General features: G+C 72.6%; 50 protein-coding genes (2 of these 50 cut by a window edge). 30 read left to right on the top strand and 20 right to left on the bottom strand.

All coding sequences use genetic code 11. The features are described 5' to 3' along the window. Positions 1-34, top strand: the final stretch of a protein-coding gene (msrB, locus tag ADK65_RS01005; RefSeq protein WP_053667826.1) for a peptide-methionine (R)-S-oxide reductase MsrB. Its footprint begins 374 nt before the window's first position; only the last 34 of its 408 coding nucleotides appear in the window; the start codon falls outside the window, past its left edge; its stop codon occupies positions 32-34. Between the two features lie 8 nt (positions 35-42). Here the strand turns inward: msrB and ADK65_RS01000 are convergent, their stop codons facing one another. Continuing rightward, positions 43-2952, bottom strand: coding sequence for an ABC transporter substrate-binding protein (locus ADK65_RS01000; protein WP_078955745.1), 2910 nt, complete (start codon positions 2950-2952; stop codon positions 43-45). A gap of 443 nt (positions 2953-3395) precedes the next feature. Between ADK65_RS01000 and ADK65_RS00995 the strand changes: the two genes are divergently transcribed. Then, the gene (locus ADK65_RS00995) at positions 3396-4334 is read left to right on the top strand and encodes a Dyp-type peroxidase (RefSeq protein WP_053667824.1); all 939 of its coding nucleotides are present in this window, start codon (positions 3396-3398) and stop codon (positions 4332-4334) included. On the opposite strand, the gene ADK65_RS00990 is transcribed toward ADK65_RS00995, so the two are convergent. Genes ADK65_RS00990 through ADK65_RS00980 form a run of 3 tightly spaced genes read right to left on the bottom strand, consistent with a single transcriptional unit; the run spans position 4259 to position 6792 of the window. After that, on the bottom strand, positions 4259-5065 hold the full coding sequence (locus ADK65_RS00990) for an FAD:protein FMN transferase (RefSeq protein WP_234352772.1): 807 nt from the start codon (positions 5063-5065) through the stop codon (positions 4259-4261). The genes ADK65_RS00995 and ADK65_RS00990 overlap by 76 nt on opposite strands. A 13-nt stretch (positions 5066-5078) precedes the next feature. Then, positions 5079-5492 carry an FMN-binding protein gene (locus tag ADK65_RS00985; protein ID WP_053667823.1) on the bottom strand — a complete coding sequence of 138 codons (414 nt, stop codon included), beginning with the start codon at positions 5490-5492 and terminating at the stop codon, positions 5079-5081. A gap of 13 nt (positions 5493-5505) precedes the next feature. Then, positions 5506-6792, bottom strand: coding sequence for a ferric reductase-like transmembrane domain-containing protein (locus ADK65_RS00980; RefSeq protein WP_053668003.1), 1287 nt, complete (start codon positions 6790-6792; stop codon positions 5506-5508). A gap of 206 nt (positions 6793-6998) precedes the next feature. On the opposite strand from ADK65_RS00980, the gene ADK65_RS00975 reads away from it, so the two are divergent. The 6 genes from ADK65_RS00975 to ADK65_RS00950 all read left to right on the top strand — a co-directional run bounded on the left by ADK65_RS00975 (position 6999) and on the right by ADK65_RS00950 (position 12765). Beyond that, the gene (locus ADK65_RS00975) at positions 6999-7715 is read left to right on the top strand and encodes a response regulator transcription factor (protein WP_053667822.1); all 717 of its coding nucleotides are present in this window, start codon (positions 6999-7001) and stop codon (positions 7713-7715) included. Next, positions 7712-9169, top strand: a complete 1458-nt coding sequence (locus ADK65_RS00970; RefSeq protein ID WP_053667821.1) for a sensor histidine kinase — start codon at positions 7712-7714, stop codon at positions 9167-9169. Before ADK65_RS00975 ends, ADK65_RS00970 begins: the two co-directional genes overlap by 4 nt. A gap of 79 nt (positions 9170-9248) precedes the next feature. After that, a complete protein-coding gene (locus tag ADK65_RS00965) occupies positions 9249-10373 on the top strand; it encodes an ABC transporter ATP-binding protein (RefSeq protein ID WP_053667820.1) in 1125 nt (374 codons plus the stop codon). Next, entirely contained in the window at positions 10370-11074 is a 705-nt protein-coding gene (locus ADK65_RS00960; RefSeq protein ID WP_053667819.1) for an ABC transporter permease, read from the top strand. The genes ADK65_RS00965 and ADK65_RS00960 overlap by 4 nt, the downstream gene beginning before the upstream one ends. After that, positions 11071-11736 carry an ABC transporter permease gene (locus ADK65_RS00955; protein WP_053667818.1) on the top strand — a complete coding sequence of 222 codons (666 nt, stop codon included), beginning with the start codon at positions 11071-11073 and terminating at the stop codon, positions 11734-11736. The genes ADK65_RS00960 and ADK65_RS00955 overlap by 4 nt, the downstream gene beginning before the upstream one ends. 72 nt (positions 11737-11808) lie before the next feature. Then, positions 11809-12765: an ABC transporter substrate-binding protein gene (locus ADK65_RS00950; RefSeq protein WP_053667817.1), complete on the top strand. Its 957-nt coding sequence runs from the start codon at positions 11809-11811 to the stop codon at positions 12763-12765. Between the two features lie 69 nt (positions 12766-12834). Here the strand turns inward: ADK65_RS00950 and ADK65_RS00945 are convergent, their stop codons facing one another. The 5 genes from ADK65_RS00945 to ADK65_RS00925 form a co-directional block, all read right to left on the bottom strand. Next, positions 12835-13419, bottom strand: a complete 585-nt coding sequence (locus ADK65_RS00945; RefSeq protein WP_053667816.1) for a GTP-binding protein — start codon at positions 13417-13419, stop codon at positions 12835-12837. Then, complete coding sequence (locus tag ADK65_RS00940) at positions 13406-13765, bottom strand: DUF742 domain-containing protein (protein ID WP_053667815.1); 360 nt, start codon at positions 13763-13765, stop codon at positions 13406-13408. Before ADK65_RS00940 ends, ADK65_RS00945 begins: the two co-directional genes overlap by 14 nt. Position 13766: 1 nt before the next feature. Further along, positions 13767-14198: a roadblock/LC7 domain-containing protein gene (locus ADK65_RS00935; protein ID WP_003993789.1), complete on the bottom strand. Its 432-nt coding sequence runs from the start codon at positions 14196-14198 to the stop codon at positions 13767-13769. A gap of 14 nt (positions 14199-14212) precedes the next feature. After that, positions 14213-16726 carry an ATP-binding protein gene (locus tag ADK65_RS00930; RefSeq protein ID WP_053667814.1) on the bottom strand — a complete coding sequence of 838 codons (2514 nt, stop codon included), beginning with the start codon at positions 16724-16726 and terminating at the stop codon, positions 14213-14215. 194 nt (positions 16727-16920) lie between these two features. Further along, positions 16921-17931, bottom strand: a complete 1011-nt coding sequence (locus ADK65_RS00925) for a substrate-binding domain-containing protein (protein ID WP_053667813.1) — start codon at positions 17929-17931, stop codon at positions 16921-16923. 363 nt (positions 17932-18294) lie between these two features. On the opposite strand from ADK65_RS00925, the gene ADK65_RS00920 reads away from it, so the two are divergent. Continuing rightward, positions 18295-18642 carry an ArsR/SmtB family transcription factor gene (locus tag ADK65_RS00920; protein WP_053668002.1) on the top strand — a complete coding sequence of 116 codons (348 nt, stop codon included), beginning with the start codon at positions 18295-18297 and terminating at the stop codon, positions 18640-18642. Continuing rightward, on the top strand, positions 18632-21124 hold the full coding sequence (mgtA, locus tag ADK65_RS00915) for a magnesium-translocating P-type ATPase (protein ID WP_053667812.1): 2493 nt from the start codon (positions 18632-18634) through the stop codon (positions 21122-21124). Before ADK65_RS00920 ends, mgtA begins: the two co-directional genes overlap by 11 nt. Here mgtA and ADK65_RS00910 read toward each other — a convergent pair. After that, positions 21115-22692, bottom strand: coding sequence for an LCP family protein (locus ADK65_RS00910; RefSeq protein ID WP_053667811.1), 1578 nt, complete (start codon positions 22690-22692; stop codon positions 21115-21117). The genes mgtA and ADK65_RS00910 overlap by 10 nt on opposite strands. A 77-nt stretch (positions 22693-22769) precedes the next feature. Here ADK65_RS00910 and tatA point away from each other — a divergent pair, with 77 nt between their 5' ends. Next, positions 22770-23015 carry a Sec-independent protein translocase subunit TatA gene (tatA, locus tag ADK65_RS00905; RefSeq protein WP_053667810.1) on the top strand — a complete coding sequence of 82 codons (246 nt, stop codon included), beginning with the start codon at positions 22770-22772 and terminating at the stop codon, positions 23013-23015. On the opposite strand, the gene ADK65_RS00900 is transcribed toward tatA, so the two are convergent. The 3 genes from ADK65_RS00900 to ADK65_RS00890 all read right to left on the bottom strand — a co-directional run bounded on the left by ADK65_RS00900 (position 22972) and on the right by ADK65_RS00890 (position 25467). Then, complete coding sequence (locus ADK65_RS00900; RefSeq protein WP_053667809.1) at positions 22972-24216, bottom strand: cytochrome P450 family protein; 1245 nt, start codon at positions 24214-24216, stop codon at positions 22972-22974. The genes tatA and ADK65_RS00900 overlap by 44 nt on opposite strands. 121 nt (positions 24217-24337) lie before the next feature. Next, complete coding sequence (locus ADK65_RS00895) at positions 24338-24796, bottom strand: DUF6114 domain-containing protein (protein WP_053667808.1); 459 nt, start codon at positions 24794-24796, stop codon at positions 24338-24340. Next, a complete protein-coding gene (locus tag ADK65_RS00890; protein ID WP_053667807.1) occupies positions 24796-25467 on the bottom strand; it encodes a DUF6230 family protein in 672 nt (223 codons plus the stop codon). The genes ADK65_RS00895 and ADK65_RS00890 overlap by 1 nt, the downstream gene beginning before the upstream one ends. 633 nt (positions 25468-26100) lie before the next feature. Here ADK65_RS00890 and ADK65_RS00885 point away from each other — a divergent pair. Beyond that, on the top strand, positions 26101-26742 hold the full coding sequence (locus ADK65_RS00885; RefSeq protein ID WP_053667806.1) for a hypothetical protein: 642 nt from the start codon (positions 26101-26103) through the stop codon (positions 26740-26742). 19 nt (positions 26743-26761) lie between these two features. Here the strand turns inward: ADK65_RS00885 and ADK65_RS00880 are convergent, their stop codons facing one another. Beyond that, the gene (locus ADK65_RS00880) at positions 26762-27685 is read right to left on the bottom strand and encodes a lytic polysaccharide monooxygenase (protein ID WP_053667805.1); all 924 of its coding nucleotides are present in this window, start codon (positions 27683-27685) and stop codon (positions 26762-26764) included. 362 nt (positions 27686-28047) lie between these two features. Here ADK65_RS00880 and ADK65_RS00875 point away from each other — a divergent pair, with 362 nt between their 5' ends. From ADK65_RS00875 to ADK65_RS00855, 5 genes are all read left to right on the top strand, one after another. Beyond that, positions 28048-29847 carry a S8 family peptidase gene (locus ADK65_RS00875; protein WP_053667804.1) on the top strand — a complete coding sequence of 600 codons (1800 nt, stop codon included), beginning with the start codon at positions 28048-28050 and terminating at the stop codon, positions 29845-29847. 290 nt (positions 29848-30137) lie between these two features. Then, positions 30138-30785: a ScbR family autoregulator-binding transcription factor gene (locus ADK65_RS00870; RefSeq protein ID WP_053667803.1), complete on the top strand. Its 648-nt coding sequence runs from the start codon at positions 30138-30140 to the stop codon at positions 30783-30785. A gap of 57 nt (positions 30786-30842) precedes the next feature. Continuing rightward, entirely contained in the window at positions 30843-32033 is a 1191-nt protein-coding gene (locus ADK65_RS00865; protein ID WP_053667802.1) for a damage-control phosphatase ARMT1 family protein, read from the top strand. A 129-nt stretch (positions 32034-32162) separates the two neighbouring features. Next, positions 32163-34361 (top strand): germacradienol/geosmin synthase Cyc2, encoded by a 2199-nt coding sequence (gene cyc2 / locus ADK65_RS00860; protein ID WP_053667801.1) that lies wholly within the window; start codon positions 32163-32165, stop codon positions 34359-34361. 300 nt (positions 34362-34661) lie between these two features. Beyond that, entirely contained in the window at positions 34662-35222 is a 561-nt protein-coding gene (locus ADK65_RS00855) for a PDZ domain-containing protein (protein WP_053667800.1), read from the top strand. A gap of 56 nt (positions 35223-35278) precedes the next feature. Here ADK65_RS00855 and ADK65_RS00850 read toward each other — a convergent pair whose 3' ends face one another. Further along, entirely contained in the window at positions 35279-36034 is a 756-nt protein-coding gene (locus tag ADK65_RS00850; protein ID WP_053667799.1) for a phosphodiesterase, read from the bottom strand. A 182-nt stretch (positions 36035-36216) separates the two neighbouring features. On the opposite strand from ADK65_RS00850, the gene ADK65_RS00845 reads away from it, so the two are divergent. The 4 genes from ADK65_RS00845 to ADK65_RS38385 are packed head-to-tail and all read left to right on the top strand — an operon-like array spanning position 36217 to position 39123. Then, positions 36217-37344, top strand: a complete 1128-nt coding sequence (locus ADK65_RS00845; protein WP_053667798.1) for an aminopeptidase P family protein — start codon at positions 36217-36219, stop codon at positions 37342-37344. Positions 37345-37390: 46 nt separating this feature from the next. Then, the gene (locus ADK65_RS00840; protein WP_053668001.1) at positions 37391-38380 is read left to right on the top strand and encodes an aminoglycoside phosphotransferase family protein; all 990 of its coding nucleotides are present in this window, start codon (positions 37391-37393) and stop codon (positions 38378-38380) included. 42 nt (positions 38381-38422) lie between these two features. Further along, the gene (locus ADK65_RS00835; RefSeq protein ID WP_053667797.1) at positions 38423-38968 is read left to right on the top strand and encodes a hypothetical protein; all 546 of its coding nucleotides are present in this window, start codon (positions 38423-38425) and stop codon (positions 38966-38968) included. Beyond that, the gene (locus tag ADK65_RS38385; protein ID WP_159038696.1) at positions 38965-39123 is read left to right on the top strand and encodes a hypothetical protein; all 159 of its coding nucleotides are present in this window, start codon (positions 38965-38967) and stop codon (positions 39121-39123) included. Before ADK65_RS00835 ends, ADK65_RS38385 begins: the two co-directional genes overlap by 4 nt. Positions 39124-39135: 12 nt before the next feature. Here ADK65_RS38385 and treZ read toward each other — a convergent pair whose 3' ends face one another. After that, complete coding sequence (treZ, locus tag ADK65_RS00830; protein WP_053667796.1) at positions 39136-40881, bottom strand: malto-oligosyltrehalose trehalohydrolase; 1746 nt, start codon at positions 40879-40881, stop codon at positions 39136-39138. Between the two features lie 173 nt (positions 40882-41054). On the opposite strand from treZ, the gene ADK65_RS00825 reads away from it, so the two are divergent. Next, entirely contained in the window at positions 41055-41606 is a 552-nt protein-coding gene (locus ADK65_RS00825) for a DUF1707 and FHA domain-containing protein (RefSeq protein ID WP_053667795.1), read from the top strand. 213 nt (positions 41607-41819) lie between these two features. Beyond that, positions 41820-43151: a M14 family zinc carboxypeptidase gene (locus tag ADK65_RS00820; RefSeq protein ID WP_053667794.1), complete on the top strand. Its 1332-nt coding sequence runs from the start codon at positions 41820-41822 to the stop codon at positions 43149-43151. 34 nt (positions 43152-43185) lie between these two features. Here the strand turns inward: ADK65_RS00820 and ADK65_RS00815 are convergent, their stop codons facing one another. The 3 genes from ADK65_RS00815 to glgX all read right to left on the bottom strand — a co-directional run bounded on the left by ADK65_RS00815 (position 43186) and on the right by glgX (position 49499). Beyond that, positions 43186-44433: a M14 family zinc carboxypeptidase gene (locus ADK65_RS00815; protein ID WP_053667793.1), complete on the bottom strand. Its 1248-nt coding sequence runs from the start codon at positions 44431-44433 to the stop codon at positions 43186-43188. 437 nt (positions 44434-44870) lie between these two features. Beyond that, positions 44871-47240 (bottom strand): malto-oligosyltrehalose synthase, encoded by a 2370-nt coding sequence (gene treY / locus ADK65_RS00810; RefSeq protein WP_053667792.1) that lies wholly within the window; start codon positions 47238-47240, stop codon positions 44871-44873. A gap of 108 nt (positions 47241-47348) precedes the next feature. After that, complete coding sequence (glgX, locus tag ADK65_RS00805; protein ID WP_053667791.1) at positions 47349-49499, bottom strand: glycogen debranching protein GlgX; 2151 nt, start codon at positions 49497-49499, stop codon at positions 47349-47351. Between the two features lie 179 nt (positions 49500-49678). Between glgX and ADK65_RS00800 the strand changes: the two genes are divergently transcribed. From ADK65_RS00800 to ADK65_RS00785, 4 genes are all read left to right on the top strand, one after another. Further along, a complete protein-coding gene (locus ADK65_RS00800; protein WP_053667790.1) occupies positions 49679-50506 on the top strand; it encodes a Tat pathway signal sequence domain protein in 828 nt (275 codons plus the stop codon). A gap of 57 nt (positions 50507-50563) precedes the next feature. Next, positions 50564-51889 (top strand): copper amine oxidase, encoded by a 1326-nt coding sequence (locus ADK65_RS00795; RefSeq protein ID WP_053667789.1) that lies wholly within the window; start codon positions 50564-50566, stop codon positions 51887-51889. 72 nt (positions 51890-51961) lie between these two features. After that, the gene (locus tag ADK65_RS00790) at positions 51962-53233 is read left to right on the top strand and encodes an SAV2148 family HEPN domain-containing protein (protein WP_199825553.1); all 1272 of its coding nucleotides are present in this window, start codon (positions 51962-51964) and stop codon (positions 53231-53233) included. Positions 53234-53364: 131 nt separating this feature from the next. After that, entirely contained in the window at positions 53365-54087 is a 723-nt protein-coding gene (locus tag ADK65_RS00785; protein WP_053667787.1) for a 3'-5' exonuclease, read from the top strand. Positions 54088-54139: 52 nt separating this feature from the next. Here ADK65_RS00785 and ADK65_RS00780 read toward each other — a convergent pair whose 3' ends face one another. After that, entirely contained in the window at positions 54140-55003 is an 864-nt protein-coding gene (locus tag ADK65_RS00780; protein WP_053667786.1) for a phosphotransferase enzyme family protein, read from the bottom strand. A 160-nt stretch (positions 55004-55163) separates the two neighbouring features. Here ADK65_RS00780 and ADK65_RS00775 point away from each other — a divergent pair, with 160 nt between their 5' ends. The 3 genes in view from ADK65_RS00775 to ADK65_RS00765 are tightly spaced (each overlapping or abutting the next) and all read left to right on the top strand, a layout consistent with a single transcriptional unit that may run on beyond the window. Continuing rightward, positions 55164-56141 carry a carbohydrate ABC transporter permease gene (locus ADK65_RS00775; RefSeq protein WP_420708934.1) on the top strand — a complete coding sequence of 326 codons (978 nt, stop codon included), beginning with the start codon at positions 55164-55166 and terminating at the stop codon, positions 56139-56141. Then, positions 56138-56971 carry a carbohydrate ABC transporter permease gene (locus ADK65_RS00770; RefSeq protein WP_053667785.1) on the top strand — a complete coding sequence of 278 codons (834 nt, stop codon included), beginning with the start codon at positions 56138-56140 and terminating at the stop codon, positions 56969-56971. Before ADK65_RS00775 ends, ADK65_RS00770 begins: the two co-directional genes overlap by 4 nt. After that, positions 56971-57671 carry the 5' portion of an ABC transporter substrate-binding protein gene (locus tag ADK65_RS00765; RefSeq protein ID WP_053667784.1) on the top strand. It continues 580 nt past the right edge of the window, so only the first 701 of its 1281 coding nucleotides appear in the window; its start codon is at positions 56971-56973; its stop codon lies beyond the right edge, outside the window. The genes ADK65_RS00770 and ADK65_RS00765 overlap by 1 nt, the downstream gene beginning before the upstream one ends.

Here is a 57671-nt window from a genome sequence, read left to right as displayed (position 1 = left end):
GATCGCGCTGCGGCTGGCCCCCGAGCAGGGCTGAGACCGGCTTCAGCGGATTCGGCACTCCTGCTGGGTGAGGCGCCGGGTGTCCCCCGCGGTGCGTCTGCACAGCACCCGGGTCTCGGACGTGCCGTCGGCGACGCGGCTGACCTCCTTGAGGACGATGCTGTGGCCGGTGCGGTCGCCGTAGAGCGGGGCGCCGGTGAAGTCGATGGTGCCGGTGGCCATGCCCTCGATCCTGACGTTGCGCAGGTTCACCCAGGTCGAGGCGCGGCTCTGCGGCCGGTCGTCGCGGGTGGCCGCCCAGAACAGGGCGCGGGTCGCGTCGTGGGCGAGGGCGGTCTGGCCGCTGGCCAGGGCCGGGCTGTCGGACCGCAGGCGGTGGCCCCGCAGCCCCGGCAGGTGCTGGGCGGCGTCCTGGTAGAAGGCCGTGGTGGTGGAGGCCTTCTGCAGTTCCGCGAGGGCCGCGTGGTACAGCGTGACCTCCGGCGCGACGGAGTGGCCGCCGCCGGCGAAGTCGGCCTTGGACAGGTCGTCGCCGGTGAGGATCGCCAGGGGCTTGCCGGCGCAGCCCGGTTCGGTGCCCAGCTGGGTCATCAGGGGGTCGATGTCCTCCACCCGTCCCGCGAAGTAGATCACGGAAGGGACCCGTCCGCCCCGGCAGACCTCCTGGGCGTGCGAGCGGAGTTCCGGCTTGCCGCCGCTGAGGATGTAGCGCCGCTGCTCGAGCAGGGTGAAGCCCTGGCGTCGCAGCATCCGCTGGCCGTAGCGCGCCTGCTCGTCGGTGTAGAGATCGTCGGTCCTCGCCGTGTCGCGGGCCAGGACGAGGGCGTACTGCCGACGGCCGGGCGTGCGCAACTGGGCGGCGATCAGACCGAGTTGCTTGGTCTGCCACTCGTCCGTGGCGGCCAGGCTGAACCAGTTGGCGAACTCGCGGGGCAGATACGTCGCGGAGTTCGTGCCGGAGACGACCGGCAGGCCGGCCCGCATCAGGGTGCGGGTCGTCGCACGGCTCGACTTCAGGTCGCGGCCGGTGCCGACGACCCCCACCACCGTCGGGTCGTGGGCGGCGTACGCGGCGATCGCCTCCGCCATCTCCTCCTGGTGGCCCAGGTCGACGCCGCCGTTGGCGATCAGTACCCGCAGCTTCACGCTGGAGTTCTCGTTGATGACGGCCTGCGCCAGGTACACGCCCGCCAGCTCCTCGGCACCCTTCACCAGGGAGGAGCCGGACGCGGGGTCGGCGCTGAGCGGCCCCGCGTAGACGACGGTGACGTACTTGCCCGTGTGGTGGGCGACGACGTCCGTGTTCTGCCGGGCGATGCGGTCCTCCAGGTCGGCCACCGTCCACGGCGGGTCGTCGTCGGCCGTGAGCGCCTTGATGTCGTCGTCGGCCCGGGGTGCGGGCAGCCAGTCGGCGAAGCGGACGTCGTCCGTCGCGATGCCGATGCACTCCGTGCGGCCGTCGGACCCCTGCTCGCGCCGGGTGTCCCGGTTGGCGGTCAGCACGGACGCCGAGCAGTACCGGTCGTGCAGGGCGTCGGCCCGCATGACGGTGGCCGCGGTGAGCAGGGCGATGACCAGGACGAGGGTGTGCAGGGCCCACACCAGCCGGGCGAGCGTAGGCCGGGAGGAGGCCCGCAGGTGGTGGCGGCCCTCCTCGACGGGGCCCAGCTGGTCGTGCGGCAGCGGGATCTTCATCACCCACGGCAGGACGGACCGCTCCCGGCTGGGTGACTGCTCGGCGCGCAGGTTGCGGCCCCACTCCTGGTACCAGGTGCGCAGCCGGACGCCGAACGTCGGCGGCATCGCGTCCGGGGCGGGCGGAGCCTGGACGACACTGCGCTCCAGACGCGGCACGTCGTGCGTGCGCACCGCGGCCACCACGAGCAGCGGGTCGAGCTCGCTGCGCCGGCTGCGGACGTCGCTGATGGCCCGGATCAGCTCGATACCGCCGTTGCGGTCGTCCGCGTGCGGAAGGAACAGCATCGGCGGACGCGGCCGTTTGAAGCCGCGCAGGTCCCAGCTCCAGCGGCGGTGGTTGTCCCGCAGGTCCTCGCGCAGCGCCAGCACGCACAGCTGGAGGTGGAAGTCGCCGCCCGCCGTGAGCGCCTCGGCCACGTCGTAGGCGCGGGCCGCGATCGCCTTCCAGGAGCGAACCGGCCGCAGCAGCGACACCTCGGTGGACTCCTCCTGGTCCGCCGCCCTCAGGAACGTGGTCGTCATGAACCAGCGGCTCTCCCGGCGCAGCCAGAGGAAGATCGGGGCCCGGCCCGGCAGGACGTAGTTGAGGACGGTCAGCAGCAGCAGGAAGACGAGCCCGGCGCCGACCGCGACGTACCAGTCGCTGCGGGCCAGCAGGGCGGCGAGGACGGTCACGAGGCTCGCCGGGAGGATGTGCGCCATGTCGAACAGCGGCAGGCCCGAGCGCCAGCGCGCGGCGTTCTTCGGCCGCCAGCGCTGCTGCGCCAGCTCGTCCAGCAGTCGCCGATGCTGGTCCTGCCCGGCCTCGGGGCTGCCCGGGGCGGGCGACGGCCAGCTGTCGCCGAGCGCCGCGACCGCGTCGTCGATGGCGTGCACCAGCCGCAGCCGGGGGAACGCGTAGCGCCGGTAGAGCGCCTTCGGGCCGCCCCACTTGCGCGGGTCGCTCAACGCCCGGACCAGGGCGGCGGCCCGGCGCACCTCAGTGGCACCCTCGTAGGTGTCCTGCGTCACCGCGCAGCGCGTGCCGTGCGCCTCCTGGCCGGCGTGCAGCTGCCGGACCAGCCCGGCCACCGCGTCGTCGTCCCGGCCCTCCTGGGCGTGGACGACGAACACCGGCATCGGTGGTTCGGTGCTCCTGCGGAAGTCCTGGATGAGGATCTCGAGTTGGTTCTGGAGGTGGCGCCCGGCGTCGCTCTCCGGCATGCCGTCGTGACCCCCAGGGCAGTCCGGCGGCGTGCGAGCGTCCTTCACCATGGGCAACCCCCCGTCGGCCTTCGGTGACTTACGACAGTAACCGGTGCCGATGGGGTGCGAGTGGGTGACGAACGAAGTCGAGGGAGCTCCGGTGCCGCGCGGGGCGTCGGCCGGGCCGGCTCGCCGGGGCCGCCGGGTGACGTACGACGGGTCGGCAGCCTGCGCGAGGCGCTGCCCTTCACCGGTGCCGGTTCCCTCCCCCTGCCGCCCGGCGCGCACGCCCCGCAGCGGGCGGACGGGCCGTCACCGCTCCCTGCCGCGACACGGTGCCGGCCGGTCCGCGGGGACGTGCCGGTGCCGCAGGAGGGGGATGCTTCAACTGCTCGTGACAGACCGGGAGTTCCGGCCGCCCGCTCGCTGGGCATCGTGTCAGGGGCGTGGGCCGTGCCGTCCCGAGGGGGGAGCGGGCGGGCCGTGCCGTCCGGGCGAAGGGATGGGAAGCCATGACGTCACCGCTGCCCTCGGGCGAGACGCTGCCGCAGCCGGTGCTCAACCCGCCGGCGTCGGTCGCGGTGTTCCTGGTCGCGACGATCGAACCCGGTGGGGAAGGCGCCGTTCGGGAGGTGCTGGGCTCGCTCGCGGGCCTGGTGCGCTCCGTGGGCTTCCCCAGCCCCGACGGCGGCCTCGGCTGCGTCGCCGGGGTCGGATCCCGGGCGTGGGGGCGGCTGTTCGGCGGTCCGCGGCCCGCAGAACTGCACCCGTTCCGCGAACTGGCCGGGCCCCGGCACCACGCGCCGTCCACTCCTGGGGACCTGTTCTTCCACATCAGGGCCGCCCGCACCGACCTGTGCTTCGCGCTGGCCGCCGAGCTGGTGCGGCGGCTGCGCGGCGCGGTCACCGTGCGGGACGAGACGCAGGCCTTCTCCTACTTCGACTCGCGCAACCTGCTCGGCTTCGTCGACGGGACCGAGAACCCGGTCGGGCAGGCCGCGGCGGACGCGGCACTGGTCGGCGACGAGGATCCCGGCTTCCGGGGCGGCAGCTACGCCCTGGTGCAGAAGTACCTGCACGACGTGGACGCCTGGGACGCCCTCGCCGTCGAGGCCCAGGAGAAGGTGATCGGCCGCACCAAGCTCACCAATCTGGAACTCGACGCACCCGGTTCGCACAAGGACGTCAACACCGTCCTCGGCCCCGAAGGCGCGGAGCTGAGGATCCTCCGCTCGGCGATGCCCTTCGGCAGGCCCGGGCACGGCGAGTTCGGCACGTACTTCGTCGCGTACGCCGCGACGCCCGGGATACCGGAGACGATGCTGCGCAAGATGTTCCTCGGCGGCCCGGGCTCGGGTCCCGACCCGCTGCTGGACTACTCGCGTGCCGTGACCGGCAGCCTGTTCTTCGTGCCGCCGGCGGGCTTCCTGGAGGACCTGCCCGGCAGTTGACGTCCCATCACATCACCTCCCACGACCGGAAACCCCGCGCTGCGCAGCACCCGTCGCTCCGCGTCCACCGCGAACACCTCGCAGTTCTCCCGGGCGGCGGCCCACCCGACGCCCTCCCCGCCGAGTGCGAAGGCCGCCGTCGCGACCGCGTCCGCCTCCGTCAGGGTCGGGGCCACCACGGTCAGACTGAGCAGGCCGGTCGCGGGGCGGCCGGTGCGCCCGTCGAGGATGTGATCACCGCGCTCGTAGCGGGCGGAGGTCGCCACGGCCCGGTCCGTGACGTCCAGGACCGTGCAGAGCCGGTCGGCGTGTTCGGGGTGGCGCACGCCGACCCGCCAGGGGCCGCCGGAGGCGATCACGTCGCCTCCGGCGTTGAGGCAGAAACGCCGCGCGCCCGCCGCCGACAGCAGCTCCGCTCCCCGCTGCACCGACCAGCCCTTCACCACGGCGCAGGGGTCCAGGCCGCGGCCGGGCAGACGTACGTCGAAGGCGCCCCCGGTCGCGAGCCGGTACTCCTCGCACAGGTCCAGGATCTCGCGCAGTTGCGGACCGGGCTCGCGCACCTCGCCCCGGTCCAGCCGGGACACCTCGCTGTCCGGGCGGAACGGGCTGAACCGCGCGTCGACCTCGCGCAGCCAGGCGAACAGGCCGTCCACCGCCGCCTCGGGGACGTCCTCGTCGTCGATCCGTACCGACACCGGGAACCCCATGACGTGCTCGACGCGCCGCAACCCCCGCATCCGCTCAGTCCTTCGCGTCGATGGCGGCCTGGAGCGACTCCTTGTAGCCGTCGCTGGTGATCGTCGCGCCCGACACCGTGTCGATGTCGGCGCTCTGCGCCTGAAGCGTCTCCTCGATCAGCCGGGGAACCGCGGCCGTGGTCTGGGGGTGGTCCGGCTGCCGGAGCATCCGCACCGAGGCGATCCGGTCGCCGTCGAAGGTCACCTCGACCCGCACCGGGCCCTTCTCGGTGTCGACGAGGGATCCCCGCACGACGGTGGTCGTGGTGCCGCCCGAGGAGGACGCCGAGGGGCTGGACGCCGGCGCCGCCGCCTCGGCGGGGGCGGAGGACGCACCGGTGTCCTGCGAGGGCGCGTAGCGCCAGAGGGGGATCAGGCCCGCGGCACTGAGGACGAGGACGGGCAGGGCGCGCTTCACGAGTCTCTCCTCGTCATCCGGCCAGGCTGAAGCGTTCGAAGTGGATCTGCGGGGTCGGCACACCCAGCTCGCGCAGGCTGCCGAGCACCGCGTTCATCATCGGCGGCGGGCCGCACAGGTAGACGTCCCGCTCGGCTAGGTCCGGCACCAGCCGGGCCAGTTCCGGCGCGGCCAGCCGGTCGGGTACGGGCGGGCCGGTCACCAGGTGCAGTTCGGCGCCCCGCGCGAGCGCGAGGTCGCGCAGTTCGTCGTAGAGGACGGCGTCCCGGTCCGTGGCCACCCGGTAGACGACGACCGCGTGACCGTGCAGTTCCTCCAGCAGCGCCCGGATCGGCGTGACACCGACGCCACCGGCGATGAGCACGGCGTCGGGGCGGGTGCGGTGCAGGGCGGTGAAGGCGCCGTAGGGGCCCTCGGCGAACACGCGTGTGCCGACTCTCAGATGCCGCAGGGCCGCGCTGCCGGCACCGGCCCGCTTCACGGTCAGGCGCAGCGTACGGCCGTCGGGTGCGGCCGACAGGGAGAACGGGTTCGCCTGCCACCAGCGGTCCCTGGTCAGGAACCGCCACAGGAAGAACTGCCCCGCCCGGGCGGGCATCCGGTCCAGGTCACGGCCCGTGACGTAGACCGAGACGACGTGGTCGTTCTCCGGGACGACGGCCGTCACCCGCAGCCGGTGGCGGAGGTTGCGCCACAGCGGCAGCACCAGCCGGCCGGCGAACACCGCGGCGAGGGCCCCGCCCCACAGGCCGTACCAGTACGCCGTCGCGGCCGGCGAGGAGGCGAACGTCGTCCCCGCCGCGACCTGGTGCGTGAACGCCAGCATCACCGCCACGTAGGTGTACAGATGGATGAAGTGCCAGGTCTCGTAGGCCAGCCGGCGCCGGGCGTACCGGGCCGAGACCGCCCCCACCACCAGGAGGAGCGCCAGCGCGACGACCGCCCGCAGCACGCCCTCGACCGTCTCGGCGAGGTCCACCAGCTGGTTCACCGGGTCCAGGGACGAGGACTCGGCGTAGCCGAAGACGATGAACACCGCGTGCGCGAGCAGCAGCCACAGCACCGTGAAGCCCGTCCAGCGGTGCCAGGACGTCAGCCGGTCCATGCCGATCCGCCGGTCGAACCACGGCAGCCGGGCCACCAGCAGCAATTGGAACGCCATGAGCAGCGCCGCGTACAGACCGGCCAGCCGGCCCAGCACGATCAGCGCGTTCGAGGCGAAACCGGCCTGCGTGAAGAACACGGCCACCACGACCGCGTTCGCCATCAGCACCGCGGACAGGCCGGTGCGGCCCACCACGCGGGGCCGCACGCCCGGGCGGGGCGCCGGAGGACGTTGATGGAGGGTCGTCACGATCGGCAGCTCCTTGATCGGCTCCTGGTACACCGAGCTTGGCGCGCGGGAGCTGTCGGGAAGCTGTCGCCCGACTTTCAAGTGTCTATCGATCCGGCGGCGGGAGGGCGGGCGGCTGGGGTGGCGCGGGAGGCGTGCCGCACTATGAGCGTGTGGAGAAAGTACGACTTCTCGTCGTCGACGACGACCCGCCCATCGCCGACCTCGTCGCCACCGTCGCCCGCTACGAGGGCTGGGAGGCGATCACGGCGTACACCGGCGAGGACGCCCTGCGGCGGGCCGCCGAGTTCCACCCCGACATCGTGGTGCTCGACCTGATGCTGCCCGGCGTGGACGGCTTCGGCGTCCTGGACCGGCTGCGCGCCTCCGGCACGATGGTGCCGGTGGTCTTCCTCACCGCCCGCGACGGCGTCGCCGACCGGGTCGCCGGCCTCACCCGCGGCGGGGACGACTACCTGGTCAAGCCGTTCGCCGTGGAGGAGCTGATGGCCCGGCTGCGGACCGTGCTGCGGCGCAGTGCCGGGCCCGCCTTCCAGCGGTCCGTGCTCCGGGTCGGCGACCTGACGATGGACGAGGACACCCGCGAGGTCCGGCGCGGCGCGAGGCTGCTGTCGCTGACCCCGACCGAGTACGAGGTGCTGCGCTACCTCATGCGCAAATCGCCCACCGTGCTGACCAAGGCGCAGATCCTCGACCACGTGTGGGAGTACGGCTTCGGCGGCCGCTCCAACGTCGTCGAGCTGGTCGTCAGCCGGCTGCGCCGCAAACTCGACGAGCCCCACGAAACCGATGAGACCGACGGGGGCGGCGCGCCGCTCATCCACACCGTGCGCGGCTTCGGGTACGTGCTGCGGCAGGCCGCCGAGTGATCGCCCGGCTGCGGCGGACCTACCGCGGAATGCGGCTGGGCACCCGGATGGCTCTCGGCCTCGGCGCCCTGGCCCTGGTGGTGTTCGCCGTCGTCGGCACGGCCCTGACCACGTACATGCGGGACTATCTGTCGGCCCAGCTCGACACCCAGCTCGGCCAGGCCCAGGTGGCCCAGTCCAAGAACATCGCGGACTACGGCACCCTCTCGGGCAAGAAGTACTACAGCTGGTTCTATGCCGTGTACGACGTGCGGAACGGCACGCCCGAGCTGCGCAGGCCCGAGGACCCCGCCGATCTGCCGGAGGACGTCGACGACTTCACCTCCCTCGCCCGGGCCCAGACCGCCGCCCACCAGGAGATCCTGCGCACCGAGCACCTCAGGGGCGCGGGCTCCTACCGGCTGCGCGCCTGCCAGGTGAAGCCCGGGGTGGTCCTGGTCAGCGCCGCCCCCCTGGAGGACATCGAGGACACGGTCGGGCAGCTGATCACGATCCAGGTCGTCACCTTCGCCCTCGCGCTGCTCGCGCTGGTCGTCTTCGGCCGCCGGATGCTGCGCCGCGGTCTGAAACCGCTCAGCGACATGGCGTCCACCGCGCACGGCATCGCCTCGCACGACCTGACCGAGTCGGCGGCCCGGCTCCCGCTGCGCGCCGACGGCCGGGACGGCGGCCCCGAGGTGGACGAACTGCGCACCGCCTTCAACACGATGCTGGAGCACATCGACGACTCCCTCGCCGTGCGCGCCGGGGCCGAGCAGCGGCTGCGCCGCTTCGTCGCCGACGCCTCGCACGAACTGCGCACCCCGCTGATGTCGGTGCGCGGGTACGCCGACCTCTTCCAGTACGCCGCCGCCAACGCCCCCGAGGAACGCGACCGGCACCTGGCCCGGCTGCGCGCCGAGGCCGCCCGCATGGGCGTCCTCCTGGACGACCTGCTGCTGCTCGCCCGGCTGGACGCGGCGGAGGTGGAGACACCGCTGCGCGTGCAGGAGGCCGACCTGGCGGAACTGGTGAGGCGGGCCGCGGACGCCTTCCGCGCGGCCCGCCCCGGCCATCCGCTGACCGTCCTGGCCGGTGTCGGCCCGGTGACGCTGCCGATGGACCCGCTGCGCATCCGGCAGGTCGTCGACAACCTCCTGACCAACGCCGCCGTGCACACCCCCGCCGGGACGAAGGTGTCGGTGGAGGTCGCCCTCGTGCCCGGAGCGGCCGAGGTGCGGGTCGCCGACACCGGTCCGGGCATCCCGCCCGAGGACCGGGCCCGGGTCTTCGACCGCTTCTACCGCGTCGACAAGGCACGCAGCCGCGACCGCGGCGGCAGCGGTCTCGGTCTCGCGGTCGCCCAGTCCCTGGTCCATGTCCACGGCGGCCGCATCGAGCTCGACAGCGCGCCCGGGGCGACGGTGTTCACCGTGCGCCTGCCCGTGCGGGACGTACGCCCTGCGGACCGGTGAGGGGCGCCCTCTAGACTCGACCGGAAACAGCCCGTACGACCCTGGCCAACGCTTCCGCCAACCGAAGGGCTCCGGCGCCTTGATACGGATCGAATCAGTCACCAAGCGCTATCCGGACGGCACGGTGGCTGTCGACCGGCTCTCCCTGGAGATACCCGACCGCTCGATCACGGTCCTCGTCGGACCCTCGGGCTGCGGCAAGACGACCACCCTGCGGATGATCAACAGGATGGTCGAGCCGAGCGAGGGGACGATCCTCCTCGACGGCGAGGACATCCAGCGCCGCCCCGTCACCACCCTGCGCCGGTCCATGGGCTACGTCATCCAGAACGCCGGCCTCTTCCAGCACCGCACCATCATCGACAACATCGCGACCGTGCCCCGTCTGCTCGGCTGGGGCAAGCGGAAGGCCCGGGCCCGGGCGGCGGAGCTGATGGAGCGGGTGGGCCTCGACACAGCGCTCGCCCAGCGGTACCCGTACCAGCTCTCCGGCGGCCAGCAGCAGCGCGTCGGCGTGGCCCGGGCACTCGCCGCCGACCCGCCCGTGCTGCTCATGGACGAGCCGTTCTCCGCGGTCGACCCGGTGGTGCGCAAGGGGCTTCAGGACGAACTGCTGCGCATCCAGGACGAGTTGGGCAAGACCATCGTCTTCGTCACCCACGACATCGACGAGGCGATCAAACTCGGCACGATGGTCGCCGTGATGCGCGAGGGCGGTCACCTCGCCCAGTACGCGCCCCCCGCCGAGCTGCTGTCCAGCCCCGCCGACGCCTTCGTCGAGGACTTCCTCGGGGCCGACCGCGGCATCCGGCGGCTGTCGTTCTTCCCCTCCGCCGGACTCCCGCTGACCAGCGGCCCGGTGATCCCGGCCGACGCCACCGCCGAGCGGATCGCCGCCGCCGACGCCCCCTGGCTGCTGGTCACCGACGCCGAGGGCAAGCCCCTCGGCTGGGGTGAGCGGGGCGACCTGACGGCCGGTGACATCAGGCCCGACCGGCTCGTCCCGCACGGACGGCCGTTCGTTCCCGGCACCGACTCCCTGCGCGCCGCCCTCGACTGCGCCGTCCTCTCCCCGGCCGGCTGGGCCGTCGCCGTGGACGACGCCGGGCGGGTGACCGGGGTGGTCGCGCAGGCGACCATCGGCGAGGCGATCCGCAGCGCCCATGCCGCAGGCCACGCCGACGTGGCCGAGGTCGCGTCGTGAACGGCTTCTTCGACATCCCGAGCGACCTCCAGCACAGCTACGCCGGCCTGATCGGCCTCCATCTGCGCGAGGCCCTGCTGCCCGTCCTGGCCGGCCTTCTTCTCGCGCTGCCGCTCGCCCAGCTCTGCGTCCGCTTCCGCTGGCTGTACCCGCCGGTGCTCGGCGCCACCACCGTCCTCTACGCCGTCCCGTCGCTGGCCTTCTTCGTCGTCCTCATCGACTACACCGGCCAGACCGAGCTGACCGTGATGATCCCGCTGGCGGTGTACAGCCTGGTGGTGCTCGTCCCGGCCATCGTCGACGGGGTGCGGTCCGTGCCCCAGGAGACCCTGGCCGCGGCCACCGCCATGGGCTTCGGACCCGTACGCCGTTACGCGCAGGTGCAGTTGCCGATCGCCGTGCCCGCCATCGTCGCCGGGCTCCGGGTCGCCACCGTCTCCAGCATCTCCCTGGTCAGCGTCGGCACCCTCATCGGCAACCAGGGCGCCCTCGGCAACCTCCTCGCCGACGCGCAGAAGTACGACCGCCCCGAACTGGCCGTCAACTCCGTCATCACCACGGCCGTCCTGGCCATCGCGTGCGACGCCCTGCTGGTGCTGCTGCGTCTCGCGCTGACCCCGTGGATGCCGAGCGGCACGCGCAGGCGCCCGAAGACCCCAGGGCGGCAGCCCCTGCCCGCCCCTCAGGACGTGACCCGGTGAACGTACTGAACTTCGTCAACGCCTTCTTCAGCGACGGCGCCCACTGGCACGGCTACGACGGCATCCCGCAACGCCTGCTGGAGCACGTCCAGTACTCCCTGCTCGCCCTGGCCCTCGCCGCCGCGATCGGCCTGCCCGTCGGGTTGCTGACCGGGCACACCGGGCGGGGCGGCAACGCCCTGGCCTTCCTCGCCACCGCGGCCCGCGCCCTGCCCAGCTTCGGCCTGCTGGTGCTGATCGTCATCGTGATGGGCTTCGGCCTGCTGCCCGTGATGATCCCCCTGGTCATCCTGGCCGTGCCGCCGATCCTCGTGACCACCTACGAGGCGGTGCGCACCGTCGACCCGTCCCCGGTGGACGCCGCCCGCGGCATGGGCATGCACGAGTCGCGGATCCTGTTCCAGGTCGAACTGCCGGTCGCGCTGCCGCTGATCCTGAGCGGTCTGCGCTCGGCGGCCATCCAGATCGTGTCGACGGCCACCATCGCCGCCTACGTCAGCCTCGGCGGCCTCGGCCGGTACATCGTCGACGGGCTCTACCAGCGCGACTACGAGAAGGTCGTCGGCGGTGCCACCCTGGTCGCCGCCCTGGCCCTCGTCACGCTCGCGCTGTTCTGGGCGGCGGGCCGGGCGGCCGTGTCACCGGGGGTGCGCCGGCGTTGACGGCCGGGTCTGTAACAAACCGTGACCAGGGCGCTCTTGACTGATCACAAAGCGGCTGGATTGGATCGGTGAATGACTTTCACCGCGAAGAGCAGCAGGTCCAGGACGAGGCACACCAGCGTGGCGGCCGTCGCGCTCACCGCCGCTGCGGCGCTCCTCGCGGGCTGTTCGTCCGGCGACTCCTCCGACAACCCACTCGAGGGCGAGAAGGCGAAGGCCGGCACCGTCGTCGTCGGCTCCAACAACTTCGCCGAGAGCACCCTGCTCGCCGACATCTACGGTGAGGCGCTCAAGGCCAAGGGCATCGAGGTCACCTACAAGCACAACATCGGCAGCCGTGAGACGTCGTACGGGCTGATGAAGAACGGCACCGTCACCGTGCTGCCTGAGTACAACGGCTCGCTGCTGGCCTACCTGGACCCCAAGGCCGGGCAGAAGTCACCCGAGGCGGTGAACGCGGCCGTCAAGGCCAAGCTGGACAACAGACTGACGCTGCTTCAGTCCTCGCCCGCCGAGGACAAGGACTCGGTCACCGTCAACGCCGAGACGGCCCGGAAGTACAAGCTCACCTCCTCCTCCACCCTCGCGGACCTCAAGGACGCCGCCCCGGACCTGGTGATCGGCGGTTCGCCCGAGTTCCAGACCCGGCAGCAGGGCCTGAAGGGCCTGAAGTCCGTGTACGGCCTGGAGTTCAAGTCCTTCAAGGCGCTCGACGCGGGCGGTCCGCTGACCCAGGCGGCCCTGGCCAAGAACACCATCCAGGCCGCGGACATCTTCACCACGGACCCGACCATCGTGAAGGAGAAGTTCGTCGTCCTGAAGGACCCGGAAAACCTCTTCGGGTTCGCCAACGTCACCCCGCTGGTCAACAAGAGCGGCCTGCCCCAGAAGGGCGTCGACGCGCTCGACGCCGTCTCCGCCAAGCTGGACACGAAGACGCTGCGGGAACTGGATCTGCAGGTGCAGCTGGAGAAGAAGGACCCGCTGGACGTGGCGACGGCGTGGCTGAAGTCGGCGGGCCTGAACTGACGGCCTGACGGCCTGACGGGAGCCCGGCCCGGACGAGCGCACCCGCCCGGGCCGGTCTCCTAGCGGCCCCTACGCCTGCACCGCCGACGCGATCAACTGGTCGATCAGGGCGATCAGCACGTCCCGGCACGACTCCCGGTCCCGGGCGTCGCACAGCAGCACCCGGACATGGTCCGGCACCGCCAGCGCCTCCCTGATCTCCTCGGGCGGATACGGGTGTTCGCCGTGGAAGCCGTTGACCCCTACGACGAACGGAATGCCGCGGCGCTCGAAGAAGTCGATCGCGGCGAAGCTGGACTCGGGCCGGCGCACGTCGATCAGGACCACGGCCCCGAGCGCGCCGAGCGCCAGGTCGTTCCACATGAACCAGAACCGCTGTTGCCCCGGCGTACCGAACAGGTACAGCACCAGTTTCCGGCTGAGGGTGATCCGGCCGAAGTCCAGGGCCACCGTGGTGGCCCGCTTCTCCTCGATGCCGTCCAGGTCGTCGATGCCCAGACCGGCCATGGTCAGAGGCTCCTCGGTACGCAGCGGGACGATCTCGCTGACGGAGCCGACCATGGTGGTCTTGCCGACGCCGAAGCCCCCGGCGATGAGGATCTTGACCGTGTCGGGTGCCGAAGACGCGTCAGGGGCAAGGTCAGAGCCGGCCAAGGCCGTCCCTCACTTTCTGCAGCAGGTCCAGGTCCGGGGAGGTTCGGGAGACGAGGCGCGGCGGGCGGACGGTGATCCGGCCCGCCTCCAGCAGGTCGCACAGCAGGATGACGACCACGCTCACCGGCAGGTCGAGCCGGGCGGCCAGCTCCGCCACGGCAACCGGCTCGGCGCACAGCCGCAGGATCCGGGTGTGCTCGGGCTGGCAACGGACCGCCGTGTCGGGTGGCGGATCGACCGCCGTGACCGTCGAGATGAGCGTGAAGTCGGCGCGGCTGGGCCGGGTCCGGCCACCCGTCAGAGCGAACGGCCTGACCAGCCGGCCCGCCGGATCACCTACGTCCACCTCACACGCCGGGATCGGCGACGGGGCCGGCCATGCCCCGGGGTGCCGCGCTGAGGTGCTCGCCGATCTTCTTCACCAGCATGTTCATCTGATAGGCCACCACCCCGACGTCCGCGCCCGGGCCGGTCAGCACGACCAGATGCGCGCCGGGCCCGGCGGAGGTCAGGATCAGATAGCTGTTGGCCATCTCGATGAGCGCCTGGCGCACCGGACCGCCCCGGAAGTCCATGCTGACGCCCTTGCTGAGGCTCATCAGCCCGGACGCGGTCGCCGCGAGCCGCTCGGCGTCGTCGCGCAGGAATCCGGTGGACTTGCTGACCACCAGGCCGTCCTCGGAGAGCACCACGGCCTGGTTCACGTCGGCGACCCGCTCCACGAGTCCGGTCAGCAGCTGGTCGAGCTGGGTGTGCGTGGCGGGGATGGGGCGTGTCATTGCGGTGTCCTTCGTCAGCGGTCGGCGGGCGGAGTCGGGGCGACGGGATCGGTGGCGGCCCGGCGGGGAACCGGGGCCGTCTCGTCGGGGTGGGGCGGCTCGGCGTCGTCGTCACGGGCCCGGAGCGTGCCGCGCTGGAAGCCGGCCAGGGAGGACGCGGCGGCCTCCGCGGTGAAGTCGTCGAAGGAGCCCGCGTCGTCGGCCGGTGGGGTCTCCTCGCGCAGCTCCTCCACCAGGCTGGTCTGCGGCACCCTGCGGGGCAGCGGGGCGAGACCGTCCCGGCGGGGGACGACCTCGCGGCCGGCGGACGGGGCGGTGGCGGCGGTGCGGGCCGTGACGAGAGGTCTGAGCGCGCGAACGGACCCTACGGCGCCCCCGGTTCCGCCCGGCGCCCCGGCGCGCTGCGGCGCCCCGCTCGGCCCGGCGTCCCTCGCGTCCCGTCCGTCCACGGCCTGCGGCCCGGCCGGCGCCGCCGGCCCGTCCTCCTGGGCGTCGCCGTCCTTCGCGCCGCCGCCCGTTCCTCTCGGGCCGGCCGGGGCCGCGAGCTGGTCCGGACCGGTTCCGGCGGCGGCGCGCTGCTGCGGCGCCGCGCCGTCCGCCGGCTCGCGCACCACGATCTCGTGCGGGATCAGCACGATCGCCGTGGTCCCGCCGTAGGGCGACGCGCGCAGGGTGACGGCGATGCCGTGCCGGCGCGCCAGCCGGCCGATCACGAACATGCCCAGGCGCAGGTCGTCGGCGAGCGCCACCACGTCGAACTGCGGGGGCACCGCCAGCTGTTCGTTGAAGGACGCGTAGTCCTCCTCCGACATGCCGAGGCCCCGGTCCTCGATCTCGACGGCCAGGCCCTTGGCCACCATCTGGGCCCGCACCGTGACGGAGCTCGGGGCGGGGGAGTACGCGGTCGCGTTGTCGATGAGCTCGGCCAGCAGATGGATGACGTCGGCGACCGCGGGCGGCGCGACGCACACCTCCTCCTCGGTGAGCACCTCCACCCGCTGGTACTCGGCGACCTCCCCGACCGCGCTGCGCAGGATGTCCATCAGCGCCACCGGCTCGCTCCAGCTGCGGCCGGGCCGTTCGCCGCTGACGATGACCAGGTTCTCCTCGTACCGGCGCAACTGGCTGGCCGTGGAGTCCAGTTCGTACAGGCCCTTGAGGATGTCGGGGTCGGTGTGCTCGCGCTCCAGCGTGTCGAGCTTGCTGAGCTGGAGGTTGACCAGGTTCTGGCTCTGCCGCGCGATGCCCAGGATGATCTTCTGGAAGCCGCGCCGGGTGTCGGCCAGTTCGACGGCGGTGTGCACGGCCGTGCACTGGGCGGTGTTGAACGCCCGCGCCACCTGGCCGAGTTCGTCGTGACCGTAGTCCAGGGGGGTGGTCGCCGACTCCGGGTCGACCGTCTCGCCCCGCTCCAGCCGGGCCACTACGTCGGGCAGCCGCTCCTGGGCGAGGTCGACGGCGGCCCGGCGCAGACCGCGCAGCCGCCGGGACAGCGAGCGGGTGATCCGCCACGACATGCCGACGCACAGCAGTAGAGCGAGCAGCCCGCCGGCGCTCAGCAGGGCCGCCTTGAGCAGCAGGGCGTCCGCCTTGTCGGCGCTGCGCTGCAGCAGGCTCGCCGTCTGCTGCTGGATGAGGGCCGTGTACTGATCGGACAGCCTCGCCATGGCGGCGGACCACTGCTTGTGCGCGTCCGGCAGGGCGATCCGGTCGGTGCTGCCGCTCGTGTTGCGCGAGGCCAGCACCCGGTCCTCGACGGACTGCAGCGTCTGCCAGTCCCGGCTCGCCAGGATCCGCTCGGTCTGTGTCTTGGCGCCGCCGGTCAGCTGCGGCACGACCTGGTCCTGGACCAGCCAGCGCCGCGTGTTCACCAATTCCGTGAACTGCGTCCACGTCTTGTCGTCCAGGTGCCCGGTCGGCCAGGCCAGGGTCAGCTGCGCGTCCTCCCGGGAGACCAGCTCCGCCGCGTGCTCCAGACCGACCAGCGGACCGGCCTGCGAGGTGAGGTCGCCGTCGTCGACCTGGGACAGCTCCTGGAAGGCGTGGATCTGGTCGTCGATGATCGACGAGTACTGGTCCAGCGCCTGCTGCGCGGTGATGTCGGTCGGGTGGTCCACCTGGTCCCGGTAGTACTCCAGGCTGCCCACCGAGCCCAGCACCGAGTACAGCCGGTCGGATATGCGCGCGGGCGCCTTCTCGATCGCGTCCGCCTGCCCGACCAGTTTGGCCACCGCCTTGTCGGTCTCCTCGCGCTGGGCGTCGAGGGCCGCCCGGGAGCCCTTCGCGGAGGACAGCCAGGCGGCCGACAGGCTGCGCTCCCGCTGCAGGGCGAGCGTCGCGTCGGTGCCCATGGCGCCGGTCGACCGGCTGAGCTCCGTCTGGTCGCGCAGCCGGAGGCCCTCCGAGAACATCTGGATCGTCGTCACGCCCCACATCGCGGCGAGGGTGACGCTGGGCACGAGGGTTAGGAACACCAGGGAGAGGCGTATGGAACCGAGGCGGCGCCGGGCACCTGTCCGTCGAGGCATCGTCGTCCTAGGGCGATCAGCGGGAGCTGAGGAGCGGGGAGGAGGGGGAGAGGTCGGGGGGTGTGGGGGACGGGCGCGGCGGTGGTGCCGTCCCGGGTGCGGCACATGGGATGCGCAGGATGTTATCCGTACAAGTGGGCATGTGGGCCGGGCCTGACCGAATCTTTGGCGACACCGTCACAACACGCGCCCGGTCACCGGGTCCCGGCAGCCGCGAACCGTGCCACAGCGGACACGTTCGACCTGGTCACGAACGCGGGGCCGGTGAGCACCGGCGCCGTTCCACCGCCGCTGACGTTGCCGTTGGTCCGGTACAGCCACAGGGCGTCCACCGCCAGGTAGCCCTGGAGGTAGGGCTGCTGGTCCACGGCGAATTGCACCTCACCGCTCTTCACCGCCTCGACCAGGTCCCTGTTGAGATCGAAGGTGGCGACCTTGGCCCGGCTGCCGGCCCGCCGCACGGCCTCGACGGCACTGAGCCCGTACTGGGCGCCCAGGGTGACGACCTCGTCGATGCTCGTGTCCTGCCGCAACCGGGCGGCGATCGTGGCGGTCACCGCGTCCATGTCGCTGCCGTCCACGTACAGGTTGTCGGTGTCGCCGCGGAACGTCTTGCGCATTCCGGCGCAGCGCGCCTCGAGCGCGACGTTGCCCCGCTCGTGCACCACGCACAGGGCGTGCCGGGCCCGGACGTCGTCCAGCTTGTCGCCGACGGCCCGGCCCGCGACGGACTCGTCCTGGCCGAAGTACTCCAGCAGGCCCGCCGGCCGCCAGGCGTCGATGCCGGAGTTGAGCCCGACGACGGGGATGCCGGCCGCCCTGGCCCGGGCGATCGGGCCCCGCATCGCCGCCGGCTTGGCCAGCGTGACCGCGATGCCGTCGACCTTGTCGCGGACCGCGTCCCGCACCAGCCCGGCCTGCGCGGCAGGGTCGGCGTCGCCCGCGTACGTCAGGTCGACGCCGTCCTTGGCGGCAGCCGTCTCGGCGCCCCTGCGCACCAGGTCCCAGAAGGCGTCACCCTTGCCGCCGTGAGTGATCAGGGCGACCTTCATCCCGCCGCCCGGTCCGCCCGCGGCGTTCCCGCCCTCCGCCTCGTCGGCCACGCCCAGGGCGGAGCAGCCCGACACCAGCAGACACAGGGCGGACAGCAGGGCCGCGACACGGATGCCTCTGCCGGAGGTGTGGGGCGGGCAAGCAGTGTTCATGGGGGGTGGACCTCGCTGTGCGGCCGAGCAAGAGCAGGGTGAGAGCGCAGACGGGACCGCAAAGACGCACCGGTCGGATGACTCTCGCTGGCCCGGAGCCAACCGTGTGTGACCACTGGTCGTCAAGTGAGCGGCGACGTGCCGTGAGTTGATGCTGCCGCATCGTGATGATCTGTCCGGCCGGTCGAACAAAGGGAGGTGTCGAGGCTCTCACCTCGGCTTTTCCATACCGTCTGGGCGGTTCGGCCGACCCCTCGCGACGGGCCCGACGGCCTCGGGGAACGCTCGCCGCGATGGTCTTCCGGGCCCGCCTAGACTGAGGCGGCGCACAGGGCGGGGCAGGCGACGGAAGGGGCGGTGACGGTGGCGGCAGCCGGCGGTGGTTTCGAGGACCCCTCCGAGGACGTGCTCGCGCAGGCGGCCGCGTCCTTCGCTCTGCTCGCCTCGCCCGCCCGGCTGCACATCGTCTGGGCGCTGGCGCAGGGCGAGAGCGATGTGACCGGACTCGCCGAGCGGGTGGGCGGCGCGCTGCCCGCGGTCAGCCAGCACCTCACCAAGCTGAAGCTGGCCGGGCTCGTCCGCTCCCGCCGTGAGGGCCGTCGGCAGGTGTACTACGTCGACGACCCCGACGTCGTCGAGGTCGTGCGGCTCCTGGTGGACCGGCTCGCCGACCGAGCTGCTCCGGCGCCCCGCCGCCTCCATGGCCTCTGAGCCCGCCGAGGGCACCACACTGGAGGTGCTGCGGCGGCTGGAGTCGGGGCCCCGCGGGCTGACCGACACGGAAGCCGCCTCCCGGCTGGCCGAGTCCGGCGAGAACACCCTGCCGGACCGCCGCACCCCCTCCTGGCCCCGCCGGTGCGCACGCGCCCTGCGCGACCCCTTCACCGCCGTACTCCTCTGCCTCGGCCTGGTGTCCGCCGCCGTCGCCTCCTGGGGCACCGCCGTGGTGATCCTCGCCCTGGTCGCGGTCAGCTGTGTGCTGCGGGCGAGCGGGGAGCACCGGGCCGACCGGTCCCTGGCCGCCCTGCGCGAACTGGTCGCGGGCACCGCCACGGTGCTGCGCCGCGCCGACCCCGCCGGGCAGCCGGAGCCCCGGGAGGTGCCGGTCGCCGAACTGGTCCCCGGCGACGTGCTCCGGCTCGGTCCCGGTGATCTGGTCCCGGCGGACGTACGGCTGCTGCGGGCCCGCGGGCTCATGGTGCAACAGGGGGCGCTGACCGGGGAGTCGGCGCCGGTGGCGAAGCGGGCGGCCGACGTCGACGCCCCCGGCGAGTCCCGGCTGTGCTTCCAGGGCAGCACGATCGCCTCCGGCAGCGCCACCGCCGTCGTCACCGCGACCGGGGCGGCGACACGGTTCGCCGCCGCTCACCGGGTGCCGGACGCACCCCGGCAGGGCGGTGCCTTCGACCGGTCCGTGCACGGCATCTCCTGGGTGCTGATCCGGTTCATGCTGCTGACACCGCCGCTGGTGCTGATGGCCAACGCCACCCTGCGCGATCGCGGCCTGGAGACACTGCCGTTCGCCGTCGCGGTCGCCGTCGGGCTGACACCCGAGATGCTGCCGGTGATCGTCACGACCTGTCTGGCCCGGGGCGCGGCCCTGCTCGCCCGAGCGCACGCCGTCATCGTCAAACGGCTGCCCGCGCTGCACGACCTGGGCGCGGTCGACGTGCTGTGCGTCGACAAGACCGGCACCCTCACCCAGGACCGCCCGGTCGTCGAACGGGCCCTCGACCCGGCCGGCCGGGAGGATCCCGAGGTGCTGCGCTGGGCCGCCGTCGGCGCCTGGTGGACCCTGCAGCTCGCCGAACTGCCCTCCCCCGACGCCCTCGACGAGGCCCTGCTGGAGGCGGCCGGGCCGGCGGGCGAGGAGTACGACGGGGTGGACGCCGTGCCGTTCGATCCCGTCCGGCGCACCTCGACGGCGGTGGTGCGAGGCGGCCTCGGACAGCACACCGTCGTCCTCACGGGCGCCGCGGAAGCCGTCCTGGAACGCTGTGCGACAGCGCCCGGCGAACACGAGCGGCTGCTCGCCCTCGCGGCCCGGGAGGCGGACGCCGGGCTGCGGGTCCTGGCCGTGGCCACGGCCGACCGTCCCGCCGGGCCCCGCACGGCCGATGCGCGCGGTATGGCCTTCCGTGGCCTGGTCACCTTCCGGGACGCCCTCGCCCCCACCGGCGCCGATGCGCTGCGCGCCCTGGCCGACCGCGGTGTCACCGTGAAGGTGCTCACCGGCGACCACCCGGCCACGGCGGCCCGGGCCTGCCGCGACCTGGGCCTGGATCCGGGGGAGGTGCGGACCGCCGCGCAAGTCCCCGACGGCCCCGGCGACGCGACGGTCGTCGCCCGCTGCACCCCCGAGGACAAGGCCCGCCTCGTCACCGCGCTGCGCACCGCCGGGCACACCGTGGGCTTCCTCGGTGACGGTGTGAACGACGTGGCCGCGCTGCGCGCCGCCGACGTCGGCATAGCACCCCGCTCGGCCGTCGACGTGGCACGGGAGAGCGCCGACGTCGTGCTCGCCGACAAGGACCTCACGTCGATCGGGCACGCGATCACGGCAGGCCGGCACGCCAGCGGCAACATCGCCTCGTACCTGCGCGTCACGCTCTCCTCGAACCTGGGCAACGTCGTCGCCATGCTCGGTGCCGGTCTGCTCCTGCCCTTCCTGCCGATGCTCCCCGCCCAGGTGCTCGCGCAGAACCTGTGCTTCGACGCGGCCCAGCTCGCCTTCGCCCACGACCGTCCGGGCGCTGCGGCCCTGCGCGGCCCGGCGGTGCTGAGGCCGCGCGCCTTCCTCCGGTTCGCCCTCGGTTTCGGCATGCTCAACGCGCTCGCCGACCTCGCCACCTTCGCCGTCCTCGCGCTGGCGCTGAACGGCCCCGACGCCGTGGACGACGAGGCCGTGTTCCATTCCGCCTGGTTCACCGAGAACCTGCTCACCCAGGCCGCGGTGATGCTGCTCCTGCGTACCGGCCGGCGCGACGCGGCGGGCCGCCCGCCGGGCCCGGTCGGCCTGGCGGCGGCCGGCCTCGCCGCCGTCGGCCTGCTCCTGCCGCCGAGCCCTCTCGGGGCGGCCCTCGGCATGACGCCGCTGCCCGCCGCGTACTACCTGCTGCCGGCCGTCGTCCTCGGCCTGTACGCCCTGGCCCTGGCGGCGGCCCGCGCCCGGCACCGGCGGCGTCAGCCGTAGGTGAGGTTCGAGCAGGGGTTGTCGTCCGCGGACCTGGCCCCGTCGGCGATCTCGGACGGCACGGCCGTCGGCGCCGGGGACCCGGAGGCGCCCGCCTCCGGGTCGTCCGCGTAACGCTGCCCGAGGACGACGCTGATCCCGCTGCCGGTCGTGGACCGGAGCTCCGCCCCGGGGAAGGCCCGTGCCACGGTCCGGGCCTTCTCCTCCTGGCCCGGTCCGTACTCGACCAGCGTGGTCGTGTGGTTTTGCTCGGCCGCCGTCGCGGTGCCCGTCACGGTGAATCCGTCCCCGGTCAGGGTGGCGGCGGCGCGGGCGGCCAGGCCGGGGACGGCGGTGCCGTTGTAGACGGTGACGTCGACGCCCTCACCGGAGACCGGCGCGGGGGAGGCGGAAGAAGCTCCGGAGCCGGATGTTGCGCCCTTCTTCCCGTCGCCCTTCTTCCCGCCGGCGTTCTTCCCGTCGATCGTGCGGTCGGACCGGAGCGCGGCCCACAGGGCGTCCGCGTCCGGCTGGACGATCGCCACCCGCGATCCCTCGTAACGCCAGGGCAGGGTGACGAACTTGGTGTTGTGCAGGTCGATGTCCTTCAGGGACATCGCGAAGGAGATCAGTTTGTCGGCGGAGCCCAGGCCGGGGTCCACGGTGAGTGACTTCGTGGCGGCCTCGGCCAGCGGCAACAGCTTCGTGGGGGTGAGGCCCTTGCTCTTGACCTCCTTCAGCAGGCTCGCCACGAACGCCTGCTGGCGTTTGATCCGGCCGATGTCGGAGCCGTCGCCGATGCCGTGCCGGATCCGGACGTAGTCCAGCGCCTTCTGTCCCGACACGGTCTGCTCGCCCTTGGGGAAGAGCAGCCTGCCCGGGGCGGTGAGATGCGGGTCGAGGTCGTTCTCGTAGACGTTCTTCGGCAGGCACACCCGCACGCCGCCCACCACCTCCGTCAGCTCCGCGAAGCCCTTGAAGTCGACGACGACGGTGTGGTCGACGCGCAGCCCGGTGAGCTGTTCGACCGTGTTCTGGGTGCAGGCCGGGTTGCCTTCGGGGGTTTGGCCGACCGAGTAGGCGGCGTTGAACATGGTGTTCGGCATGGCCCTGGTCCAGGTGCCGTCGGGCCGTTTGCAGGGCGGGATCGTGACCAGCGTGTCACGGGGGATGGAGACGGCGATCGCGTGCCGGTGGTCGGCGTAGACGTGCAGCAGGAAGGCGGTGTCGGAGCGGCCCACGTCGTCCTTCTCGCCGCCGCCCAGCGCGTTGTTGCCGCCGGTGCGGGTGTCGGAACCGATGACCAGGACGTTCTCGCCCTTCGACGAACCGGCGTCCGGGCGGTTGTCGGAGAGTCCGCCGGAGTCGAACGTGCTGATGTCGCCGTCCAGCTTCAGATAGAGCCAGCCGGCACCGCCCGCGGCCAGGACGAGCAGCGCCAGGGTGATCAGGAGGGCGGTGCGTATGCCTCCGCCGCGGCGGCGTCCGCGCCGGCGCCCGCGGTCCCGGGGCGCACCCCGGCTGCCGCGTCCGGTGCCCCCGCTCCGGTGCCGCGGCGGATCCGTCGTCCGATTGCTGGTGACCGTCATCGGCGTCCGTTTGCCTCTCGCCCGTGGGTTGTACAGTTGCGCAATGTAGCAACTGTCGACGAGAGGGAGGGCAGGACGTGCTGCGCAACGGACTGGAGCCCTGGCACCTGCTGATCGTGGCGATCGTCGTGATCGTCCTGTTCGGATCGAAGAAACTGCCGGACACGGCGCGGTCGCTGGGCCGCTCCATGCGGATCCTCAAAAGCGAGGCCAAGGCCCTGAAGGAGGAGGGCGCCGCGGCGCCGGAGTCCCCGGACGCGGCGCCCGCCGCACCGCCCGTCAGCCGGTCAGAACCGGCAGCGACCGATGGCCGTGCGAGATGAAGGAATCCACCGGCGCAGGCCCGTCCGCCGGCGCGGCGAGCGTGAGGCCGGGGAACCGCCCGAACAGCGCCGGCAGGGCCACGCGCGCCTCCAGCCGGCCCAGCGGGGCGCCCAGGCAGTGGTGGACCCCGTACCCGAAGGCCAGATGATCCTTCGAGGCCCGGGTGACGTCGAAGACGGCGGCGTCCGGGCCGTGGTGCTCCGGATCGCGTCCGGCGGCGGCGTAGGCGGCGAGGATCGCCTCTCCCTTGCGGATCACCATCCCGTCCGGGCCGCCCAGTTCGCCGAGGGGGAGGTCCTCGACGGCGTACCGCAGCGGCAGGCTGGCCACCGGCGCCTCGGCCCGCAGGGTCTCCTCGATCACGTCGTCCCAGGAGGCCCGCCCCTCGCGGACGTGCGCGAGCTGGGCGGGGTGGGTGAGCAGCGCGTGGACGGCGTTGTCGAGGAGGTTGACCGTCGTCTCGTGACCGGCGCTGATCACCAGCATCAGCGTGTCGAGCAGCTCCTGCTCGCTGAGCCGGGTGCCGCTCTCCTCCTCGTGGGCCGAGATCAGCGCGGAGGTCAGGTCGTCGGCGGGTGCGGCCCGCTTGGCGGCGACCAGTTCACCGAGGACGGCGTAGAACCGGGCGTAGATGTCGGCGACTTCCGCCGCGTCGGCCGAGGTGTGGAAGACGCCGTCCACCACGACCCGCAGCTCGGCACCCAGATCCTCCGGCAAGCCGAGCAGTTCGCCGATGACCTGGATGGGGAGCGGATAACAGAACTCCTCCCGCAGATCGACCGCGTGGCCGTCGGCCCCCGCCTTGGCGATGCGGTCGAGGAGCGCCGTGGTGATCTCCTCGATCCGGGGCCGCAGCGCCGCGGTGCGGCGGGCGGTGAACGCCTTGGAGACGAGGGTGCGCAGCCGTTTGTGCTCGGTGCCGTAGGCCGTGAACATGTTCTGCACCGCGACCCACGTGTACAGCGGCCAGTCCGGTGCGACCTCACCGTCGATCCAGCGCTGCCAGTGCCGGCGCGGGTCCTTCGACACCCGCGGGTCGGTGAGCAGCCGCTTGAGCAGCGGCGCGCTGCCGACCGCCCAGGCCGGGACACCGTGGGGGAGTTCGACGGGCGTGACGGGTCCGCGCTCACGGATCCGGGCGGCCTCGCCGTGGATGTCGCGGCCGGTCGGGTCGATCACGATCGGGCGGCTGAACTCCATCGGACGCTCCCTGGGCTGACGGCTGATCGGGCGGCGCGCACGCCGGTGGCGTACGCGTGACACGTCCAGCCAAGTGGCCGCGGCCGGGCGGCGCCAGGGGATGGGGGACGGCTGACCTGATTCAGGCGGTCTGGCCGGTCTTCGGCTCCAGCGGCGGTGGCACGGCCCGCGCGGCCCTCGCCTCCCGGCGGCGCTGCCTGCGGCCGACACGGGGTTCCTGGTCCGGGAGCCAGCCGAAGGCGAGGCAGCTGCCCACCAGGCCCAGGAGCAGGCCGACGAAGAAGCCGCCGAGGTTGGAGGTCAGCCAGGTGCCCAGGGTGACCAGGACCCCGATGACCGAATAGAACAGGCGCTGGGCGGGGTTGAAGAGGATGAGCACGCCGCACAGCAGCATCACGGCCGGGAGCAGGTAGCCGGCCAGACCCTGCATGCCGACGTGCAGGATGACGTCCAGCGACGCCTTCAGCGTGAGCAGCACCTCCAACCCGCCCAGGGCGAGCAGCAGCCCGCCCCAGAACGGGCGGCCGGCCCGCCACTGCCGGAAGGCGGGCCGGACTCCCTGGCGCGGACCGCGCGACATCAGCAGCCCGATCCGCTGAAGCCGAGCTTCAGACCGGGCAGCTTGAACACACCTGCCGTCGTGGCGTAGTTGGTCTGCCGCAGGTTGGCGATGTGCACCGTGTCGGACTGCTGGCTGAACACGCCCTTGGGCCCGCGGCCCTTGGGGCCCGCCTTGTTGAGCGTGCTGGCGTCGTTGCCGATCTCGATGTTGGTGAAAGCGGCGTCACCGGTCAGCTCGGTCGAGTCGGTGGTCAGATCGCTGGCGGTGACCTTCTGCGCGCCCTCACCCGCCCGGATGACCAGGTTCGTGCCGCCGAGGTCGACGCTCTGGCACAGCTTGGAGAGGGTCGCGTTCTTGATCACGGACGTGACGACCAGTACCTGGCCACCGGTGTCGCCGGCGTTGGGGCTGCCCTCGGCCATCTCGTCCAGGCCGCCGAACTGCGCGAAGCCGGTGCCGTTCAGCTCGGTCGCGGTGACGGTGAACGGCATGCCGGAGATGGCGAACTGCACGCCCAGCGCCCCCTCGGCGGTGAGGACCGCGAGGCCGGCGGCGGCCAGGGTGGCGGGCACCGCCATCACGGCGGCGCGGCGCGCCCGGACCCGCCCGCGTCGCGCGGGAGCGGCCTGGGCGTCGGGGGCGGTGGCGCCGTCCGGTCTTTCGGGGGTGTGCTCGGCGGAGGAGGTCATGTGTGCTCCAGGTACATGTCGGTGCGGATCGGACTTCGGTGGCACGTTGCCCTGGCGCGGACATCGACCGCGTACGCACGTCTCTCGCAACTCCCGGAGGTCGCAAGGGCTTTCTCGTTACGCCGCAGTAGCCGTTCAGGAAGTTACCGGGGGTTACATGAGGGGTCAAGGGAAGTGTGAACAAAGAGTGTCGATGGCGCGCAGAGGGTGAGCCGCCCGTGCCCCACAAGGCGCAGCCCCCTTACAACTCCCCTGCAAGACCTTGACGTTGACGGAGGCGCAGGTCTACAACTCTCCTCGTCCCACCGGATCCGTGGCGCCGGATCCGTCACCCGGCACGTCCCCGTGTCCCGGACCCGCCCGTCCCCGTACGGGCATCTCGTCGCCCGGTGCGTCCGCACGGGCTTTCCCTCGCCCGAGCCCACGCCACGGCATGGCCGCTTTCCCCGGCGACGTGCCACCAGCCACCCCCCCCGCCCGGCCCGGCCGGAGGTCCCCTCCCGTGTGAGCCTCCGGCCGGTGTCCGGTCTGCCGTTGCCGGCCCGTCACGTACGGAGAAGGCGTGACGAGCCGGCAACGGCGGGCGCCCGGCGCCACCCCCTCACCCCCCGCTATGGAAAGAGGTACACCCGCATGCGTACGCGCACCCTCCTCGCTTTCACCGCCGCCGTCGCCGCCCTGGGCCTCGCCGCCCCCGCCTCCGCGGCCGACACCCCCGTCCTGACCACCGCCGACGGCGCGGCCGTCGCGGTCGGCGACGTCCTGGACGCGTCCCTGGCGAGCGGCACCGCCGCCACGTTCTACTCCAGCGCGACCGGCACCAGCGGCATCTCCTGCACCAAGTCGGCGTTCTCCGCCACCGTCACCGACAACCCGGCCGCCCCCGGCACCGCCACCGAGTCCCTGACCTCGCACAGCTTCGACACCAGCGGCTGCACCACCAACGTCGTCGGGGTGCTCGGCGTCAGCGGCATCACCGTCGACAACCTGCCCTACACCACCAGCGTGTCCTCCGGCGGCACCGTCTCCGTCACCCCGGCCGCGGGCTCCACCGTCCAGTCCACGGTCAAGCTGCGCACCCTGCTCGGCAGCGTCACCTGTGTCTACCAGGCCCCCGGCCTGACCGGCACGGCGAGCAACGCCGACAACAGCATCGCCTTCACCAACCAGCAGTTCACCAAGGTGTCCGGTTCGTCGCTGTGCTTCGCCAACGCCTTCTTCACCGCCAAGTACGCCCCGGTGACCAAGGGCGGGGTCGCCGTCAACGTCAACTAGCCGGTCCCCGGACCCTGATTCAGCGCCGCCGTAGCCGTACGGCCAGGGCGGCGCCGCCGGTGAGCAGCAGCACCGCCGCGGCGCCGCCCGCCAGCATGGGCGCGGACGGGCCGGAGGCCGGGCCGGAGGTGGTGGCCACCGGGGTGTGGTCGCCTTGCGGCGCGGGCCCGGAGGAGTGCGCGGCGGGGCTCGCCGCCGGCTTCTGCTGCTCCTTCGCCTTCTCCGGCTCGTTCTTCTTCCCGGCCACCCTCTCCTCCGGCTGCTCCTTCTTCTTCTCCTCCTGCTTCTGCGGCTCCTTCTTCGTCTCCGGGAACACCACGTCCGAGCACGAGTAGTAGGTGTCCGGCGTGCTGCTGTTCTGCCAGACCGTGTACAGCACGTGCCGCCCGGTGCGGTCCGACGGCCACGTCGCCTTGAAGCGGTACGCGCCGTCCGTCAGCGCCGGATCCGTCACCTGGGCGAACGGCTTGCCGGGCAGGTCGGACCAGGACAGCGGCCCGGCCGGGTCGTAGCCCGGCTTCGTCAGATACATGCGGAACGTACCGGTGTGCGGGATCGTCGAGACGTACCGCATCCGCAGGGTCGCGCCGGGCGTCACCCGGGTCGACGGCCAGTCGGCGCGGGCCAGATCGAGGCCCCGGTAGGCGGGCAGACCGCCGCTGCACAGCTTCCCGTCCGGGACGACCTGACGGTCCCGGCCGTTCACGTTCGCCACCCGCAGGTTGTCCCACGCCGTGAAAGGCGCTCCGTTCGCCGCGACGGCCGCACGGCAGGCCGCCGTGCCCGTACGGTCACCACCCTCGGGCGAACAGGCCACCACCCGGCTCATCGGGTCCGTCGGAGCACCGTGCGCCAGAGCCGGCCCCGCCGCCCACAGCGGCAGCAGCAGCGGGGTCACGAGGGCGGCCGCGAGTGCGGCGCGGTGTGCGGTCATGCGAGGCATCCGTCTGCTTCTCCTCGGCCCGGACGGCGACGTTCGGTAGTGCAGTACGGGAAATCGGCCCGACGCGTTCATCACGCCACGACCCGCTCGAAAAGGGGTCATCGAACGCCCGACTGCCCGCCATAGAGGGTGCTGTTCCCGCCCGATCGAGGGTTTCCCCCGTATCCCGCTGACCTTCTCTTTGCCTATCGTTCGACCACAGCTGACCCACCGGTAACCCCGAACGGGCCCGCTTCCACTCCACGCCTGGCCGGCCATCGCGTCGCTCTTCGCTTTTCGAACCACCCCCCTGCGCTTCGAGGACGAAGCGAGTCCACCGCCGCTCCGCCCTGCCCGGAGTCCGGCCACGAAAGGCAACGACCGTGCGTACCTCCCCAGAGCTCAGACGGAAGCTGATATCCGTCGCCGCCGTCTCCGCCGTCCTGCTGACCGCAGCCCCCGCCTCGGTCGCCGTCGCCCAGGAGTCCGCTCCCCGCCCGGCCGCGGTCCCGGCCGCCCAGACCGAAGCGGCCCCCGGCGTCCAGGCCGAGCGCCTCATCGTCGGCTACAAGTCCGGTGCCGGCGAGGCCGAGTCCGACAAGGCCGCCGCCGCCGACGCCGCCGCCAAGGCCGAGAAGACGGGCGAGGAGATCGACTTCCAGCGCCGCCTCGGCACCGGCGCCGCCCTCGTCGAGCTGGGCAGCGACCCCACCCGCGCCGATGTCGCCGATGTCGTCGCCCAGTACCAGGCCGACCCGCAGGTCGCCTACGTCGTCCCGGACCGCCTGAACAAGCCGACGGCCATCACGCCGAACGACACCGAGTACGGCAAGCAGTGGGACCTGTTCGAGTCCACCGCCGGCATGAACGTCCCCGGCGCCTGGGACACCACCACCGGCAGCGGCGTCACCGTCGCCGTCATCGACACCGGCTACGTGGCCCACTCCGACCTGGCCGCGAACATCGTCGGCGGTTACGACTTCATCTCCGACACCGCCGTGTCCGTCGACGGCAACGGCCGTGACAGCAACCCGGCCGACCCGGGCGACTGGTACAACGACAACGAGTGCGGCCAGGGCATCGCCGCCTCCACCTCCTCCTGGCACGGCACCCACGTGGCCGGCACCATCGCCGCCGCCACCAACAACGGCAAGGGCGTCGCCGGTATCGCCTACGGCGCGAAGATCTCCCCGCTCCGCGTGCTCGGCAAGTGCGGCGGCTACGACTCCGACATCATCGACGCCATCACCTGGGCGTCCGGCGGCACGGTCTCCGGCGTGCCCGCCAACACCAACGTCGCCAAGGTCATCAACATGAGCCTCGGCGGGGGCGGCGCCTGCTCCTCCGCGACCCAGAGCGCCATCAACGGCGCCGTGAACCGCGGCACCACGGTCGTCGTCGCGGCGGGCAACGAGAACCAGAACGTCTCCAATGCCTCCCCGGCGAACTGCAGCAACGTCATCGCGGTCGCCGCGACCAACCGCGCCGGCAGCCGGGCCTCGTACTCCAACTACGGCTCGCTCGTCGACATCGCCGCCCCCGGCGGTGAGACCCGCACCTCCACCGCCAACGGCATCCTCTCCACGCTGAACTCCGGCACGAAGACGCCGTCGAGCGAGAACTACGCCTACTACCAGGGCACCAGCATGGCCACCCCGCACGTCGCGGGCCTCGCCGCGCTGATGAAGTCGGCCAACTCCGCCCTCACGCCGGCCCAGATCGAGTCGGCCATCAAGGCCAACTCCCGTCCGCTGCCCGGCACCTGCTCCGGCGGCTGCGGCGCCGGCCTGGCGGACGCCGCCAAGACGGTCCAGGCCGTGAAGGGCGGCACGTCCACCGGCACGACGTTCTCCAGCACGACTTCCGTCGCCATCCCGGACAACGGCGCCGCCATCGAGTCGCCGATCACCGTCAGCGGCCGCAGCGGCAACGCCCCCGCCGCCCTCCAGGTCGGCGTGGACATCACCCACACCTACCGCGGCGACCTCGTCATCGACCTGGTCGCCCCGGACGGTTCGGCGTATCGCCTGAAGTCCGCCGCCTCGGACTCCGCCGACAACGTGAACACCACCTACACGGTGAACGCGTCCAGCGAGGTGGCCAACGGCACCTGGAAGCTGCGCGTCCAGGACACCGCGGCGCAGGACACGGGCACCCTCAACAGCTGGAAGCTGACCTTCTGATCCCTGTGATCCTTCTCCCAGGACTCTGAACGAGGCGGGCCACAGAGCGGGCGGGCCGGCCGGTGCGGATGGGGCACCGGCCGGCCCGCCTTTACGTATGGCCCGACATCCCCCACAGTTAGATACCGAACCCGCTGTTTCTCCTCACCGGTTGCGCTTGTTTTGCCGGATGTGCACCCACTTTCCGGCGCACAGGCGTGATGAGCGCCGTCTCAGGGTGAGTTATCGTGTACGGGGGGTAAAAACAAACGGCATGACCCGTTCATTTCTGTCCCGGGAGAGTTCAGCCGATGGCGAGGCAGTTGCGAGCCGAGCAGACCCGCTCGACGATCATCACGGCCGCCGCTGACCTGTTCGACCGTCGCGGCTACGAATCGACCAGTCTCAGCGACATCGTGGAGCACGCGCACGTCACCAAGGGTGCCCTGTACTTCCACTTCGCGGCGAAAGAGGATCTCGCCCACGCGATCCTCGAACTGCAGTCGCACACCGCCCGCCGGCTGGCGACGGAGACCGACAAGCGCGGCCACACCTCCCTGGAGGCGCTGATGCGCCTCACCTTCGGCATCACCCGCATGTCCGTCGAGGACCCGGTGCTGCGGGCCGGGCTGCGGCTGGCCACGGGCGGGATCCGGCCCCGGCCGCCCCTGAACCACCCGTTCACCGAGTGGCTGGACCTCGTCACGGCCCGGCTCGTCGGCGCGGTCAAGGAGTCGGACGTCCACCCCGACATCGATATCGACGTCGTGGCCCACTCGTTGGTCTGCTTCTTCGTCGGCACCCGCGTCGTGGGGCGCTCCCGCGAGCCCGTCGCGCGGCAGCCCCGCAGGACGGCCGAGATGTGGACCATACTCATCCGCGGCCTGGTCCCGGTCACCCGCCGAGCCCGCTATCTGAGCCTGGCGGCGCGCCTCGAGCGGGAGCTCGCGCCGGTGTGAGCCGGGCGCCGGACCGTTCTCCACGCCGCGCCGGGCCCGCGCGTTACGGTGAGGCCCATGCCCGACACACCCTCCGCACCCCTGCTTCTCGGCAATCAGCCGGGCTCGTTCCCCCACAGTGTGCTGGCCGAGCGGCACCCCGCGATCATCCGGCAGGTCCGCGAGGCCTTCCCGTACGAACCCGCGCAGCACCGCGCCCTCGACGAACTGCTCGCCAACTGCACCGAGGGCGCGATCGAACCGCTCCCCGCCAACGCGCACGACCGGGACCAGTGGGAGAGTTGGGGGCTGCGCGAGTACACCGGCCGCTCCTGGTTCGACGTGCCGTGGCTGTGGTCCGAGAGCTGGTTCTACCGGCGGCTGCTCCAGGCCGTCGGCTGGTTCGGCCCGGGCCCCTGGCAGGGCATCGACCCCTTCCGCCCGTTCAAGCTCGCCGAACTCGACTCCGCCGACACCGACGACGAACTCGCCGCGCTGGACGACCTCGCCGACCGCCCCGCAGCCGAACAGGAACAGGCCCTGCTGCACGGCTCCCTGTGGGGCAATCGCGCCGACCTCGGCTTCCGCCTCTCCGCCGAAGGCGAGCGGGCCGCGGACGCCGCGCCCGGCCTGGTCGCCGACGACAGCGACCGGCTCCGGACGCTGCTGGACGGCGCCGACGGGGGCACTTTGTGCCTGGTCGCCGACAACGCGGGCCGTGAACTCGTCCCCGATCTCCTCCTCGTCGCCCACCTCCTTCGAACCGGCCGCATCGGCCAGGCGGTCCTGCACGTCAAGCCCTGTCCGTACTACGTCTCCGACGCCACCACCGCCGACGTCGTCGACGCGCTGCGCCGCCTGACCGGCGCCGGGGGAGCGGCGGCGGCGTACGGCCGGCGGCTGTGGTCCGCCCTGGCCGACGGCCGCCTCGCCCTGCGCGCCCACCCCTTCTCCAGCGCGCCCCTGCCGTACGAGGAGATGCCCGGCGACCTGCGCGCCGAGTTCGCCTCCGCCGCGCTCACGATCGTCAAGGGAGACCTCAACTACCGCCGTCTGGTGGGCGACCGGCTGTGGGCGCCGACGACTCCCTTCGCGGACGTCACGGCTTACTTCCCCGGCCCGGTCGCCGCCCTGCGCACCCTGAAGTCCGACGTGATCACCGGCCTCGAGGCGCACACCGAGGCGGCCCTGGTCGCGGCGGAGGAGCAGCGCTGGCGCACCAGCGGCACACACGCGCTGATCCAGGTACGGGAGCCCGGTGAAGGGTGAGACGAGATCAGGGGTCGCGGAGGAGCGCCGCACGTACCGTGCAGGCTCCCTCGGCCCCGATTCACGCGATAGTGTGATCATGTCCGGTCCGGCGGATGTCATCGCCGGACGCCGGGTAGGGCCCCGGCCATGACGCAGCCCTTCACACTTCCGCACTTCTACATGCCGCATCCCGCGCGGCTGAACCCGCACGTCGACGAGGCCCGGGCCCATTCGACCGAGTGGGCCCGGGAGATGGGCATGCTGGAGGGATCCGGCGTCTGGGAACAGGCCGACCTCGACGCGCACGACTACGGCCTGCTCTGCGCTTACACCCATCCCGACTGCGACGGTCCCGACCTCTCCCTCATCACCGACTGGTACGTGTGGGTCTTCTTCTTCGACGACCACTTCCTGGAGAGGTACAAGCGCAGCCCGGACCGCGCCGCCGGCAAGGCGCACCTGGACCGGCTGCCCCTGTTCATGCCGCTGGACCTGTCCGCTCCCGTGCCGTCGCCCGAGAACCCGGTCGAGGCGGGCCTCGCCGACCTGTGGGCGCGCACGGTGCCGAGGATGTCCGAGGGGTGGCGCCGCCGCTTCGCCGTGGCCACCGAGCACCTCCTCAACGAGTCGATGTGGGAGCTGTCCAACATCAACGAGGGGCGGATCGCCAATCCCGTCGAGTACATCGAGATGCGCCGCAAGGTCGGCGGCGCCCCCTGGTCGGCGGGGCTCGTGGAGTACGCGACCGCCGAAGTGCCCGACCCGGTCGCCGGGACCAGGCCGCTGAGGGTGCTGATGGAGACGTTCTCCGACGCCGTGCACCTGCGCAACGACCTGTTCTCCTACCAGCGCGAGGTCGAGGACGAGGGCGAGAACAGCAACGGCGTGCTCGTCCTGGAGACCTTCTTCGGCTGCAGCACCCAGCAGGCCGCCGACACCGTCAACGACATCCTCACCTCCCGCCTCCACCAGTTCGAGCACACGGCGTTCACCGAAGTGCCCGCCGTGGCCCTGGAGAAGGGCCTGCGCCCGGACGAACTCGCGGCCGTGGCGGCGTACACGAAGGGCCTGCAGGACTGGCAGTCCGGCGGCCACGAGTGGCATCTGCGCTCCAGCCGCTACATGAACGAGAACGCGGTGCGCGGCGGTGGTCCCCGGCCCGGATGCAGCGGCTTCGGCACCTCGGCGGCGGACGTCCGCACGCTGCTCGCGACGGCCGGGGTGATGGGGGCACCGCCCACGCCTTCAGGGCAGTGGGGGAGGCTGCGGTCCTTCACGCACGTGCCGTACCAGAAGGTCGGGCCGTCGCGGATCCCCGACATCCGCATGCCGTTCCCGCTGGAGCTCAGCCCGTATCTGGACGACGCCCGCCGGAGCCTGCGCCACTGGGCCGAGCGCATGGGCATCCTGGCCGAGGGCGTCTGGGACGAGGACAAGCTCCGCGCCTACGACCTCGCGCTCTGCTCGGCCGGCCTCGACCCGGACGCCACGCCCGAGGCACTCGACCTGAGCGCGCAGTGGCTCGCGTGGGGCACCTACGGTGACGACTACTACCCGCTGGTGTACGGCCACCGCCGCGACCTCGCCGCCGCCCGGCTGACCACGGCCCGCCTGTCCGACTGCATGCCGCTCGACGGCGAGGAACCCCCGCTGCCGGCCAACGCCATGGAACGCGGACTGACGGACCTGTGGGCGCGCACCACCGCCGGGATGACGCCCGAGGCGCGGCGCACGTTCAAGGACGCGGTCGACGCCATGACCGAGAGCTGGGTGTGGGAGCTGTCCAACCAGCTCCAGAACCGCATCCCCGACCCGGTCGACTACCTGGAGATGCGCAGGGCGACCTTCGGCTCCGACCTCACCCTGAGCCTGTGCCGCAGGGGACACGGCCCGGCCGTCCCGCCCGAGGTCTACCGCAGCGGCCCGGTCCGCTCCCTGGAGAACGCCGCGATGGACTTCGCGTGCCTCCTCAACGACGTCTTCTCGTATCAGAAGGAGATCGAGTTCGAGGGCGAGATCCACAACGCGATCCTCGTCGTGCAGTCCTTCTTCGGCTGCGACTACCCGACCGGGCTCGGCATCGTGCACGACCTCATGGACCAGCGCATGCGCCAGTTCGAGCACGTCGCCGCCCACGAACTGCCCATCCTGTACGAGGACTTCCAGCTCACGTCGGAAGCGCGCGCGGCGATGGGGGCCTATGTGGCGGACCTGCGGAACTGGCTCTCCGGCATCCTCCACTGGCATCGGGAGGTGGACCGCTACAAGGAGGCGTGGCTGTCCCGGCGCGCCCACGGCTTCCTCCCCTACCGGCCGCCGACCGTACCCGTGCCCGCTCTTCGCTGAGGCGCCGACGTCCCGGCCGGAAGGCCACGGCGGCCGTACCCCTTCGCCGAGGGCTGCGATCGCCCGGCCGGAGGATCACACCGGCCGGGGCCGCCCCACCTGTTCCACGGCTCGTACCGCACCCGGAGTCCCGCGTGCGGTACGCGCCGTGACCGTGTTCGGCACCACCCCTGGCCGCCCCGGTCCACGGTCAGTCTCACTCGTTCGTGGCTCGTCGGCCGCCGACGCGCCGGGTAGAGCACCTGCCGAGATCGCTCCGGGATCCGCCGGTGGCGATCGGCACCATCCGGGAGGCGAGCCATGGAACAGACCGCGCTGCGACCCAAGCCGATGCCGGGGCGGGACCGGGAGGGGGCCGCCCCGGTGACGGGACCCGGCCCGTCACGGTCGCGCCCGCACGCCGCCCGGCGCCGCGGGAGGCGGCTTCTCAACGTTCTGCTCGCCGGATTCGCCGGCGCGGTCCTGGTGCTGTCCGGGATCGGCCTCGGGGCGATGGGTCCCACGGTGCTCGGCGACATCGGACGCCTCGACCTGCGCGGACGGCACACTCCGTCACCCCCCGTTCCCCCGCCTGCCTCCGCCCCCTCGGCTCCCACCACCGCTTCCCTCGGTGTGCAGGTCATGGACGCCCGTAAGCCGGGGGCCGTGGTCGTGGGACTGCACGTCCCCGGCCCGGCCCAGGCCGCCGGTCTGGTGCGCGGCGACGTCCTCCTCGCCTTCGGCGCCACCCGGATCGACACGGCCGCCGATCTGGTCCGGGCCGTCGCCCGGACCCGGCCGGGCTCCGAGGTCAGACTGACGGTCCGGCACCGCAGCGGCGGCTACGAGCAGCTGACCCTCGTACCGGCCCTCGCCGCGTGAGGCAGGCCCGCCAGCCGGCCGCGTGACCGCCGGGCGCGCACGCGGCCGAGCGACCCTCACGGCACGACGCGGAAGTGGCTCGTGAGCCGCCCCGAGTCGTCCAGGACGTGGAGGGCGAATCCGGGCGGCGCCTCCCGGTCCGCGATCTGCTCGCCCTCCCACGGCAGCCGCAGCGTCCACGTCACGCCGGGCCCGACGACCATCGGCCGCCCGGCGAACGTGGTGGCGGCCGGGGTGTGGGCGTGGCCGGTGATCAACCCGGCGATCTCGGGCCTACGGGCCTGCAGACCGGCCAGCCGGCCGGGGTTCCGCAGCGGATAGGCGTCGGGCAGGGGGTGGTGCAGCGCCACCGGCGGGTGGTGGAGGACGAGCAGGGCCGGCAGCCCGCCGCCGAGTTCGTCGAGGGTCGTCTCGATCCAGTCGTACGTCTCGTCGTCCAGCTCCCCGTCGTCGCGGCCGGGGATGCTGGAGTCGCACATCAGCACCGCGCCGTCGTCGAAGACCCGCACGGTGTTGACGGGCCCCTCGCCCCCGGGCCGGTCCAGCAGCGCCTTGCGGTAGGGCCTGCGGCTGTCGTGGTTGCCGGGGCAGGTCAGCACGGGGAACGGGGCGTCACCGGTGCGCAGCCCCAGGATGCGGGCGGCCTCCTCGTACTCGGGCTCCGTGCCGTGCTCGGCGATGTCCCCGGTCACCAGCAGCGCGTCCACGGGGCCCGGCAGCTCCCAGAGGCGGTCGCGCACCCGCTCGGCGCGTTCCGTGGCCCGCGTGCTCCCGTCCAGATGCAGATCGCTGATGTGTGCGAGTACCAGCACCTTCGTACGCCCCCTCGGTCAAGCGCTAATGGAAGAGCTGCATCTAAGCATTAGAGCTAACGGCTAGGCAATCCACTGCCGTTAGAAAAGTCGCCGGGTGAATGCCCGCAGACGGCTCGCGCCGCCCCCGTCGGCCGGGCAGGATGCTGCCCGTAGCCCCTTCGTCCGCCTGGGAGGTCCGGATGACCGGAAGCACCACAGCGTCCTTCACCGCCGACGACTACCGGGCCCGCATGGAGCGCGCCGCGCGGACGGCCGCCGACGCCGGTCTCGCGGGCCTGCTGGTCGCCCCGGGACCGGACCTGGTGTGGCTCACCGGCTACACGCCCCCGGCGGTCACGGAGCGGCTCACCCTGCTGGTCCTCGCCGCGGGGCAGGACCCCGTCCTGGTCGTCCCCTCCCTGGAGGCCCCGGACGCGCACCGGGCGGCCGGCGCCGCCGCGCTGACCCTGCGCGACTGGACCGACGGCAAGGACCCCTACGCCGCCACCGCCGCCCTCCTCGATGCCTCGGGCCGGTACGGCATCAGCGACAACGCCTGGGCCCTGCACCTGCTGGCACTCCGGCAGGCCCTGCCCGGCAGCTCGTACGCCTCGCTCACCGAGGCCCTGCCGATGCTGCGCGCCGTCAAGGACGCGGCGGAGCTGGACCTCATGGCGGCCGCGGGAGCCGCCGCCGACGCGACGTTCGAGGAGATCCGGAACGTCCCCTTCGCCGGACGCCGGGAAGCCGAGGTCGCCGCGGACCTCAACCGGCTGCTGCGCCGGCACGGACACCAGCAGGTCGACTTCACCATCGTCGCCTCCGGCCCGAACGGCGCCGACCCGCACCACGAGGCGGGCGAGCGCGTCATCGCCCGGGGCGACATGGTCGTCCTCGACTTCGGCGGCCTGCGGGACGGCTACGGCTCCGACACCTCCCGCACGGTTCACGTCGGCGAACCCACCGACGAGGAGCGCCGTGTGCACGACCTGGTGCGCGAGGCCCAGGAGGCCGGCTTCCGCGCGGTGCGGCCGGGAGCAGCCTGCCAGGACGTGGACCGGGCCGCCCGCCGGGTCATCACCGACGCCGGCTACGGCGAGTACTTCATCCACCGCACCGGACACGGGATCGGCGTCACCACCCACGAGCCGCCCTACATGATCGAGGGCGAGGAACGGCCCCTCGTGCCCGGCATGTGCTTCTCCGTGGAACCGGGCATCTACCTGCCCGGCCGGTTCGGGGTCCGCATCGAGGACATCGTGACCGTCACCGAGGACGGTGGGCGGCGCCTCAACACCACCGCCCGCGAGCTGGTCATAGTGGAGTGAGGCCCCGATGTCCCCAGCACGCCTCCCGAACGGCAACGGCGCGACCATGACCCAGGCACCCACACCCACCGCGGACACCGTCCGTCGGCTGGTCCAGTCCCTCCTCGACGACGCCAGGGAAGGCAGGAGCGCCCAGGACACCAAAGGCGGACGGGCCGGCAAGGAGGACCGGCCGAGCGGCCGCGGCCGCGGTCCCGACGTCCGGCCCGCCACACCGGGCGCCGAACCCGTCACCTGGTGGGTCGGCACCCGCCACGTCCTGCGCCTGGCCCCCGACCGGGAGGCCACCGCGCGCCAGCGCCGCGAACTGCGCCTGCGCGACCTCGTCCGCCCGCACGTCCCGGTGACGGTGCCGGTCAGTGTCGCGCACGGCGAGTGGGCGCCCGGCCTGAGCTTCACGCTGGACACCAAGGTGCCCGGCGGCTCGGGGGAGGAGCACGACGTGTCGGCCGTCGGCGAGGCCGACCTCGCCGGCCTCCTCACGGGCCTGCGCGAGGTGCCCGTCCGGCAGGCCGAGACGCTCGGCGTGCCGCGCGCCGCGCCGCGCTCCCTGGAGGCGCTGCGCCGGGCCGCCGTGCACGCCGCCGAACGCCTCGCCGGCGCCGACGAGTTCGACCGCGCGCGCCTGAACCAGCTCACCCCGCCCGCCGCGTCCCAGCTCGCCGCCCAGCCCGGCTCGGCGGTCCTCACCCACCGCGCCCTCACGGGCGGTCACCTCGTGGTCAGCGCCGACGGCAGGGTGCGCGGCGTGCTCGGCTGGGCGGGCACGGCCGTCGGCGACCCGGCCGAGGACATCGCCGGCCTCGCCCTCGCCGTCGGCGCGCCCGCCGCCGTCCGCGCCGCCACCCTCGCGGGCTACGGCGCCCGCCCGTGTCTGCGCGGCCTGTGGCTCGCCCGCTGCGACGCGTTGGTCCAGCTCGCCGACGACCTCGCCGGCAAGGACGTCACCGTCCTGCGGACCCGGCTGCGCCGCGCCTGGGAGCCCATCCTGCTGGAACGGGTGACGGACCTGGGGGACGCGGACGACGCCTTGTAGCGGGGCGGAGGGTGCGACATCCCGTACGGCTATCCTCCGCTCATGAAGCGCACCGTCACGGCGACGTCCCTGCTGGCCGCCGCCCTCACGTGCCTGACCGGCTGCACGGGGCACGCGAACGCCACATCCGGCGCCCCGCCTTCCCCGGCGCGGCAGGCGACCCCGGCGGAACGCCTTTCCGCGCTCATGGTCACGACGGCCGACCTCGGCGCCGGCTACTCGGTGCGGGAGTTCGACCCGGCCAGGCAGAAGTCCGTCTTCGCCAGGTCCGCCCGGGAGATCACCGGCGACGGGGCCTGCGTACCGCTGGCGGCCATGACGCACCAGTTGCCCCTCGGCACGCCGCAGGCTTACCTCAGCCGCGTCGTCTCGACCGAGGAGGCACCCGGCATCCGGATCTACGTCACCCTCGCCACCTACGGCCAGGGCATGGCGATGACGGCGATGGACACTCTCCTCGCAGATGCCGTGCAGGGCTGTTCCCTCGGTTTCACCGTCAGGGCGAACGGCCACGGCGAGACGTACTACCCGTTCGAGCCGGAGGAGACCCCGACGTCGGCGACGAGGCCCTCGCGTACCGCGGCATGATCACGGAGGAGGGCGGCCCGTCCCGCCCCATCCGCACCACCGTGGTACGCCACGGGGACGTGATCGCCGTCTGCACCGCGGTGGGCGGCGCCTCCATCGCGAGGCCGGGGCTCCTCACACCCGTCCTCGAGGCGCAGGACGCCAAACTCCCCTGACCCGCCGGGCGTTCACTCCTGCAGCAGCACCACGGCCGACTCCCCGGGCAGCCGCACCGTCCCGTCCGCCCCGGGCCGGTCCACCGGCTCCCAGGCGGCCAGCACCCGCGCGTGCGGCACGCCGAGCGGCAGGGCCGCCTCCTCGGAGGCCAGGTTCACGGCCACCAGGACGTCCCCGCGCCGGAAGGCGATCCAGCGGCGCTCCTCGTCGTAGGCCACCTTGGTGTCGGCGAGGTCCGGATCGGTCAGGTCCGGCTGCTCGTGGCGCAGGGCGAGGAGCTGCCGGTACCAGGCCAGCATGCGCGCGTGGGGCTCGCGGTCCGGCTCGGACCAGTCGAGGCAGGAACGGTCCCGGGTCGCCGGGTCCTGCGGGTCGGGCACGTCCTCCTCCTTCCAGCCGTGCGCGGCGAACTCCCGCCGCCTGCCCCGCCGTACGGCGTCCGCGAGCTCCGGGTCGGTGTGGTCGGTGAAGAACTGCCAGGGCGTGCCCGCCGCCCACTCCTCGCCCATGAAGAGCATCGGGGTGAAGGGCGCCGTCAGGATCAGCGTGGCCGCGCACGCCAGCAGTCCGGGGGAGAGCAGGGCCGAAAGCCGGTCTCCCTGGGCGCGGTTGCCGATCTGGTCGTGGGTCTGGCCGTAGCCCAGCAGCCGGTGCCCGGCCACCCGCGTGCGGTCCAGCGGGCGCCCGTGGTGGCGCTCCCGGAAACTGGAGTACGACCCGTCGTGGAAGTAGCCGCCGGTCAGGGTCTTGGCGAGCCCGCCGAGCCCGGCGCGCGCGAAGTCGGCGTAATAGCCCTGCGACTCGCCGGTCAGGGTGGTGTGCAGGGTGTGGTGGAAGTCGTCGTTCCACTGGGCGTGCAGCCCGAGGCCGCCCTCGGCGCGGGAGGTGATGAGCCGTGGGTCGTTCAGATCCGACTCGGCGACCAGGAACAAGGGCCGGTCCGTCTCGGCGGCCAGGGCGTCCACGGCCGCCGACAGCTCCTCCAGGAAGTGGCAGGCGCGCGTGTCCACCAGCGCGTGCACCGCGTCCAGCCGCAGACCGTCGATCCGGTAGTCGCGCAGCCACGCCAGCGCGCTGCCGATCAGGAACGCGCGCACCTCGTCCGAGCCGGGCGCGTCCAGGTTGACCGCGGCGCCCCAGGGGGTGTGGTGGGTGTCCGTGAGGTACGGGCCGAAGACGGGCAGGTAGTTGCCGGACGGCCCGAAGTGGTTGTGCACCACGTCGAGCACCACGCCCAGGCCGAGTTCGTGGGCCCGGTCGACGAAGCGTTTCAGTGCCTCGGGCCCGCCGTACGGCTCGTGCACCGCCCACAGCGAGACACCCTCGTAGCCCCAGCCGTGCGTGCCGGGGAAGGGGGTGAGCGGCATCAGCTCCACGTGCGTGACGCCCAGTTGGGCGAGATGCCCGAGCCGTTCGGCGGCCGCGTCCAGAGTGCCCTCGGGGGTGTACGTCCCCACGTGCAGCTCGTACAGCACCGCGCCGGGCAGGGGACGCCCCCGCCACTGCGCGCGCCACGGGTAGCGCTCGTGGTCGACGACCGCGCTCAGCCCGTCCGGGCCGTCCGGCTGCCGCCGCGAGCGCGGATCGGGCAGCACGGGCCCGTCGTCCAGCGCGAAGCCGTAGCGGGACCCGTCGCGCGCCTCGGCCTCGCCCCGCCACCACCCCGGCCGTTCCGGATCGCGTTCCAGCACGCGTGTGACGTCGTCGCACCGGAGCGTCACCCGGCCGGCCTGTGGTGCCCACACCTCGAACTGCACGGACGGTTCCCCTTCGTCTGTTCACCGTGAGGTAGCCCGTCCATGGTGCGTCAAAAGAGATCAATCCGCTGGTCCATCCACCCATTTGCGGCGGGTCTCACCGGGTACGCGCGCCTGGCGGCCGGTTTCCCGTTTTCTGGACAGCCCGGCCGCACTGCCCGACAATCACCAGCGTGACGTCGTCCTTCGAGTTCAACACGTCCCCCGCGCGGCTCTCCGACGAGGAGCGCGACCGGGTGCTGAAGGTGCTCCGTGACGGCGTCGCCGTGGGCCGCCTCTCCCACGACACGTTCGTCCACCGCATGGAACTGGCGCTCGCCGCCCGCCGCCCGGACGAACTCGCCGCGCTCACCGCCGACCTGCGCACCGAGAGCCGCCTCTCGCGCCTGGTGTTCGGCACCGTCGAGGCCGTCTCCGGCTTCTCCCTGCGGCTGCGCAGGGCCTGGCAGGCCGAGCGACTGCCCAAGCTGCAGCTGCCCCACCCCGCGCACGGTCATCCGCTGCGCATAGGACGCGACCCCGCCAGCGGACTGCGCCTGAACCACGAGACCGTCTCCCGCGTCCACGCCGAACTCCGTCACCAGGGCGGCCTGTGGGTCCTGCGCGACCTCGGCTCCACCAACGGCACGACGGTGAACGGCAGGCGCGTCGTCGGCGCCGCCGTCGTCCGCGAGGGCGACCAGGTGGGCTTCGGCCGGATGACGTTCCGGCTGTCGGGCGGATGACCTTCCAGCGATGACCTTCCGGCGGACGGCCCGCTGACCGGAAACAGGACCGGGCCTCGGCTCCGGCCTGGGCCTTACCGGCCGTCGGCCTCGGCGCCTTGGCCGAAAAGCCGTCGCGGTCCACGGTGTTGACGTGTTCCCGAAGTCGTGACTCACTGTGCGTACGCCATCTACACCTGGTGAACCGACGGCACCGCATGGGGGAGGTGTGCCCTGCCGCCCCGACCGCGCTATCCGACCGTCGACGAACTGGGTGCCCGGGCCGCGGCCCTCGTCGCCCGCCACCCCCGTGACGCCCGGCTGCGCCGGGTCGGCACGTCCCGCGCGGGCACCCCCCTGTGGCTGCTCTCCGTCGGCCACGGCAGCCGCCAGGCGCTGGTCGTCGCCGGTCCCCACGCCAACGAACCGGTGGGCGGAGCCACCGTCCTGCGCCTGGCCGAGCGGGCCCTGGCCGACCCCCGGCTCACCGAGGGCGCCGACGCCACCTGGAACCTGCTGCTGTGCCTCGACCCGGACGGGTCGCGCCGCAACGAAGGCTGGCTGCCCGGCCCCTACACGCTCGGCCATTACGTCCGGAACTTCTTCCGGCCCGGCTTCCTGGAACAGCCCGAGTGGCTCCCCGACGGTGCGGGCGCCGCCGCCCTGCCGGAGACCCGGGCCCTGCTCGGCCTCCAGGACGAACTGCGCCCGTTCCTGCAGTGCTCCCTGCACGGCGTCGACATCGGCGGCGGCTTCGTCGAGCTCACCCACGACCTGCCGGGTCTCGACCGGCGCCTGGCCCACATCGCCGCCCGGCTCGGCATACCGCGCGAACTCGGCGCGTACGACGCCCTGTACTGGCCCGGCCTCGGGCCCGCCGTCTACCGGATCCCGCCGCCGCGCCGGGCCGGCCTGGTCGCGGCCATCACGGAGGCGGCCGTCGAGTCCACGTGGTTCCACCCGTACCGGTACGGCACCGTCACCGCGGTCGTCGAGGCGCCCATGTGGGGCGTCACGGCCGTGGCGGACGGCTCCCCGCCCGCGGACCGGGACGCCGTGCTCCGGGCCGTCAGCCGCACCCTGCGCCACGACACGGGCCTCCTGCGGCAACTCCTGGCCCGGATCCGGCCGCACCTGGTCACCGTGCCCGACGCGGCCCGCCTGCTCGCCCCGGTCGACGACTACCTCCTGGTCTGCCCCGGCCTCGCCGACGCCTGGGACCCCGACACCGACGACAGCCCGGCCCATCCCCTCCCGCCCCTGAGCACCGCCCATCTGGTCGCCCTGCGTATCTCCGGGCGCCGGCTCGCGCTGCGCACCGCGGGACTGCTGCACCAGCTCGTACGGGCCGCCGGCCGTGACCCGGCCGGGGCGCTGCCGGAGCTGGACCTGCTGATCGACCAGTGGTGCGCCGAGTACCGCGACGGCTGCGGGGCGCGCTGGATCCCGGTCGCCCGGCAGGCGGAGTACCAGGCCCGTGTGGTGCTCGCGGCGTTCGAACTGGCCGGACGGCACGCGCGCGCGTGCCCCGGTCCGGGCGAGCCGGTGCCGGTGCGGCGGGACTGAGCCGGCAGCCGTCCGATCGTGTGCCCACGTGCCGCTACGCCCTCTCGCGCGCGTGCAGCGCCGCCGCGACGACCGTGCGGGACTGGTGCTCCACCTGGTGCTCCAAGGGCACCCAGCGGGCGCGGAAACGCTGCGCGAAAGCGCCGCTCCAGGCCGACACCAGCTCCTCCAGCTGCATCGCCGCCTCGTCGTCGGTCCCGCGCAGCACGCGCAGCAGCATCGCCGCCGCCCGCAGTGGCACACGGCGCGCGAACGCGTCCACGCTCCCGACGTACGCCCGGGTGAGGTCGGCGGGCGGGGTGTTCAGCAGGTCGGAGGCCAGCCCCGGCACCAGTTCGAGACCCCATCGGGCCGCCCGCAGCAACGGGCCGTCCAGGTCCGCCAGCCGGGGCAGCGCCTGGTCGAGCACGCGCGTGACCTCCAGCGCGTCCCGCTGCAGCCGGCGGGCCAGCCGCCCGATCGCCGCCGCCGGAGCCGGATGCGGAGCCGGGTCGTCCACCAGGTCGCTCGCCCACATCGGCACTTCGACCACCGCGGTCAGCCCGCCGTACCGGTGAGCGTGGTACCAGGTGCTGTGCCGCGCGTCGTCCGGCAGGCTCGGGTACGCCGGTCCGATCCCCGGCGCCGGCATGACGTGCACGCCCGGCCCGGACGCGGGCCAGCCCGCGGCGTCGGAGGCGCCCGTCTCCACCGGGATGTGCAGCTCGGCCGCCGACTTCGCGAACGGCTCCGCCAGCCCGGGCACGTCCCTGGTCAGCTGCACCCAGCTGCCGCCCAGGTCGGTGCCGTGCAGGGTGACCTGGAGGTAGGGACGCAGCTCGTCGATGACACCCGTCAGGGCCCTCGTCTCGGGCGGCAGCCGGTCCGGGGGCAGCAGGGACGGTGCCCACTCGGGCTGCTCCGGGCCCGCGGGCCGGAAGAACCCGAGGTGGTAGTCGAAGAGGCTGCGCGGTGCGGGCGTCACGTGCAGACTCGCCCCGTCGGGGTCCGCGCACAGCAGGAAGTGCCAGGAGACGCCGTCGCGCAACTGCCGCTGCTCCAGGACCCGGCGGGCCACCGCGAGCAGGGTGCAGGAACCGGTCGGCTCGTTGGCGTGGGCGCCGGCGACCACCAGCACGGCACGGCGCGCGCGGCCCACGGACAGCAGGTGCAGGGGCCTGCCCGCGCGTGAGACACCCACCTGCCGCAGGGTGCACACACCGGGGCGCTGAGCGGTCAACGCCCGGGCAGCTGAGACCTGTTCGGTCACCGTCGGGTAGCGCAGCTCCGGCAGGACACTCACCCCCGTCACATCCGCCCGAGTTCGCCATCGCAGTACCCCACGGCCATGGTGCGGTGTCAAGGGTGCGACCGGGTCGCTCCGAGGGAGCGCCCGGAAGCACGGTTGCGCTGGAGGAGCAGATCCTGCGGGGCGCGGTGGATCTCGCCGTCGGCCCGGCACCGGCCGACCCGCCGGGCCTCGTCGCCACGGTCGGCCAGGAGGAGATCGTCCTCCTGGTGCCCATCGACGACCGCTTCGCGGTCCGGACGACGTCACACTGCCGGAGCCGGCCGTCCCGACCCCTCCTGGCGGCGCACCCTGACGGTCTTCTCGCGCCTGCCGCCGAACGGTGCCGCGGAGAGGTTCGTCGACCTCCTGCGGACGTCCTGGCCGCACCCGCGCGCCCCGCTGCCGGGGTGCGAGGACTGCCCGCGGGACGGCTCCTCGGTCGCCTGACCTCAGTCGCCCACCCTCTCCAGCAACGCCACCGGCAGTCCCTCGAACAGCTCTTCCACGCGCGCGTGCCCCGTGAACTCGCGCCCCGGCTCCAGCACGTCCGCCCAGCGGCCCGGCGGCAGCGGCAGCAGCGTGTCCCGCCAGCCGCCGGCCTCCGCGAGCCGCAGGGACAGGCGGGTCACGGCCGTCAGCACCTCGCCGGAGCGGACGAAGGCCAGGCAGTGCGCGGCCGCCGGACCCTCGGCCGGCAACGCCATGTATGTCGCCGTGTCACCGAAGGCGCCGGGCCGCCGGGCCCGCAGCCCCAGCGCCGCCTTCGTCACCGCCGTCTTCTCCCCGGACGTGCCGCCGGACTCCGCGGGCGGGAAGTCCACCGCCCGCCGGTTGTCCGGGTCGACCAGCGCCCGGTACTCGGCCTCCGTGCCCTGGTAGACGTCCGGGACGCCCGGCATCGTCAGCTGCACCAGGGCCGTGCCCAGCACGTTGGCCCGGATGTACGGCGCCAGCGACTCCCGGAACGCGGCGACCCGCTCGCCCGGCGCCCCGCACGGCCCGGCCGCAACGAAACCCCGCACGGCCTCCTCGTACGGCGGCTCCTGCTCGGTCCAGCTCGTGTGCAGGCCCGCCTCCCGCACGTGTTTCAGCAGTGCCCCCTGCACCCGCTCCAGCGCCTGTGGGGCCGGTCCCAGTCCGAACACCGTCTGCCAGGCGGCCCACGCGAGCTGCGCGTCCGGCACCCCCTCCCCGGTGCGGGTCACCTCCGCGAGCACGTCCGCGAAGCGGTCGGGGCATTCGGTGAGCACGTGCAGCGCCGCCCGGACGTCCGCGCTGCGCTTGGTGTCGTGCGTCGTGGCCACCGTCCCGGTGACGGGCCAGTCACGCTGCACGCGCGCGCAGTACGCGTGGAACTCCTCCGGCGACAGGGCGGGGGAACCCGGGTTCCCGCCCACCTCGGTCGCCGACAGCAGCGGCACGTACCGGTAGAACGCCGTGTCCTCCACGGACTTGGCCCGCAGCGCCGAGGAGGTCTGCGCGAACCGCGTCCGGAACTCCAGCTGGGCGGGTTCGTCGCCGTACCGCCCGAGCACCAGGTCCCGCACCACGTCCACGGCACCGGCCTCCTCGGGCACGGCGAAGGCGTGCCGGGCGTCGGCGGCGGCCTCCTCGGTGACCACGGCCGCCGCGTCGGAGGACTCGTAGGGCCGGTAGACCTCCATCCGGACCAGCAGCTCCTGGAGCGCGGTGCGCAGCGCCCAGGGGGCCCGGTCGCGCAGGGCCGGCTCCGGCGAGGTCGCGCACAGCCGGCTCGCCACCCGGGTGAGCCGGTCGGTCTCCGTCGCCAGCTCGTGCGTGAGGACCTTGTACGCCGCCCTGCGCACCGTCGCATCCCACTGCCCGCCCCGGTCGGTCTGCGGGGCCGCGAAACGCCGGTACCGCCCCAGCAGGTCCCCGAACCCGGCGGGGTCCGTGAACACCCCGTCCACGTGCCGCAGGGCGTCGTAGCCAGTGGTCCCCGCGACGGGCCAGGACGCGGGCAGCCGCTCGCCGTCGGCGAGGATCTTCTCCACGACCGTCCAGCGGCCCCCGGTCGCCTCGTGCAGCCTGCGGAGGTAGCCGTCGGGGTCGGCGAGCCCGTCGGGGTGGTCGATGCGCAGCCCGTCGATCACGCCCTCGTGCAGCAGCCCGAGGATCTTGCCGTGGGTGGCCTCGAACACCTCCGGGTCCTCCACCCGCACCCCGATGAGCTCCGAGATGCTGAAGAACCGCCGGTAGTTGAGCTCGGTCCGGGCCAGCCGCCACCACACCGGCCGGTACCACTGCGCGTCCAGCAGATGCGGCAGGGGCAGGTCCTCGGTGCCCTCGCGCAGCGGCAGGACGTGGTCGTAGTAGCGCAGCACGTCCCCGTCGACGCGCAGTTCGCCGAGCACCTCGCCCAGTGGCCCGCCGAGGACCGGCAGCAGCACCTGGCCGTCCTGCGCCTCCCAGTCGATGTCGAACCAGCGCGCGTACGGCGACTTCGGGCCCTCGCGCAGCACCTCCCACAGGGCCCGGTTGTGGCGGGGGGCCATGGCCATGTGGTTCGGGACGATGTCCACCACCAGGCCGAGTCCGTGCTCGCGCGCGGTACGCGCCAGCGCCCGCAGCCCCTCCTCGCCGCCCAGTTCCTCACGCACGCGCGCGTGGTCGACGACGTCGTAGCCGTGCGTCGAGCCCGGCACCGCCTCCAGGACGGGGGACAGGTGCAGGTGCGAGACGCCGAGCGAGGCCAGGTACGGCACGACGGCCGCCGCTGCTCCGAACGGGAACTCGGGCTGCAGCTGCAGCCGGTACGTGGCCGTGGGCACCACCGGGTCAAGTCGCTCAGGTGTCATGGAGACCTACGTACCCGCCCTGCCGCCGTTCGTGTCATCCCCCGCGCCAGGTGCGCCGCGCGTCGCCCGGACGGGTGGCATTCCGGACGACGCGCACGCGCCGGGTGGTCACACGGGCCGCTGGAGCACCGTCATGCTCCGGTCCGTCAGGGCCAGCCGGTCCCCGGCCTGCACCTTGGCGCCGGTGTCCGAGGGCACACCGTCCGCGAGGGCGGTGTCGACCACGACCTCCCACTGCCGCCCGTGGTTGACCGGGACCACGAACTCCAGCGGCTTGGGCGAGGCGTTGAACATCAGCAGGAACGAGTCGTCGGTGATGCGCTCCCCGCGCGCCCCGGGCTCGGAGATCGCGTTGCCGTTGAGGAACACCGTCAGCGCCGACGCCTGGGCCGAGTCCCAGTCCCGCTGGGTCATCTCCCGGCCGTCCGGGGTGAACCAGGCGATGTCGGACAGGTCGTCGTGGGTGCCCTCCACGGGCCGTCCGTGGAAGAAGCGCCGCCGGCGGAAGACCGGGTGGTTGCGCCGCAGCCACACCATCGCCCGGGTGAAGGCCAGCAGCCCGGTGCTCGCACCGCCCTCGGCGTCCTCGCCGCCCTCGGAGCGCTCGTCGTTCTCGGGCCACTCGACCCAGGAGATCTCGTTGTCCTGGCAGTAGGCGTTGTTGTTGCCGCCCTGGGTGCGGGCGAACTCGTCGCCGTGGCTGATCATGGGCACGCCCTGGGACAGCATCAGCGTCGCGATGAAGTTCCGCATCTGCCGCTCCCGCAGCCGCAGCACGTCCGGGTCGTCGGTCTCGCCCTCGACCCCGCAGTTCCAGGACCGGTTGTGGCTCTCGCCGTCGCGGTTGTCCTCGCCGTTGGCCTCGTTGTGCTTGTCGTTGTAGGCCACCAGGTCGTGCAGGGGGAAGCCGTCGTGGCAGGTCACGAAGTTGATCGAAGCGAGCGGGCGGCGCCCGTCGTCCTGGTAGAGGTCGGACGAGCCGGTCAGCCGCGAGGCGAACTCCGCGAGCGTGCGCTGCTCACCCCGCCACAGGTCGCGCACGGTGTCCCGGTACTTGCCGTTCCACTCGGTCCACAGCGGCGGGAAATTGCCCACCTGGTAGCCGCCCTCGCCCACGTCCCACGGCTCGGCGATCAGCTTCACCTGCGAGACCACCGGGTCCTGCTGCACCAGGTCGAAGAACGACGACAGCCGGTCCACCTCGTGGAACTGCCGGGCCAGCGTCGCCGCCAGGTCGAAGCGGAACCCGTCGACGTGCATGTCCGTGACCCAGTACCGCAGCGAGTCCATGATCAGCTGGAGCACGTGCGGGGACCGCATGAGCAGGGAGTTCCCCGTCCCTGTCGTGTCCATGTAGTAGCGGGGGTCGTCCGTCAGCCGGTAGTAGCGCGAGTTGTCCAGGCCCTTGAAGGACAGGGTCGGACCCAGGTGGTTGCCCTCGGCGGTGTGGTTGTAGACCACGTCGAGGATCACCTCGATCCCGGCCTCGTGCAGCGCCTTCACCGCCGACTTGAACTCCAGCACCTGCTGGCCCCGGTCGCCCCAGGAGGCGTAGGCGTTGTGCGGGGCGAAGAAACCGATCGTGTTGTAACCCCAGTAGTTGTTCAGGCCCATGTCGACCAGGCGGTGGTCGTTCACGAACTGGTGGACGGGCATCAGCTCCAGGGCCGTGACCCCGAGCTCGGTGAGGTGCTCGATGATCGCCGGGTGCGCGAGGGCCGCGTAGGTGCCGCGCAGCTCCTCCGGGAGACCGGGGTGGCGCATGGTGAGGCCCTTGACGTGGGCCTCGTAGATCACCGTGTGGTGGTACTCGGTGCGCGGACGCCGGTCGTCGCCCCAGTCGAAGTAGGGGTTGACCACGACCGACGTCATGGTGTGCGGCGCCGAGTCGAGATCGTTGCGCCGGTCGGGATCGTCGAAGTGGTAGCCGTAGACCTCCTCGCCCCAGTCGATCGAACCGCTGATCGCACGCGCGTACGGGTCGAGCAGCAGTTTCGCGCTGTTGCAGCGCAGCCCGCGCTCCGGTGCGTACGGGCCGTGCACCCGGAACCCGTACCGCTGCCCCGGCATGATGCCGGGAACGTACGCGTGCCGCACGAAGGCGTCGCTCTCGCGGAGCTCGATCGCCGTCTCCGAGCCGTCGTCGTGCAGCAGACACAGCTCTACTCGGTCCGCGGCCTCCGAGAAGACCGCGAAATTGGTACCGGCGCCGTCGTACGTGGCACCGAGTGGATACGCCTCGCCAGGCCAGACCTGCATGGATACGACTCTTTCAGGTGTGCGGCGCCGGTGGGGACGCCTTGGTCCCGAGTCTCCCCGAAAGTGAGGGAACCTCCTATGACTTATCTCCCTCTTACCGAGTGACCAGTGCATACGCGGTATGCCAAACCAATGGGGCTCATACATACTCCCGGGGCTTGGGGGAGTAGGGGGAAGACGTGCGCAACATAGTGCACCGCCACCTGGGCAAGGTGGTGGCCGGTACCGCCATCGCGGTGGCCGGGACCGCCGTGATGGTGGCGGTGACCCTGCCGGGCACGGCGGGGGCGGACGAGGGCGGCACGCGGGCGGGGCGGTCCGTCCCGCAGTCCGCGGCCGCGGGGGCGGGCGCCGCCGGGGCGGGCGGCCGGGCGGTGGCGCCGGGTGTCGTCGAGGCGGCCCCCTCCGAAGGGCGGAAAGGGGAGGGCCGTGATCCGCTGACCGACGACGAGCTGCAGCGGGCCGAGAAGATCGCCCTCAGCCGGCAGCTGTTCAGCAGCAGCGAGAGCGTCGACGGGGAACGGGGTCCCGAGCGCCTCGGCGTCGACCTCGCCGAGCCCGACTCCGACGACGCGGGCGGGCCGGAGGCGCCCCGGCGCGCCGACGTGACGTTCTACGACTACGGGGACGACACTCTCGTCACCCGGACCGTCGATCTCGGCACCGGCACGGTCGTGGCGACCGGCACCCAGCACGGTGTCCAGCCGCCGCTGAGCCGCGCCGAGAAGGCCGAGGCGGCCGGCCTCCTGATCGCCGACGCGCTCGGCGCGGGCCTGAAGGCCGACTACCGGGACGCCACCGGCAAGGCGCTCACCTCCCCGGACCAGCTCCAGCTCAGCGGAGCCGTCTACCGGGCCGCACCGGGCGCCCAGCCCGCCGTGCTCGACAAGTGCGGAGAGCACCGCTGCGTCCGGCTGTTCCCGAAGATCAAGAACGGTCCGTGGGTCGACGCCAGGTCGCTGGTGATCGACCTGAGCGCCCGCAAGGTCGCCCGGCTCGGTCACTGACCCGCCCGCTTCACTCACCGTCCACCTCGCTCCTCCTCGTCAGGGAGTCATCTCGTCATGCGCGTGAACAGCAACAGCAAGGCCCGCACCCGCGCGGCCGTGGGCCTGACCGTGGCCGCGCTGGCCGCGGGCGCCACGGCCGGCGCGGGACCGGCCACCGCCCAGCCGAAGGCCGCCCCCGCCGCGCCGCCCGCCGCCGACTGCAGCGCCGCCTACCGCGTCGAGCAGAAGCTCTCCTCCGGCACCACCTGGCGGATGTGCTGGCGCTACGACGGCAAGGCCGGGCTCGTCCTGGAGAAGATCTCGTACCAGCCCAAGGGCGAACCCAAACCGATCAGGGTCCTCAACAGTGCCCGGCTCGGTCAGATCCACGTCCCCTACGACGACGGCAACGTCGAGTACGACGACCTCACCGGCTTCGACTTCGCCCAGGGCCTGATGAACCTCGCGCCGAGCGAGTGCCCCGGCGGCACCATCAAGACCGTCAAGGTCCCGGACTCCTGGAACGAGGACCCGAACGTCAAGGGCCTGTGCACCACCACCCGCTCCCGCGGCCACGCCTACCGCATGCAGGGCGACACCGCGAACAAGGTCTTCCAGGCCGAGGGCAAGGACCTCCTCGTCTACACGGTGAACCAGGTCGGCTGGTACGAGTACATGACCGAGTGGCGCTTCCAGGACGACGGCACGATCACCATGAACGTCGGCGCCACCGGCAGCCTGTCCTGGGACGACTACGACGCCGGCGACGGCCGCGGCTGGCCGATCGGCAAGGGCGCGAGCGCGGCCAAGGCCACCAGCCACAGCCACAACGCCTTCTGGCGGCTCGACTTCGCGCTCGACGGCTCCACGAAGAACACCGTCGAGCAGTACGACTCCACCGTCACCGCGCCCACCCGGGGACAGCGCGCCCCCACCACCAGGACCACCCGGACCAAGGTGACCAAGGAACTGGCCGGGGACAGCAAGAGCTACCGCTGGTGGCGCGTGGTCAGCGCGACCGGCAAGAACAAGGACGGACACGCGCGCTCCTACGAGATCGTCCCCGGACCCACCACCAAGTACCCCGGCCGCAGCTACACCAAGCACGACGTGTACGTCACGCAGTACAACAAGTGCGAACTGTTCGCCAGCAACAATCCCGGCAACTGCGGGGCGGGCGCCGGGAAGTCCGTCGACAAGTGGGTGAACGGGCAGTCCCTGACCCACCCGGTGGTCTGGACGAACATCGGCTTCCATCACATCGCCCGGGACGAGGACCAGCAGCCCATGCCCGTCCACTGGCAGGGCTTCTCCATCGTCCCGCGCGACGTCACCGCCATGAATCCGCTCACTCCGGCCGAGCTCGGCTGGCAGAACGGGCACTGGCGGCCCCGGGGTTGAGAATCAGCCTGCCCATCCGGCTGCACCGCCGACCGCTCCCGGAGTACCCTTCCTTGATCGTTGACAAGGGGAGTGCTCGGGGGAGCGGAAGGCGGTGCGCGGGTGGGCTCGGGAGGGCTGGAGCTGCCCCCTGGTGACGAGGGTCACGAGGGGAACTCCACAGATGTCCCGACCGGAGCCGTGTCCCTGGCGCGGCCGATGGACGCGACGGGCTCGATCGGCCCGGAACTGGACTGGAACGCCGACGCCTGGCGCGAGGTGCGCACCCGCGCCCAGCGGGCCGGCCGGGCCTACATCTGGCTGAACCTCGTCGAACAGCGGCTGCGCGCGGTCGTCGCCGCCGTGCTGCGGCCCGTCTACGAACCCGTCCACGGCGAGGACTGGGTGGTGGCCGCCGCCGGACCGGCCGGCCAGGAATGGGTGCAGCGCGCCGTGGCCGTCCGCGAGGTCAGCCGCCGCAAGGGCTATCTGCTCGACCCGGCCGACGACAACGTCCTGTCCTTCCTCACGCTGCCCCAGCTGCGCGAGCTGATGGTGCAGCACTGGCCGTGCTTCGAGCCGTACTTCGACGACCGCCGGGACGTCGAACTCGCCCTCGACGAGCTGGAGGTCACCCGCAACGTCGTCTCCCGCAACCGGGCTCTGTCCGAAGCCGTGCTGAACCAGGCCGAGCGGGCCTCGGCACGGCTGCTGGAGATGCTGGGCGCGGGCGGTGACGTGCCCTCGGCGCGCCGGCTGCCGATCGACGCGGTCGAGGACCTGGTCGGCGACCGGTACGCCGACGTCGTCGCCGTCCACCCGGACCGGGTGCGGCTGATGCGGCAGTTCCCGGCCGAGGACATCTTCGGCGGGGCCCGCCGCCTCGACGCCATCGGCATCGGCCTCAACCTGCTCGTGCAGAACTTCTCCGGCCGGCGTCTGGTGCGGCTGGCCGAGTCCGGCTGCCGGGTGAGGCTGCTGTTCCTCAACCCGGCCTCCAGCGCGGTCAAGCGCCGCGAGCGTGAACTGGGCATCAAGCGCGGCGAACTCAGCCGGGCCGTCGAGATGAACATCCTGCACATGCGCCGGGTCCGTGCCCGGCTGCGCGACCCGGGCGCCTTCGAGATCCAGGTGTTCGACGAGACGCCCCGCTTCACCGCGTACCTGGTGGACGGCGACGGGGCGGACGGCATCGCGGTCGTGCAGAGCTATCTGCGCCGCACCCGGGGCATGGAGGCACCCGTGTTCGTGCTGCGCAACGGCAGCAAGGTGGTCAAGTCGGGCGAGATGGACGAAAGCGGCCTCTTTCCCACGTACCGCGAGGAGTTCGAGGTGATGTGGGCGGATTCGCGGCCGGTGTCATGAACTGCGCTTCGGTGCGGGGTGGTTCTCCGGTCCGCCGCCGGGCATGAGCGGAACGCGATCCTCTGATTGTCAGTGGTGCATGCGAAGGTGGGGACCACTGGGGGAACGCACCACACGAAGGGGGACCGCCCATGGGCTGGCACCGGGAGCTGCTGGTCGGCTTCGACCTGGAGACGACGGGTACGGATCCGCGCGAGGCGCGCATCGTCACAGGGGCCGTGATCGAGGTCAGGGGAGCCGAGCCGATCGGGCGCCGCGAGTGGCTGGCCGACCCGGGGGTGCCGATCCCCGAGGACGCGGTGGCCGTGCACGGCATCAGCAGCGAGCGGGCGTCGGCCGAGGGCAGACCCGCCGACCAGGTGGCGGACGCCCTCGCCGACGTCCTCACCTCCTACTGGAAGGCAGGCGTACCGGTCGTCGCCTACAACGCGGCCTTCGACCTCACCCTGCTTTCCGCGGAGTTGCGGCGCCACGGGCTGCCGTCCCTGCGGGACCGCCTGGGCGGCGTGGACCCGGCCCCGGTCATCGACCCGTACACCATCGACCGCCGGGTCGACCGTTATCGCCGCGGCAAACGCAATCTCGAAGCGGTCTGCGCCGAGTACGGGGTCGTCCTCGACGCCGCCCACGACGCCATGGCCGACGCCCTGGCGGCGGCCCGCCTCGCCGGGGCGATAGCCGACCGCCACCCCAAGATCGCCGGCCTCGGCCCGGCGGCCCTGCACCACCGCCAGATCGAGTGGTACGCCGAGTGGGCGGCGGACTTCCAGAGCTTCCTGCGCGGCAAGGGCGACCCCACCGCCTCCGTCGACGGGGCGTGGCCGCTGCGCGAGTTGGCGGACGAGCCGGTCTGAGGCGCCGGGCAGGCGGCAGGGAGGCAGGCGCCGGGGGCCGGGAGCCGGACGGTCAGAACGGATACCACCGCACCGTCTCGTCCCCGTCCCTGAGGGACCTCACCCGCCGCTCGAACTCGGCCAGCGCCTTGGGGTTGCCCGGCGCATGCTGGGCCACCCACGCACAACTGGCCGTCTCCCGGGCCCCGCGCAGCACACCGCAGCCCTCCCAGCCGCGGACGTCCCAGCCGTAGGCCTGCGTGAACGACGCGTACGCCTCGTCCGGCAGCCCGTACCGGTCGTGGGACAGAGCCATCACCACGAGGTCGTGCTCCCGCAGATCCGCCGACACCGTCTCCAGATCCACCAGCACCGGCCCGTCGGGTCCCACGTGCACATTGCGCGGCAGCGCGTCCCCGTGGATCGGCCCCGGCGGCAGATGCGGTGTGAGCGCGGCGGCCCGGTCGGCGAACCCGTCGCGCCGCTCACGCAAGTACTCCGCGTCCGCGGGATCGATCGCGTCCCCGGCGAGCCGCAGCCACCGCTCCACACCGCCCAGCAGATCGCGCGGCGGGAGGTCGAAGGGAGGAAGGGGGAGCGCGTGCACGACCCGCAGCAGTTCGGCCAAGTCCTGCGGCTCGGCAGACCGCACCGCGTCCGGCAGGCGGTGCCACACCGTCACCGGATGCCCTTCGACCAGCAGCGCCTTCGGCTCGGCCGCCCGCACGGCCGGCACACCCGCCTCGGCGAGCCACCCCGCGACATCCAGTTCGCGGCGCGCCCGGTCGAGGAGTTCGGCGTCACGGCCGACCTTGACGACCAGATCTCCGGCGGCGAACACGGCGTTCTCGCCCAGAGCGAGCAGCCGCGCCGACCCGGCCGCACCGGGCAGCACCCCTGCCGCGTCCAGTACGTCCCGCGCCCGTGCCTCGTCCATCGTCCGCCTCCGTCGTCCACGCCTCGACCACCGGGTTCCGGCCATCCACCGGTCAGTGTCGCATCGGCACAGGTAGGACGGCGTACGCGGTGCCTTGACGAGGCATATGGCCTCCACGAGCATGACCAGGCCGGCCGAGCCGTGCGAAGGGGCTGATTCCGTGACACCGGTGACCGAGGCAGCATCCCCTTCGCCCCCGCAGCCCCCGCCGCTTTCGTCGTCGAGCCGGCGCACCGGCCGCGGAACCGGCGGGGACCGGCGCGGGCAGGCCCTCGGCCACGGCGCCTGGTTCCTGGTGCTGCCCGCCCTGATCCCGATCCTCGTCCTCAGCGCCGGTCCGCTGCTGTACGGCATCCTGCTGGCCTTCACCGACGCCCAGTCGGGGCGCGTTCAGCCCACCCGCTGGATCGGCGCCCTCAACTTCCGGGACCTGCTGCACGACACGCTGTTCTGGGAGTCGTTCCGGGTCGGGCTGGTGTGGGCGGCCGGCGTGACCGTGCCGCAGTTCCTGCTCGCGCTGGGCCTCGCCGTGCTGCTCAACCAGGACCTGCGGCTGCGCTGGTTCGCCCGCGCCCTGGCGATCATCCCCTGGGCCATGCCCGAGGTCGTCGTCGGCATCATGTGGCGGCTCGTCTACAACCCGGACGCGGGCATCCTCAACGAGACCCTGCGCGACCTCGGGCTGGGCGGCGGCCGGGACTGGCTCAGCGGACTGGCGACCGCGCTGCCCGCCGTGATCGTCGTCGGCGTCTGGGCGGGAATGCCCCAGACCACGGTCGCGCTGCTCGCCGGGCTGCAGAACACCCCGCGCGAACTGCACGAGGCGGCGGCGGTCGACGGCGCGGGCGCCTGGCGACGCTTCCGCACGGTCACCTGGCCCGCCCTCAAGCCCATCGCCCTGGCGATCACCGCCCTCAACCTGATCTGGAACTTCAACTCCTTCGCCCTGGTCTACGTGCTGACCAGCGGCGGACCCGGCGGCAGGACCCGGCTGCCCATGCTCTTCGCCTACGAAGAGGCCTTCCGCTACGGCCAGTTCGGCTACGCGGCGGCGATGGGCTGCGTGATGGTGGCCGCCGTCTCGATCGCCCTGGCCGTCTTCCTCGCCGGCCGTCTCAGGGGAGGTGACGACGCGTGAAGACCGGCCGCCCGGCCCGCGTCGGCCAGTACGCCGCGCTGCTCGCCTACCTCGTCTTCCTCGCCTTCCCGTTCCTCTGGCTGGTCTCCACCGCGTTCAAGCCACCGCGTGAGCTGGGCAGTCTGCACCCCACGTGGATCCCCGAGGACCCCACTCTGGACAACTTCCGGCAGGCCTTCGACGAACAGCCGCTGCTGCGGGCCGCCCTCAACTCGCTGCTCGCCGCGCTCTCGGCGGCGGTCATCGCCGTGCTGATCGCGACGCCGATGGCCTACGCCGTCGCCCGGCGCCGCTCCCGGCTCGCGAAGGCGGTGACGGGCTGGGTGGTGGTCAGCCAGGCGTTCCCGTTCGTCCTGCTGATCATCCCGCTGTTCCTGGTGCTGAAGAACCTCCGTCTGATCGACTCGGTGCCGGGGCTGGTGCTGGTGTACGTGGTGTGGGCGCTGCCCTTCGCGCTGTGGATGCTCGCCGGATACGTACGGGCGGTGCCGCCCGAACTGGAGGAGGCCGCGGCCGTCGACGGGGCGGGCCGGGTCCGGACGCTGGTGTCGGTGACCGCCCCGCTGCTCGCGCCGGGCATCGTGGCGACCGCACTGTTCGCGTTCATCACCGCGTGGAACGAGTTCTTCTTCGCACTCGTGCTCCTCAAGAGCCCGGAGAAACAGACCCTGCCCGTGGTCCTCACCCACTTCATCGGCGCCGAGGGTGTCGCCGACCTCGGGCCGCTCGCGGCCGCCGCGTTCCTCGCGACCCTGCCCTCCCTGGTCGTCTTCGCCCTCATCCAGTGGCGGATCACGGGCGGCATGCTCTCCGGGGCGGTGAAGAGCTGATGCGCACACGCCTGCCGGCCCTGGTCCTGGCCCTGCTGCTGCTCCTCGCCGGCTGCTCCTCCGGCGGCACCCGCGACGACGGCCGGATCACCCTGCGCTTTCAGTCCCTGGCCTGGCAGGAGGAGTCCGTCGCGGCCAACAGGCAACTGGTGAAGGAGTGGAACGCCACTCACCCGGACGTCCGGGTCGAGTATGTCCAGGGGTCCTGGGACAGCGTCCACGACCAGCTCCTCACCGCCTTCGAGGGCGGCGAGGCGCCCGACATCATCCACGACGCCTCCGACGACCTCGCGGACTTCGCCTACGGCGGCTACCTCGCGGACCTCACTGGCCTGCTGCCCGAGAGGCTGACATCGGACATCCCGCAACGCAGCTGGGAGACCACGACCTTCGGGGACGGCGTCTACGGCGTGCCGTTCCTTCAGGAACCGCGCGTGCTGATCGCCAACGCCACCTGGCTCAGGAAGTCCGGCGTGCGGATCCCGACGGCACAGAAGCCGTGGAGCTGGGCCGAGTTCCGCCGCATCAGCGAACGCCTCAGCGGGCGGGGGAAGTACGGTGTCGCCTGGCCGCTGAAGGAGCCCGTCTCCGCCACGCTCAACCTCTCCCTGTCGGCGGGCGGGCGGCTGTTCCACCGCGGACCCGACGGGAAGGTGACGGTGCGGTTCAAGGCGGCCGACCAGGTGGTGCCGCGCACGGT

Source organism: Streptomyces sp. NRRL B-1140, assembly GCF_001280065.1.
Classification (GTDB): Bacteria; Actinomycetota; Actinomycetes; order Streptomycetales; family Streptomycetaceae; genus Streptomyces.
This window is presented reverse-complemented; position numbering and strand designations above follow the sequence as displayed.

Bases quoted from the DNA above. Each gene is read 5' to 3' on its own strand.
- ADK65_RS01000 (WP_078955745.1), bottom strand. From the start codon at position 2,952: ATGGTGAAGGACGCTCGCACGCCGCCGGACTGCCCTGGGGGTCACGAC.
- ADK65_RS00995 (WP_053667824.1), top strand. From the start codon at position 3,396: ATGACGTCACCGCTGCCCTCGGGCGAGACGCTGCCGCAGCCGGTGCTC.
- ADK65_RS00950 (WP_053667817.1), top strand. From the start codon at position 11,809: ATGACTTTCACCGCGAAGAGCAGCAGGTCCAGGACGAGGCACACCAGC.
- ADK65_RS00935 (WP_003993789.1), bottom strand. From the start codon at position 14,198: ATGACACGCCCCATCCCCGCCACGCACACCCAGCTCGACCAGCTGCTG.
- ADK65_RS00930 (WP_053667814.1), bottom strand. From the start codon at position 16,726: ATGCCTCGACGGACAGGTGCCCGGCGCCGCCTCGGTTCCATACGCCTC.
- ADK65_RS00925 (WP_053667813.1), bottom strand. From the start codon at position 17,931: ATGAACACTGCTTGCCCGCCCCACACCTCCGGCAGAGGCATCCGTGTC.
- mgtA (WP_053667812.1), top strand. From the start codon at position 18,632: ATGGCCTCTGAGCCCGCCGAGGGCACCACACTGGAGGTGCTGCGGCGG.
- ADK65_RS00910 (WP_053667811.1), bottom strand. From the start codon at position 22,692: ATGACGGTCACCAGCAATCGGACGACGGATCCGCCGCGGCACCGGAGC.
- ADK65_RS00900 (WP_053667809.1), bottom strand. From the start codon at position 24,216: ATGGAGTTCAGCCGCCCGATCGTGATCGACCCGACCGGCCGCGACATC.
- ADK65_RS00895 (WP_053667808.1), bottom strand. From the start codon at position 24,796: ATGTCGCGCGGTCCGCGCCAGGGAGTCCGGCCCGCCTTCCGGCAGTGG.
- ADK65_RS00890 (WP_053667807.1), bottom strand. From the start codon at position 25,467: ATGACCTCCTCCGCCGAGCACACCCCCGAAAGACCGGACGGCGCCACC.
- ADK65_RS00885 (WP_053667806.1), top strand. From the start codon at position 26,101: ATGCGTACGCGCACCCTCCTCGCTTTCACCGCCGCCGTCGCCGCCCTG.
- ADK65_RS00880 (WP_053667805.1), bottom strand. From the start codon at position 27,685: ATGCCTCGCATGACCGCACACCGCGCCGCACTCGCGGCCGCCCTCGTG.
- ADK65_RS00870 (WP_053667803.1), top strand. From the start codon at position 30,138: ATGGCGAGGCAGTTGCGAGCCGAGCAGACCCGCTCGACGATCATCACG.
- ADK65_RS00865 (WP_053667802.1), top strand. From the start codon at position 30,843: ATGCCCGACACACCCTCCGCACCCCTGCTTCTCGGCAATCAGCCGGGC.
- cyc2 (WP_053667801.1), top strand. From the start codon at position 32,163: ATGACGCAGCCCTTCACACTTCCGCACTTCTACATGCCGCATCCCGCG.
- ADK65_RS00855 (WP_053667800.1), top strand. From the start codon at position 34,662: ATGGAACAGACCGCGCTGCGACCCAAGCCGATGCCGGGGCGGGACCGG.
- ADK65_RS00845 (WP_053667798.1), top strand. From the start codon at position 36,217: ATGACCGGAAGCACCACAGCGTCCTTCACCGCCGACGACTACCGGGCC.
- ADK65_RS00840 (WP_053668001.1), top strand. From the start codon at position 37,391: ATGACCCAGGCACCCACACCCACCGCGGACACCGTCCGTCGGCTGGTC.
- ADK65_RS00835 (WP_053667797.1), top strand. From the start codon at position 38,423: ATGAAGCGCACCGTCACGGCGACGTCCCTGCTGGCCGCCGCCCTCACG.
- ADK65_RS38385 (WP_159038696.1), top strand. From the start codon at position 38,965: ATGATCACGGAGGAGGGCGGCCCGTCCCGCCCCATCCGCACCACCGTG.
- treY (WP_053667792.1), bottom strand. From the start codon at position 47,240: ATGACACCTGAGCGACTTGACCCGGTGGTGCCCACGGCCACGTACCGG.
- glgX (WP_053667791.1), bottom strand. From the start codon at position 49,499: ATGCAGGTCTGGCCTGGCGAGGCGTATCCACTCGGTGCCACGTACGAC.
- ADK65_RS00795 (WP_053667789.1), top strand. From the start codon at position 50,564: ATGCGCGTGAACAGCAACAGCAAGGCCCGCACCCGCGCGGCCGTGGGC.
- ADK65_RS00785 (WP_053667787.1), top strand. From the start codon at position 53,365: ATGGGCTGGCACCGGGAGCTGCTGGTCGGCTTCGACCTGGAGACGACG.
- ADK65_RS00780 (WP_053667786.1), bottom strand. From the start codon at position 55,003: ATGGACGAGGCACGGGCGCGGGACGTACTGGACGCGGCAGGGGTGCTG.